44 protein-coding genes and 2 riboswitches (1 of these 46 only partly in view) are annotated in these 57,671 nt (G+C 25.6%); of the genes, 2 read left to right on the top strand and 42 right to left on the bottom strand.

Features of this window, described 5'->3' with window-relative positions:
- The first annotated feature begins 162 nt into the window (after positions 1 to 162).
- Positions 163 to 585 carry a hypothetical protein gene (locus AZI32_RS02145; RefSeq protein WP_061994269.1) on the top strand — a complete coding sequence of 141 codons (423 nt, stop codon included), beginning with the start codon at positions 163 to 165 and terminating at the stop codon, positions 583 to 585.
- 48 nt (positions 586 to 633) lie between these two features.
- Here the strand turns inward: AZI32_RS02145 and AZI32_RS02150 are convergent, their stop codons facing one another.
- From AZI32_RS02150 to AZI32_RS02290, 29 genes are all read right to left on the bottom strand, one after another.
- Positions 634 to 2,550: a hypothetical protein gene (locus tag AZI32_RS02150; protein WP_061994270.1), complete on the bottom strand. Its 1,917-nt coding sequence runs from the start codon at positions 2,548 to 2,550 to the stop codon at positions 634 to 636.
- 210 nt (positions 2,551 to 2,760) lie between these two features.
- A complete protein-coding gene (locus AZI32_RS02155) occupies positions 2,761 to 3,771 on the bottom strand; it encodes a type II CAAX endopeptidase family protein (RefSeq protein WP_061994271.1) in 1,011 nt (336 codons plus the stop codon).
- A 195-nt stretch (positions 3,772 to 3,966) separates the two neighbouring features.
- Positions 3,967 to 5,892 carry a ribosomal protection-like ABC-F family protein gene (gene abc-f, locus AZI32_RS02160; protein WP_061994272.1) on the bottom strand — a complete coding sequence of 642 codons (1,926 nt, stop codon included), beginning with the start codon at positions 5,890 to 5,892 and terminating at the stop codon, positions 3,967 to 3,969.
- A 118-nt stretch (positions 5,893 to 6,010) separates the two neighbouring features.
- Positions 6,011 to 7,807 carry an ABC transporter ATP-binding protein gene (locus AZI32_RS02165; RefSeq protein WP_061994273.1) on the bottom strand — a complete coding sequence of 599 codons (1,797 nt, stop codon included), beginning with the start codon at positions 7,805 to 7,807 and terminating at the stop codon, positions 6,011 to 6,013.
- Entirely contained in the window at positions 7,808 to 9,625 is a 1,818-nt protein-coding gene (locus AZI32_RS02170; RefSeq protein WP_061994274.1) for an ABC transporter ATP-binding protein, read from the bottom strand.
- 255 nt (positions 9,626 to 9,880) lie between these two features.
- The gene (locus tag AZI32_RS02175) at positions 9,881 to 12,529 is read right to left on the bottom strand and encodes a hypothetical protein (RefSeq protein ID WP_061994275.1); all 2,649 of its coding nucleotides are present in this window, start codon (positions 12,527 to 12,529) and stop codon (positions 9,881 to 9,883) included.
- A 168-nt stretch (positions 12,530 to 12,697) separates the two neighbouring features.
- Complete coding sequence (locus AZI32_RS18800) at positions 12,698 to 14,941, bottom strand: DUF4430 domain-containing protein (protein WP_061994276.1); 2,244 nt, start codon at positions 14,939 to 14,941, stop codon at positions 12,698 to 12,700.
- A gap of 96 nt (positions 14,942 to 15,037) precedes the next feature.
- Entirely contained in the window at positions 15,038 to 16,258 is a 1,221-nt protein-coding gene (locus AZI32_RS02185; protein WP_061994277.1) for a prenyltransferase/squalene oxidase repeat-containing protein, read from the bottom strand.
- A gap of 1 nt (position 16,259) precedes the next feature.
- Entirely contained in the window at positions 16,260 to 16,976 is a 717-nt protein-coding gene (locus tag AZI32_RS02190) for an ECF transporter S component (protein WP_061994278.1), read from the bottom strand.
- Positions 16,977 to 18,593, bottom strand: a complete 1,617-nt coding sequence (locus AZI32_RS02195) for an energy-coupling factor transporter ATPase (RefSeq protein ID WP_242865249.1) — start codon at positions 18,591 to 18,593, stop codon at positions 16,977 to 16,979.
- The gene (locus tag AZI32_RS02200) at positions 18,584 to 19,456 is read right to left on the bottom strand and encodes an energy-coupling factor transporter transmembrane component T (protein ID WP_082761106.1); all 873 of its coding nucleotides are present in this window, start codon (positions 19,454 to 19,456) and stop codon (positions 18,584 to 18,586) included. Before AZI32_RS02200 ends, AZI32_RS02195 begins: the two co-directional genes overlap by 10 nt.
- Before the next feature lie 56 nt (positions 19,457 to 19,512).
- On the bottom strand, positions 19,513 to 20,541 hold the full coding sequence (locus AZI32_RS02205; RefSeq protein ID WP_061994279.1) for a cell wall-binding repeat-containing protein: 1,029 nt from the start codon (positions 20,539 to 20,541) through the stop codon (positions 19,513 to 19,515).
- A 24-nt stretch (positions 20,542 to 20,565) separates the two neighbouring features.
- Positions 20,566 to 21,915, bottom strand: coding sequence for a hypothetical protein (locus AZI32_RS02210; RefSeq protein WP_061994280.1), 1,350 nt, complete (start codon positions 21,913 to 21,915; stop codon positions 20,566 to 20,568).
- A gap of 150 nt (positions 21,916 to 22,065) precedes the next feature.
- Complete coding sequence (locus AZI32_RS02215; RefSeq protein ID WP_061994281.1) at positions 22,066 to 23,121, bottom strand: hypothetical protein; 1,056 nt, start codon at positions 23,119 to 23,121, stop codon at positions 22,066 to 22,068.
- A gap of 28 nt (positions 23,122 to 23,149) precedes the next feature.
- Positions 23,150 to 27,250 carry a cell wall-binding repeat-containing protein gene (locus AZI32_RS02220; protein WP_061994282.1) on the bottom strand — a complete coding sequence of 1,367 codons (4,101 nt, stop codon included), beginning with the start codon at positions 27,248 to 27,250 and terminating at the stop codon, positions 23,150 to 23,152.
- Between the two features lie 54 nt (positions 27,251 to 27,304).
- Positions 27,305 to 28,093 carry a DUF4430 domain-containing protein gene (locus AZI32_RS02225; protein WP_061994283.1) on the bottom strand — a complete coding sequence of 263 codons (789 nt, stop codon included), beginning with the start codon at positions 28,091 to 28,093 and terminating at the stop codon, positions 27,305 to 27,307.
- 139 nt (positions 28,094 to 28,232) lie between these two features.
- A riboswitch (cobalamin riboswitch) is annotated at positions 28,233 to 28,421 on the bottom strand.
- Positions 28,422 to 28,905: 484 nt separating this feature from the next.
- Entirely contained in the window at positions 28,906 to 29,661 is a 756-nt protein-coding gene (locus tag AZI32_RS02230) for an exodeoxyribonuclease III (RefSeq protein ID WP_061994284.1), read from the bottom strand.
- A gap of 196 nt (positions 29,662 to 29,857) precedes the next feature.
- Positions 29,858 to 31,090: an ABC transporter permease subunit gene (locus tag AZI32_RS02235; protein ID WP_061994285.1), complete on the bottom strand. Its 1,233-nt coding sequence runs from the start codon at positions 31,088 to 31,090 to the stop codon at positions 29,858 to 29,860.
- Between the two features lie 14 nt (positions 31,091 to 31,104).
- The gene (locus AZI32_RS02240) at positions 31,105 to 32,277 is read right to left on the bottom strand and encodes an ABC transporter permease subunit (protein ID WP_061994286.1); all 1,173 of its coding nucleotides are present in this window, start codon (positions 32,275 to 32,277) and stop codon (positions 31,105 to 31,107) included.
- Complete coding sequence (locus tag AZI32_RS02245) at positions 32,278 to 33,189, bottom strand: ABC transporter ATP-binding protein (protein ID WP_010297065.1); 912 nt, start codon at positions 33,187 to 33,189, stop codon at positions 32,278 to 32,280. It lies immediately after the preceding gene.
- Between the two features lie 302 nt (positions 33,190 to 33,491).
- Positions 33,492 to 34,007 carry a hypothetical protein gene (locus AZI32_RS02250; protein ID WP_061994287.1) on the bottom strand — a complete coding sequence of 172 codons (516 nt, stop codon included), beginning with the start codon at positions 34,005 to 34,007 and terminating at the stop codon, positions 33,492 to 33,494.
- A gap of 176 nt (positions 34,008 to 34,183) precedes the next feature.
- On the bottom strand, positions 34,184 to 34,462 hold the full coding sequence (locus tag AZI32_RS02255; RefSeq protein WP_061994288.1) for a hypothetical protein: 279 nt from the start codon (positions 34,460 to 34,462) through the stop codon (positions 34,184 to 34,186).
- Between the two features lie 238 nt (positions 34,463 to 34,700).
- Positions 34,701 to 35,777 (bottom strand): 4Fe-4S binding protein, encoded by a 1,077-nt coding sequence (locus AZI32_RS02260; RefSeq protein WP_061994289.1) that lies wholly within the window; start codon positions 35,775 to 35,777, stop codon positions 34,701 to 34,703.
- A 41-nt stretch (positions 35,778 to 35,818) separates the two neighbouring features.
- Positions 35,819 to 37,030 (bottom strand): amidohydrolase family protein, encoded by a 1,212-nt coding sequence (locus AZI32_RS02265; protein ID WP_061994290.1) that lies wholly within the window; start codon positions 37,028 to 37,030, stop codon positions 35,819 to 35,821.
- A 240-nt stretch (positions 37,031 to 37,270) separates the two neighbouring features.
- Positions 37,271 to 38,998 (bottom strand): tetratricopeptide repeat protein, encoded by a 1,728-nt coding sequence (locus AZI32_RS02270; protein WP_061994291.1) that lies wholly within the window; start codon positions 38,996 to 38,998, stop codon positions 37,271 to 37,273.
- Positions 38,999 to 39,239: 241 nt separating this feature from the next.
- Positions 39,240 to 40,154: a hypothetical protein gene (locus AZI32_RS02275; RefSeq protein ID WP_061994292.1), complete on the bottom strand. Its 915-nt coding sequence runs from the start codon at positions 40,152 to 40,154 to the stop codon at positions 39,240 to 39,242.
- Positions 40,155 to 40,240: 86 nt separating this feature from the next.
- Positions 40,241 to 40,852 carry a DNA-3-methyladenine glycosylase gene (locus tag AZI32_RS02280; protein WP_061994293.1) on the bottom strand — a complete coding sequence of 204 codons (612 nt, stop codon included), beginning with the start codon at positions 40,850 to 40,852 and terminating at the stop codon, positions 40,241 to 40,243.
- 71 nt (positions 40,853 to 40,923) lie between these two features.
- Entirely contained in the window at positions 40,924 to 41,796 is an 873-nt protein-coding gene (locus tag AZI32_RS02285) for an SDR family oxidoreductase (RefSeq protein WP_061994294.1), read from the bottom strand.
- Between the two features lie 96 nt (positions 41,797 to 41,892).
- Complete coding sequence (locus tag AZI32_RS02290; RefSeq protein ID WP_061994295.1) at positions 41,893 to 42,687, bottom strand: SDR family oxidoreductase; 795 nt, start codon at positions 42,685 to 42,687, stop codon at positions 41,893 to 41,895.
- Positions 42,688 to 42,958: 271 nt separating this feature from the next.
- Between AZI32_RS02290 and AZI32_RS02295 the strand changes: the two genes are divergently transcribed.
- On the top strand, positions 42,959 to 44,215 hold the full coding sequence (locus tag AZI32_RS02295; RefSeq protein WP_061994296.1) for a D-alanyl-D-alanine carboxypeptidase family protein: 1,257 nt from the start codon (positions 42,959 to 42,961) through the stop codon (positions 44,213 to 44,215).
- A gap of 217 nt (positions 44,216 to 44,432) precedes the next feature.
- Here the strand turns inward: AZI32_RS02295 and AZI32_RS02300 are convergent, their stop codons facing one another.
- The 13 genes from AZI32_RS02300 to AZI32_RS02360 form a co-directional block, all read right to left on the bottom strand.
- A complete protein-coding gene (locus AZI32_RS02300) occupies positions 44,433 to 45,302 on the bottom strand; it encodes a hypothetical protein (RefSeq protein ID WP_061994313.1) in 870 nt (289 codons plus the stop codon).
- Between the two features lie 373 nt (positions 45,303 to 45,675).
- Positions 45,676 to 47,538, bottom strand: coding sequence for a DNA topoisomerase (locus AZI32_RS02305; protein ID WP_061994297.1), 1,863 nt, complete (start codon positions 47,536 to 47,538; stop codon positions 45,676 to 45,678).
- 371 nt (positions 47,539 to 47,909) lie between these two features.
- Entirely contained in the window at positions 47,910 to 48,992 is a 1,083-nt protein-coding gene (locus tag AZI32_RS02310) for a hypothetical protein (RefSeq protein WP_061994298.1), read from the bottom strand.
- Positions 48,985 to 49,764 carry a DUF1700 domain-containing protein gene (locus AZI32_RS02315; protein WP_061994299.1) on the bottom strand — a complete coding sequence of 260 codons (780 nt, stop codon included), beginning with the start codon at positions 49,762 to 49,764 and terminating at the stop codon, positions 48,985 to 48,987. The genes AZI32_RS02310 and AZI32_RS02315 overlap by 8 nt, the downstream gene beginning before the upstream one ends.
- Positions 49,757 to 50,092, bottom strand: coding sequence for a PadR family transcriptional regulator (locus AZI32_RS02320; RefSeq protein ID WP_061994300.1), 336 nt, complete (start codon positions 50,090 to 50,092; stop codon positions 49,757 to 49,759). Before AZI32_RS02320 ends, AZI32_RS02315 begins: the two co-directional genes overlap by 8 nt.
- 225 nt (positions 50,093 to 50,317) lie before the next feature.
- A complete protein-coding gene (locus AZI32_RS02325; protein ID WP_061994301.1) occupies positions 50,318 to 50,965 on the bottom strand; it encodes an HAD family hydrolase in 648 nt (215 codons plus the stop codon).
- A 338-nt stretch (positions 50,966 to 51,303) separates the two neighbouring features.
- Positions 51,304 to 52,215 carry a transposase gene (locus AZI32_RS02330; protein WP_061994302.1) on the bottom strand — a complete coding sequence of 304 codons (912 nt, stop codon included), beginning with the start codon at positions 52,213 to 52,215 and terminating at the stop codon, positions 51,304 to 51,306.
- A gap of 242 nt (positions 52,216 to 52,457) precedes the next feature.
- Complete coding sequence (gene ribE / locus AZI32_RS02335) at positions 52,458 to 52,919, bottom strand: 6,7-dimethyl-8-ribityllumazine synthase (protein ID WP_010296999.1); 462 nt, start codon at positions 52,917 to 52,919, stop codon at positions 52,458 to 52,460.
- Between the two features lie 14 nt (positions 52,920 to 52,933).
- Positions 52,934 to 54,118 (bottom strand): bifunctional 3,4-dihydroxy-2-butanone-4-phosphate synthase/GTP cyclohydrolase II, encoded by a 1,185-nt coding sequence (locus AZI32_RS02340; protein ID WP_061994303.1) that lies wholly within the window; start codon positions 54,116 to 54,118, stop codon positions 52,934 to 52,936.
- 12 nt (positions 54,119 to 54,130) lie between these two features.
- Positions 54,131 to 54,781 (bottom strand): riboflavin synthase, encoded by a 651-nt coding sequence (locus AZI32_RS02345; RefSeq protein ID WP_061994304.1) that lies wholly within the window; start codon positions 54,779 to 54,781, stop codon positions 54,131 to 54,133.
- Positions 54,782 to 54,821: 40 nt separating this feature from the next.
- Positions 54,822 to 55,898, bottom strand: a complete 1,077-nt coding sequence (gene ribD, locus AZI32_RS02350) for a bifunctional diaminohydroxyphosphoribosylaminopyrimidine deaminase/5-amino-6-(5-phosphoribosylamino)uracil reductase RibD (RefSeq protein ID WP_061994305.1) — start codon at positions 55,896 to 55,898, stop codon at positions 54,822 to 54,824.
- A 220-nt stretch (positions 55,899 to 56,118) separates the two neighbouring features.
- Positions 56,119 to 56,234, bottom strand: a riboswitch (FMN riboswitch).
- An 84-nt stretch (positions 56,235 to 56,318) separates the two neighbouring features.
- A complete protein-coding gene (locus tag AZI32_RS02355; RefSeq protein WP_061994306.1) occupies positions 56,319 to 57,254 on the bottom strand; it encodes a ribonuclease Z in 936 nt (311 codons plus the stop codon).
- A 26-nt stretch (positions 57,255 to 57,280) separates the two neighbouring features.
- Positions 57,281 to 57,671, bottom strand: partial view of an alpha/beta hydrolase gene (locus AZI32_RS02360; RefSeq protein ID WP_061994307.1) — the 3' end only. 446 nt of this gene lie beyond the right edge of the window; the window shows 391 of its 837 coding nt (coding positions 447-837); its start codon lies off the right edge, out of view — the gene reads right to left on this strand; its stop codon occupies positions 57,281 to 57,283.

Here is a 57,671-nt window from a genome sequence, read left to right on the forward strand (position 1 = left end):
TGTAAACAATTATTACTTTAAAATGAAATATATGTACTTGAATAGCTTTTAAATTACAAATTTTAGGTGGTAATTCATCATATTTATGTGTATAATATTTTAGTATGCTATAATAAACAATTACCTATTTATAAAATAACAAATTAATAAGGAGCAATTTTTATGGAAGAACTTAATGAAGTATTAAACTTAAATTTAAGTAATTTAAGTTTATTTGATATGACAGAAGATAATTTAATAGTTTTTAAGGAAGAAAATTATTATAACAAAAGTAATTTTTATTTTTGGTTATTAAATAAATTAGCAAAACTAGAAAATTCAAACTCTATAAAGGAGTTAGCTTATGGACATTATTTAGCTTCGTATTATCTATTAATTATATTAACACCACTATGCTATGAGGAATTAGCATTTAATCATTGCAAAAAAGCTTTGGCCTTAGATGATAATTTAAAATATAAAGAATGGATGCTTATATTTTCTACTTATAACCTATTGACAGTTGAAGATATGGAGTCATTAGTATCAGATGTATTAAAAAACAATCCTAATAGCTTACTTGTAAATACGTTGTATAATAATTAAATTAAAAGTGTCATACATAAAATTTAAATTATGTACGACACTTTTAATTTAAAATTCTTTTATTATTATATCAGATATAAATTCTGCATTATCTTTATTTTGTATACTAAATACTGTAAGTGTTAATTTGCTTTCATCTAAATAAACATAAATTTTATTACTATTTATACAATTGTTATCTATATTCATGTTTATTTTTTTACTTAATTCCTCTTTCACAGTTTTATCTAAAGGAATAAAATCATCTAAATAAATAGTTAAATTCTCTACTATTCCACCAACTCTTAATGTAAAATCTAAATTACTAGTTTTAATACTTTTAAATAAACTATTTACCTTTTTATCATTGTTTAAAACTTCTATTATATCTCCTTTAAAATCTAAAGTAACTAAAGATATATCTGCCTCTTTATCATAAAGATTAAATGTATGATCTATTATACCTTTACACACATTTTTATATCCATTTTCAATATAATTCATCATTTTATCTATTGAAATACCAGTAACTAATTTTCCAGGTATGAATTCTTTGAGTATTTCTCTTAAAGGTTTAACTATTTTTATAGGAGCAACTAATGATATCTTGCCTTCTATATTTTTTAGATCATCTTTTAATGAATTATATAAAACAAGACTTAATAGTTTATTAATTTCATAATATGAAAGAGTTACTTCTATAATATTATCTTTTAAATCATATTTAAGATTTAAATCATTTTTGCCTGAATCTTGAAGAAACATTATTATTGTATTTAAATTTGAATGATAATTTTTTATTGTTTCTTTTAAATTTAAGTTTATGTTTTTACTATCAAAAAAGTCTATATTAACATTAAAATTTTCTAATTTATCTAATTCTCTAAACATATCTTCTGTTGTAATAAAATTAATATAGTCACTTTTTATATTTAAATTCAAAGATTTATAATAACCATATTTCATTATTAAATTACTTAAAGCTTCTACAGATATATTTAAATTTTTTGAAACTACATGACCTTCTCCTTTTGCAGAATAACAAAACTCCCCTTCTTCAATCTCACAGTGGCTTTTTAAAATTAAAGTTTTATTCATATCTAAAAATAAAAGGTTATCCTTATATTTATTTATTTCAAGATTATCTTTATAAAGATTTAATGCTAAAATATTTATTACATTTAAATTTGATGTTAATAAATTATTATCTTCCTCTTTCATTAAAATTTTTATCATATTGTACTCATTAAACACAATAATTAAGTTTTTATATATTATGTGTTTTAATTGAAAGAACGCCTTTAAAGCATCTAAAAGTTTATATATAAAGTTGTCCTTACTTATAGTAATATGATTTTCATTATCATCTAATATAATTGTAGAATTTTTGTTACATAATAGGTTTTCTATATCATTTATTATATAGGTTGAACTTTTTTCAATTCCATTCTTCAGCTTTAAATCTAATATTTCAAGTTGAAAATTATCAGGAGATTCTATATCAGAAACTACTATTGATAAGGGCAATGTCAATAAACTTTTGCTACCCTCTTTTTTTAGGATTATACTTCCACTATTTATGTATATAAATATATCCTCTTGTAAATTAAAGTTATTTTCAATTAAACTTTCTGTCATGTTAAAATACTCCTCTTCAATTATATTTTTATTAGATGTAATATTATATGTTTCACTTTTTTCTTCAGTAAAGCTTATATCATCTATAGAGTGCTCTACTAAGGTAATAGCTAGTTCTCTTTGAGAAGATTCCTTTGAAAATATATTTTCATCTTTAATTAATCTACCTTTTTCATTAAGTAATTCTAAAACTTTGTTTTCTAAGAGCTCTCTATTAAAAAGAAAGTCTTTATATTGGCTATAACTTAAATTAAGTTCTTTTAAAAGTATTATTATTTCATCTATATTAGCATCTTTTATGTATTGGTCTGTATACACCTTATTATTAAATTCTATTTTAAAAGTCAACTTTTTCAACTCCTTCTAAAATTCCAAAATACACCTATATTTAATGTCGGTCATTATTTTAAAATCTTAATTCTTGCATTTGTAAACAATAAGAAATCCATCCTATACTTCATGCACTTTAAAATTATAATGTGTAAATAAAAAACTTACTAAGTACTAATTTCCTTAGCAAGTTTTTATAGAGTATTTTTACTTAATTTAAAATATATATTATATAATAGTTTTATCCTTATCTTTTTTATATTCATTTGAAAAGATAAACAATCCATAGGTAATAATATTAAGAACTGCTGCAAAAATTAAGGCTTTTAGTGTTATAACACCTGCTTTTCCACCGGTTAGAGCCATTCCTATAGTATTATTTGCAAAGTGTATCAAAATTGGTGTCCATAAATTATTAGTTTTCATATATGCAAATCCTAAAAAAATGCCTAAAAATACACAAAATAAAATATGGTTTATAACACAGTATATTGGTGTCTCAGGGCTATACAAAGTAAAACAAAGTGGTAAGTGCCATATACCCCAAATAAATCCTAATATTAATACTCCTAGTCTTTTCCCAAAAATATTTTGTAGTCTTGGCTGAAGATACCCTCTCCATCCAAATTCTTCTCCAAAAAAAATAGTAAATGATAAAAAAGCATTTATACATAAACTTAACGGCATCATAAGTAAAGTAGAAAGTATTTTTAACACATCAAATGATTGATCATCTTCAAACAATATAGATATGCCAATACGAAGAAGATATAATCCTATAAATATTAATAAAATTATAGCAATTTTACATAAATTATTATTAAATTTTAAATTTATACTTTCAAAGGAATTGTTATCATTACGTAGTATAATAATAACCGATACAAAGCTAGATATAGGCACAATTATTTGTATAATAATTGATAAAATGTTTAAATTGTTTTTAAAGACAAATGTACCTATAAATAGAACAATAATTGATATTATAGTAGTTACAATGAAAATATTAAAAAATATCTTTACAGGTCTTTTGATTTCTTCTTTTCTAAAAAATCTCATGGTAATAATTGTGGCAAATGCAGGATAAAGCATTTGAACAATTGCAAAATTTTCAACAAATTCTGATGAAACATTTTTATATGCAATAAAAAGAATAACTCCCATCAAAGCTGTAATCCCAAAATTTATAATTAAAAAAATTAAAATTTCACTTTTATTTTTAGAAGAATAATTATTCATTAAATTAGCTCCTTCCATTTAGTATAAGGTCTAAATTGACATTTAAAATTATATATTTTTAAATCTTGATATCCTAAATAATGAAACATGCTCAAAAATACTTTAAATTTCAATAAAACTTTTCCAAAAGTTACTTCTTAGATTTATACATAACTTTGAATATGACCATATTTTCTTATGTTAATCTTTTTAACTTTAAGAATTATTTTTATTTAAATATTCATTTAATTCCTCGCAATGTAATTCCCATTGTTCTATAAATTCCTGTAATGATTTTTCAATGGTTTCTTTTAAAGTATTTAACTCCATTATTTTAGAATAATCTGAGCTATTTTTTCCCATTTCATTGTTTAAATGCTCAATTTTTTCTTCATTTTCTAATATAATAGTCTCTAGTTTAGATATTTTCTTTTCTAATACTTTTTTCGTATTTATATTTTTCCAATTTTTCCTTTCAGGTTTACTTTTCTTATTTTCTTCAATTTGAATATTAAATTTAGATTTTTCTTCTTTATAAACATCATAATTTCCATCATAGCTTTTAAAAGAGTTGTTTTCTATTGCGATTATTCTATTAGCAATTCTATTTATAAAGTATCTATCATGGGATATAAAGAATATAGTACCTTTAAAATCCCTTAAAGATTCTTCTAAGTTTTCTATTGAGTCAATATCTAGATGATTTGTAGGTTCATCAAGTATTAATAAGTTTATATCATCATACAAAAGCCTACTTAATTTTAATCTAATTCTTTCACCACCAGATAAATGCTTAACCTTTTTAAATACATCATTACCAAAAAACATAAACTTTGATAAATACTCTCTAGCTTTTCCCTCAAGAATAGAAATATCTTCTCTAAAACATTCTATAACTGTCATGGTTTCATCATTAAAACTTATGCTTTGTGGAAGATATGCTATTTTAGCACTTTCTGAAATCGTTACTTCTCCAGAATCTAAGTTTTCTTTACCAAGTAAAATTTTTAAAAAAGTAGTTTTACCACTTCCATTAGAACCTATTAATGCCGTTCGTTCTTTAAATCTAACTAACATATTTCCATTATAAAAAAGTGTTTTATCATCATAACTTTTACATAGATTTTTTGATTTTATGACTTCATTACCTGAGCGTTCACTATCTTTAAAATTAAGTGTCATATTTTTTCTTTCTAATTTAGGTTTATCTATTCTTTCCATTTTATCTAAACTTTTTTGCATACTTGCTGCACGTCTGAAAAACTTATTATTGTCCGCTCTTAATGCCCAATCTCTTAAATCTTTTATAGCTTTCTCCATAGCATCTATTTTCTTTTGTTGTTCTTTAAATTGATTAAACTGTATAAGCATATTTTCTTCTTTTTGTTTAACAAAATCAGAGTAATTACCTTTATATGTCTCGCAAACACCATACTCAATTTCTATAATTTTATTAACTACATTATCTAAAAAGTATCTATCATGGGAAACTATAATAACAATACCATCATAACTTTTTAAATATCCCTCTAGCCATTCTACTGATTCCATATCTAAATGGTTTGTTGGTTCATCTAATAAAAGAATATCTGGAGAATCTAAAAGAATTTTCCCTAAGATTACAGTAGTTTTTTCACCACCACTTAAAATATTAAAATCTTTTTTTAAGAAATCATCATCAAAATTTAATCCTTTACAAACCTTACTTAATTTTTCTTTTTGCTCAAACCCACCTTTTGCAGTGTATTTATCTTGCAAATAACTATATTCTTTTAAAGTTCTGTTTAAAATTTCTCCTTCTAATGTTTTCATCTTAATTTCTAAAGATTTCATAGTTATTTCAATTTCTTTTAACTCACTAAAAGCTAAGCTTAAAATATCTATAACCTTAACATCTTCATCATAACTTGGAATTTGGTCAAGATAAGAAATAGTATAATTCTTAGGTATAGTTATTAGACCTTTATCGTCTCTTGTCATTGAAAAAATCCCTGCTATTAACTTTAATACTGTACTTTTTCCACATCCATTTGCTCCAACAATTCCAACTTTTTCACCATCATAAATATTAAAAGTAATATCCTCTAGCACCAATGTAGCATCTAAATACTTTTTTACTTTATTAAAACATAGTTCAATCATCATATCACCTACAATCTTTAGTATTTAGTAAAATTATACCATTGAAGATTAATATTTACTATGAAATACCCTTTTATTATTCTAACTAAAAACTATATTTAATAAGTCCTTTCCTTTATTAAGCATAATATTGTGCTTGTGCCATATACATTTTGTTGTATTGACTTTCTTTTTCTTTTATAAGCTCTTCATGTGTTCCATATTGAACAATTCTGCCTTTATGGAAAACTGCAATTTTATCACAAAATTTACAGCTAGATAGTCTATGTGAAATATATATTGCTGTTTTATTCCCTATAAGTTCATTAAAACTATTATATATTTCAAATTCTGCAATAGGATCTAATGCTGCTGTTGGCTCATCTAAGACAACTATAGGTGCATCTTTATATACTGTTCTTGATATAGCTAGCTTTTGAGCTTGTCCTCCTGAGAATTCTATACCATCCTCTTCAAAAGTTTTGTATATATGAGTGTTTATACCTTTATCTAATTTTAGTACATCTTTTTCTAGTCCAGATTTATTTAAAGCTTCATATAACTTATCTTTATTAAACTTTTTAGCATCATTAAGTATAATGTTTTCTTTAATAGAAAATGCAAATAACTTAAAGTCTTGAAAAACTACTCCTAAAATTTTCATATATTCATCATAATCATAATTTTCGATATTTACTCCATTTAGTAAAATTACTCCTTTTGATGGTCTATAAAGTCTTGTTAATAATTTTATAAAAGTTGTTTTTCCTGCTCCATTTAATCCAACAACAGAAAGTTTTTCGCCAGCTGATATCTTTATAGATACATCTTCTAAAGCATAGTTACTACTTCTTGGATATTTAAAACTTACATTTTTAAATTCAATTTCATATTGAGCTATGTTATCAATTTTATTCTCACCACTTAATTGATTAGATTTAATTTGTTCAAACTCCATATATGGGTTTAAATATATGCATAGTTGTCTTATTCTTATAAAATTAGTTATAAATTTAGAAATATTACTACTAAAATTACTAGCAGCAGAAACATACATAGCAAAAGAACCTATACCTATTTTATTCATTAATACTTTGTAAGTCATATAGCTATATACTGCTAACATCTGAATTTGTAAATTTATATTACTAATACCGTTATATTTTCCTATTGCATTAGATAAATTTCCAAATTTTTTTATTGTAGTTTTGTTATATTCTTTTATTTTGCCTAATATCAAAGGTGATATATTATAAAGTCTAATATCTTTTGCAATAGAAAAATCATTAGTTGTGCTTAAGTAATATCCAAATGCCCTATTAAGTGGAATTAAATCCTGAAAAATATTAAATTGCATTTTTTGAATTTTCTTGTATATATAAGAATTCAATATTACTATAGCTAATATAACTAATATTATATAAACATCTAGTGTTAAAATAACAGCAAGTATACTTATTATTGCTATAGATTCAGTAAATATATTTACTATTACAGCTATTAAATCTTCTATAACTCCTTGATTATTAACTGGGAAAATTGCTCTCTCTTTTAAATCTAAAATTTCAGGATCCTCGATATTTTGAAAATCCATATCCATTATCTTTTTACCAATTAATAGCTCAAACCCATTTACAATTTGAATCTTTAAAATACTTAACTTTGTATCTAATATACTATTAATAATATTTAACAATGCATTACTTATTATTATTGTTAAAACTAAAGTAATAAACACTTCCCCCCTTTTACTACCTAATAATTCATCTATAATAAACTTAGGCATAATAATATTTATTAAGGGAGTTATTGCTTTAAATATAGAGGATAAAATAAGCAAAGGAATATACATTTTAGAAATATTATTAGTAATTTTCAAAAAATGCTTTATTGTTTTAAAATCTACTTTAATTTCTTCTTTTAATTTAGTTTTCATTTATACACACTCCCTCTCTAGATTTTCTTTTGCATAATAGGAAGCTTGTACATTAAACATAGAGTAGTATTTTCCTTCTTTTTTCATTAATTCATCATGAGTTCCATATTCTTTAATTTCTCCATCTTCAAAAAAAGCTATTACATCACAAAACCTAGTGCTAGATAATCTATGTGAAATATATATTGCTGTTTTATCTTCAATCATTTCATCAAACTTTTTATAAATATTATATTCAGCTATAGGATCTAATGCTGAAGTTGGTTCATCTAAGATAATTACCTTTCCATTTTTATAAAGAGCTCTAGCTAATGCTATTCTTTGATTTTCACCACCAGATAATTCTATACCTTGAGAATCTAATATTTTAAGCAAAGAAGTATCTATATCATTTTCCAAAGAATTCACCTTATTAGTTAATCCTGCCTTTTTAATACACTGAATGACTTTGTTTCTATCAATAGATTCATTTTCTATAAGAGCTATATTTTCAGCTATACTAAAAGCAAATATCTTTATTTCTTGAAATACTACAGAGAATAATTTATAATATTCTGACTTATTCAAAGTAGATATATTTATTCCATTAATAAAAATTTCACCTTCTGTTGGTTCATAAAGTCTTGTTATTAGTTTTACAAAAGTGGTCTTTCCTGCACCATTTATACCAACTATAGCTAAACGCTGACCTTTTTTTATTTTTAATGAAAGATTTTTATAAATATATCTATCACTATTAGGATATTTAAAACTAACATTTTTAAATTCAATTTCATAAGTGGTATCTTTGGGAATATTATTAAATTCATTATTATTTTCTTTTTTATTTTCAAATTCTAAAAAATCTCTAAAATCATTTATATATAAATTTTGAGCATTAATATGAGCTATATTATCTAAAATAGTTTGCATCCAAGATGCAAATCCTGAAATAGTTGTAAAATACATAGTAAAATTTCCAATACTCATAGTACCCTTTAAAACATTATAAATTAAATAAAAATATACCAATCCTTCTCTTATAAGAAGTAATACTATAGACACTATAGATACTTTAAATTCTTTATTCTTAATAGTACTTTCAATATTTACTTTACTATTATTAAATAAATTAAATTTATCTTGTAACCATAAACTTAAATTAAAAATTCTAATATCTTTTCCGTAAGAAAAATTATACATAATATCATAAATATAATTACGTTTTCTTGAATAATTAGATAAGTCATCTTTCTTTGAGTATCTGTATTTCTTAATTTTCATCGTCAGATAATAAACAAAACTTACATTTGCTAATAGATATAACAATATCCATGGACTTAAAGTTAATACTATAGTTATATATCCTAAAAAAGCTATAACAGCTCCAAAAAGTTCAAATAATTTATGATAAACCCCTTCAATACCATTTGTATTGTCTCCAATAGCCTTTGAACAAGTTTCTATATCATTCAATATTTTCGAATCTTCTGTGTATTCAAAATTCATAGTCATACATTTTTCCTGCATAAGATTCATAAATTTAAGTCTTATTAAAAGCATTTTAGGAAAAGCTATATTATCTAAATATGTTGTTAAAAAGTTTGATATTGAAGATATTATGAAAAAAACTATTAATATATTAATAAGTACATTAGGTCTTTTAAGTCCAGTTAATTCATCAATTAAGAACTTTGGAAGAAATATACTTATAAAAGGAACTAACGCTGTAACTACTGTAAATATACTAAAATAAAAAAATATTTTTTTCTCCCATCTCCAAGCATTTTTTAATAAAAATAAAACATTTACTTTTACACTTCTATTTTTCTTGTCCATAACAAGCCCCCTGTAAATTCATGATTATTATATAATATATGTTATCATATCAAATACATATTTTTACTTATCATAATTACAATTTACAAATTATAAATAAATATTTGAAGTTATTTATAGGTATCCATCCTAAAGTATAGATAATTTTAAAAGACAACTTGAAACCCTATATAACATACAGCTTTATTAAAATACAAAAATACCCTAAAAGTAGATTATTATAATCTTACATGTAGGGTATTTTTAATATAATTATTAATTTTTAACTTTAATTTCTAGAGGATCATTTTTACTATTCATCTTTTCTAAACTATCCCATGTAAAGATTTTAACATTTAAATTATCTTCATTAGGTAAACTTATTTTTTCTTTAATATCTTTAATTTCTCCATTTTCTAATGTGTTTTCTAAGGTTTTATATGATATAAGTTTATTATTATTATTAAAAACTCCTATTATTATAGTTATATTTTCAACAGAATCATTATTCTTATTATTAAGTTTCAATTCTATATTAACATCATGGCCCTTTATAAAATTTTCTTTGATACTATTATTTTCAATTGATAATTTATTATTTTTTTCTACTGGTTCATCTAGCTTAAAATTATTAAAAACTACAGTTTTATTTTTCAAGGCAATAATACTTCTTAAAACGTATCCAGTATACATATTTTGTTCATAGGCTCCAAGAGAACTTTCATAAATATATCCTTTTCCCATTTTAAAGGAAAGTAATGCATCTAATGGATTTTTTCCATTTTTAGTCCATTCTTCTGATAGAGGATCTCCACCAGAAGCTATTATTGCCTCTATAGCTAGTGCTGTATTTTCACTTTCACCACTTGAAAACATATCATCAATAGTAAAAGCACCATTTTCTAATTGCACATTTTTTAAATCTTCTACGCACTTATTAATTATAGTTTTCACCTCATCATCTTCCTTATATGGAGATAAAGCAATAATTAATAATGATTTATCACTTATTTTTTTAACTTTATTATTATTAAATTCTGTTTTAAATTTAGATATAATAGTATCTATGTATTCTTTTTTAGTTGAAGACATTTCTAGTGCTATTAACCCATAAATACTTTTACCTGTAAACTTGTCATTATTTAATTTATCATATAATAAATCAATATAATTTTTTTCGTTATAATTTTTAGGATCCTTCTCTATGGTTATAATAGACATAACATCTTGAGCTAAATTAAACACATTTTCTTTATCTTTTAATTTTATATTTTCTATTAGTTGATTTTTATCATAAGATAAAAAAGATAATCCCATCATTGCATTATAATCAAACTCTTTTACATCTTTAAAATAGTCATTAATATCATTAAGCTCATTTTCTATTATTTTATTGTAATCCTTTGGTTCTTCTTTTATAAATGTAAACGCACTATAAACAGATTTTTCTTTATATGCATCTACTAATGCTAAAAGTGCAAGCTCTGTTGCAGTTTCATCATCTTCCCCTTCTCCCATGCCTTCTATCATTTCAAAACCTTTACCTTCGATCTTACATGCAATAAGTGCTTCTATTGGTGTTCTGCCTTTATTCCATTTCTCAGAATTTAAATTTTCACCAACAGATATTAATGCTTGAATTGCTGGTCCTGTAGAGTAAGGACTATTTCCAAAACCACAATAATCAAATCCTCCACCTTCTAACTGCATTTCTTTTAATTTTTCAATAGATAAATTTATTATATCATTTACACCTTCAATATCTCTATGTTTTGATAAGGCTATCATACTGTTAGTTATAATATCTATGTCTTCAAACCCGCTGTCATTAATTTTATTTATTAATGTTTTAACCGCTTTATTTTTATCAAAATCAGCTTTAGCCATATCTAAAGCAATTATGCAACTTGCTAATGTAGTAGCTGAACCTTTGTCATTTTCACTTACAATAAATTCTCCATCATCATCCTGCGATTTTAAAAGTTTTTCTACGTAATTTATTTCTTTATAATTATAAGGATTTTCACTTAAAGCTAATATTCCCATAATATTTGATGCATAACTTGAAGCATTGTCACTTTCTTCTAATGTAAAATCTGTTCTGTTTACTTCATTATAATAATTTAATGCTAAAAGTTTCTTATAGTTTAATTCTTGATTTTCATAAATTTTATTAAAATCATCAAGAATTTTAGCTATATTAACATCATTGTCTATTACATCTCCTGTTAGAGTAAAGCTCTGTCTTACTATTGCTGGATATTCTACACCTTTAGAATCTTTTAAAGTTTTATAAATATGGACTTTATTTTCTCCACATTTAATTTTAAATGCTGCTTGTCCATTTTCATCAGTTTTATATTCTCCAACGCCGTCAACTTTTATGTTAACATCTTTTGCATTTCTCTCATCAATACCCATCATCATGTTTTGTTCTGTAATTTTTAAAGTATAATTATTGTTAACATTGCTATATGTAACTTTTGGCGCGCAAGTTATTCCATCAGACCACTTAGCCATATGTAATACTAATTCTTTATAATAATTATTATTAATATCTTTTATTTTTTCATTACTTATTACATCACCTTGTTTTACATTTCCATCTTTATCTATTAAATAATACATCCATCCTATATGAGATTCTCTTTTTTCTCCTAATACTCCAGTTATAAAATTACTTTCTAAACCGTCAACATTATCCTCCCCTATGGAATTTTTAATTACATCCTTTACTACTTCTTCATTTGTTATTTCAAATTGTTTATCAAATAATGTTTTATTCGTACCTTCTACTCTAACTTTAATTTCATTACAAATTAAATCCTTTGCTTTAACCTCAAATCCCATAGTTGGAAATATTAAATTAATTATTAATAGTAACGCTAAGCACATTGAAACTTTAGATTCTTTTATTTTATTCATTTAACCACTTCCTATTATTTATATATTTTAATTTTTACTTTAGGATAAAACTGCCATCATTTATATGGCAGTTTATACATATTTACACTTTAAATTTGTCTTTTAAATTAAATATATCTTTCTTTTATTTAACTGAAACAATAAGTTTTTTAAAACTTCTTATGTGTTTTATAAATCATTCCAATTAGGTGCCTTCCCATTCATCCCACCAGTAGAATAGTACCAAATAACTTTATCACCTTCCTGTAACTTTACTTTTCCAGCCATTTCATTAGGTAAAACACCATTAACTGTATACATCCATCCATTAGTTCCTTTATTTCTATATCCATATATAGATGTAACCATGCTACCAGTTATTTCATATAAGGAAGTTGAGGCTTGCAATGCTCCTAAAGCAGTAAACCCTCCAGTATGTTTCTCATCATCTATAATAACTTCCTGTGGTTTGAAATAAGCTACATAGGATCCATTTTCCGGCAATGCTATAGCTACATTTACTTTACAAGTGTTTCCTTGTTTTTCTTTATCATTGTATTTTTTAATTTTTATATCTTCTATAACATAATCTGAATAACCAGCGTTTTTAATATCTACTAATCTGTGCAATGCCTTTTGACTTGCTACAAGCCATCCCCTATTATTTGAACTTTCCCCTTCTTTATCATCAAAAGAATTATCATCTTTCCAAAGTATAAATAATCCATCTATAAGATTTTTTCCAGAAGTTGTTGTCCATTTTTCTGATGTAATATCTTCTCCACAAGCTATTAAGCCTTGAAGAACATCACAATAATAATTTGTGATATAAGTTTTTTCATATATTGCACCATTTTCTTTTTGAAGACACTTTAAGTAATTTATAGCTTTATCTATTGCTTCATTAACACCATTTATATCTCTATGTTTACTTAATACAGTTAGTGCAATACCTGTATTAGTTGGCGTTGAAGTTTGTCTTTGTTTAAATCCACCATCATCACATTGTGCCTTTAATATATTTTCAATAGCCTTATTTACATTATAAGAAACTTTTTCATTTTCAAATTTAGAATTATATTTATCTATTGCTAAAACTGCATTTAATTCTGGAATTGTAAAATAACTATTTTTATCATCAATTTCCTTGACTATTTCTTCTATAAACTTTCTGTTTTCATAATCATTTGGATTTTTATCTATATCTAAAAGTATTAAACTTTGTTGAGCTTTTGTGCCTAAAAGTCTCCAATTCATATCATATTTAGTTTGATATTTTTCATTTATATACCAATTTTTTTCACTTAAATCAGCGCCGGCTCTATACATAGCTGAATAGTGAAAATCACTTAATTGACCTTGCTCTTCTATAAAATGCTTTTCATTATAATAGTCTATTACACCATCTATAACTTTATTTATAGTAACTTTCTCATCCTTAGATTGATTAGTATCATCTCTAACCACATTTAAAAATTCAATATTTTTTAAAAAGACATCTTTGTAACCTAATTCGTTAAGCTTACTTAAAGTATATAATACTTCTGTATAATGATTTATATCTCTATCTTTTCCATATTTATCAATGAAATTTTCCCCATTCCATTCATAAAATAGCCCATCTACTATGTTATACCCATCTTTACTCCACTTTTCTGAAGTTACATCTTCACCTGCTTGTAAAAGAGCTCTTACTGCTTGAGCATGGATATAAGTAAAATAAGTACCTCCATCTTTGTATAGTGCACCTTTATCTTTTATTTGACTTTTTAAATAATTTATTCCTTTTTCTTTTCCTTCTATTACTCCATTTATATCACTATATTTATTAAATATTTCTATTGCATAAGCTGTATTATGAATTGCTCCTCCTATACATCCAGATTCATCTTGTTCTTTTAGTATTAAATCAATTATGTTTTTAATGTTATAATTTATCTTTTGCTCTGGAAATTTTTCATTGAACATTTCTACAGCTAAAACTTCTTGTAGTATATTTTGTATAAATTTAATACTTGTAGTTTTATTTAAGTCTTCAACTACTTGCTCTATTGAATTTTCACCTTTATAATTTATAGGATTTATGTCTAACTCCATCAATATTATGCTTTGTTTTGCTTTTCCTGATATTCCATAAGTTTTTATTGTTTCATTAGTTGACCAATTTTTCTTAGTTAAATCTGCATTGGCTTTATACATTGCTGCATATTCTAATCCTTCTAAGGTCTTATTACTTTTAGAATTATTATAATATTCATTGTCATAATAATATATTAATCCGTATATAGCATCATTAATTGTAAATCCTTTTTCTGTTATCTCACTAGCAAGCACTGATGTATTATTAATGATAGGAATATTAAAAATACAAGTTGAAGTTATTATTAAAATTGCAATTAAGTAGGATAAAATTCTATTTATTCTTACCTTCATAACATACCCTCCATAAATTCTTGTTTAAATATCTTATTTTTTAAAAAAAGTGCCTTATTTATAAAAAAGACACTTTAAAAACCTAAATCTCAACTTTTAAAATTTATATATGTGGTTTCTACCATTTTTTAATTCCCTATAAGATTCTAATGCTAACAATGCTTGTTCAGTAGCTTTTTCGTTTGCTCTTCCATTATGAATATGAGAAAAGCCGTTTTCAGAAGTTTTAAATGTTAACAGAGCATCTATAAGATTTTTTCCACCTTTAGTAAATTCTTTACTTGTAGGATCTATTCCATTAGCACATAATCCTATTATAGTTTGTGAAATACTTTCACTGTTTTCTATCTTAAAAGATGACATAGTTCCATTTTCATTTTGCATATTACTAAGAAGATTAATAGCATTATCTATAGAGTTTTTAACTTTAGCATCATCTTTATAATTACTAAGTGCTGTTATAGCCATTCCTGTCATATCTGGATCTGCTTTTACACCAGCAAAATCCCATCCACCATCATCAGTTTTCATCTTAAGTAGAGTATCTACTAAAGATTCTCTTGTAAAATATGAATTCTCAGGTATACTATAGTTTTTAGTATCCAATGCTGTAAGTGCAAAAATTACTGCATTAGGTCCTTGACTTATAGTATCTTCATTGTTACATATTTTTTCTATAAAATTAATGTTTTCAAAATTAAGAGGACTTTCATTTAATGCTGATAAAGTCATTACTGTTCTTTGATAATCCGTCGGTTGAATTAATTGATCATCATTAATTTTTTCTCTTATAGTTTCTAAATATTCATTTTTTATATCTTTATTATTCTTTACTAAAGCTATGATTTCCCAATCTGTATCTATTCCTTTGTTTAGAATATAATTACAACCATCTTCTAAAGTTTTTTCTATTAAATCTTTATATTTATAGGAACCATTATTAAAAGATTTAGTTGTTGTATCTACTTTAAAAGTAAAGTCTTTAGGTGATTTTATTCCTTTAAGGTTTTTAGATTCAACATTTTCATTTATATTTAATTTATAAACTTGTCCATCTTTATATCCTTCCTCTGGTGGTAGGATGTTTAAAGTGTCACCTTCTTTTAAGATAATTTTCGTAGAAACTTTATTCCCATCATTATCTGTTATAGTTATATTATCATTTATTAAATCATTATAATTTAACTCTTTATTAAACTTTATAGTCCATACTTTTTTCAAATCGTTTGTTTGAGCATCTATATCAATAGCATTAGCTTTAGATGTGAAAATTATTGTACTTAATATTAATGCTGATAAAATTTTTTTACTCTTCACTTTATACACCTCTCTGAATAGTTTTTTTATTATTTTTTATTCTGATTATAGAGTTTCTTTTGTTATATCTTTCTAGACCGTTAATAAAACTTTCTCCAAAAAAATATGCAAACAATACATTTCCAATAGCATGTAATGTATCGTGCCAAAAACTTAATACATTTCCCATAACTATAGTTTTAAACGTTATAGGCCTTAAAAATTCTAAAACATACCATTGATTTAGTATGGTTCCGTATATGTAACCCCATAATCCACAAAGTATAATAAATCGTATTGACCTATTTTTTGATATAAAATTTTTGAAAACATGAAAAAACACACCACAAAGTCCCCAGCCCATCATTTGCCACAAACTCCATGGCCCATGACCTAAGAAAAAGTTAGATATGAAAGCGCACATTGCACCTACCATAAATCCATTTACAGGACCTAATGTGTATCCTGTTACAGCTACAATAAATGTAACTGGTTGAAAGCCTGGTATAACTGCAAAAGGTACTCTTAATATTCCACCTAATGCTGACATTGTAGCTAATGCTGCCATTGTTCTTGCAGTTATCTCTCTATTTTCAAATAGAATTACAAATGTCCCAAGTATAAAAATAGTAGATATTTCTACTGCTTTTTCCATTTGAAAATCAAAATAAGTGATAATTAAAAGGATTATTATATATAAAATAATAATTATAGGTCCTATTTTATAATTTTTTTTCATCTACATCACCTTTAAAAGCTCTATAGCATCCTTTGACTTTATTACTCTACATTTCTTTTTAAAAACTTTTGATATTTGAGGAGAGTAATATAATGAATCACAAAGTATATCTATAGCTTTTCCTTTTGCTACAATTTCTCCATTAAACATAAGCATAACAGTATCTGCATAATCACCAACAAAGTCTGCGTCATGGGTAACAATTATAATAGATTTACCTTTTCTTATTAAACTTTTAATTATCTTTCCAAGATTTTCTTTTGCTACAGAGTCCATACCTCTTGTAGGTTCATCTAAGATTAAAATATCTGGGTTAGCGATCAATGTACAGGCTATTGCTGTTCTCTGCTTTTCTCCACCACTTAAATCCCTAGGATTTCTATCCTTTAAATGTACTAAATCTAAATCTTTTAATGTATTAATTACTTTATCTTCATCATATTCATTTATATTCTTAAGAGTATATGAAACTTCATCAAACACTGTTTCGCGACCAAAATAATCATTAGGATTTTGTGATAAATATCCTATTTTTTTTATTCTTTCATTTATGTTGAACTTTTTTAGATTCTTTTCATCTAATATGATTTTCCCTTTATAATCCTCTATAATTCCTGCCATTATTTTAAAAAGAGTACTTTTACCTGCTCCATTCTCACCCATAACAGCCATTATTTCTCCCTTGCCTAAATCAAAGTTTATATTTTTAAGGGTTTTACTTCCTCTTTCATATTCAAAGTTAACTTTATCTACTTTAAGGACTTTATTTGAAAAGTTTTTTTCATCTTTTTCTATATTTTTAAATTCAATATCTTTTATAGCATCTCTTCCCTCTTTAACTGTAATAGGCAATTTACTATTTTGAGCTTGTCTAAAAACATGCGCTATATTAGGAAGATGATATTTTTTATTTATACTTTTAGGAATGTTAGTTGAGGTTCCCTCTTCAATTATTTCTCCATTTTCCATAAAAATAATTCTATCAGCCATATGAAAACATTTATCTAATCTTTGTTCAACTAAAATAATTGTTTTACCCATATCTACATTCAATCTTTTTATAGAATTTAAAACTTCTTCACCATTTATTGGATCAAGTTGTGATATTGGTTCATCAAAAAGTAATATATCTGGATTCATTGCAAGTACAGAAGCTATTGCAACCCTTTGCTTTTGTCCTCCTGATATTTCATCTGTTTGTTTTTCTTTTATTCCATTTAATGATAAAAGAGACATTACCTCAGATACATTTCGTTTCATAAAATTTATATCTTTATTCAAATTCTCAAGTCCAAAAGCTATTTCTCTTTCCACATCTTGAAGAACTATTTGCTTTTCTGGATGTTGATATACCATTCCTACATTGGTAACTATTTCATCTTTCTTAAAATCATCTATATCTTTATTGTTTATATATACATTTCCCTCTAATGTTCCCCCATAATAATCTGGTATAATTCTGTTTAAAAGCCTTATTAAAGTAGATTTTCCACAACCTGATGGCCCTACAATTAGTATGAACTCACCTTCATTAACTTTTAAATTAATATTTTTCAAAGCCTTTTTATTTCCATCAGGATAAGTAAAGTTAACATTATCTATATTTATTATTTCCAATTCTTCCACCCCCAGTTGATAAAAGCAGGTATAAATGTCATCACACATAGTATTAGTCCTACTCTAGTTGTTTTTTCAATAACTCCATCTACCTTAGGATAAAAGTTAAAACTATTAAAACCTTTAAAGGTAATAAACTCTAAATATACTAATATAGAAATACATATAAAAATCAAAGTAAAATCCCAGGCTGTATATCTTTCAGCAAAATAAGTACTTCTTTTTTTCAGTGCACCATATCCTCTTGAATACATAGACTCTGCCATGTCTTGTGAATCTTCTAAACTGGATAAAAATAATATATTAACTATATTTCCACTGTTTTTGATAGATTTTTTCATGTCTTTAGTTGAAAGTTCATTACCTCTTAGTTTTTCTATTTCACTTATATTTTCGTAGGACTTCATCATCGTTGGAAAAAGTCTTATTGTCATGCTCATAAGCAATGCAGATTTTTTAAATATCTTAGAAAAAAATCCAAAAGCTCTATCTGGATGTATAACTAAATTTCCAAAACCAAATATTATAGTTATTGTTATAATTCTAAATCCATTTAATATTCCAAATAGAATTGCTTCTTTCGTTATAATTATAGGTCCAAGAACTGGAAAGTTAAAAGTTCCTTGATATAATATTGTTTGTCCATTATGAACTAATATTGGATTTAAAATAATTATCATTACTGCAAATGGAATAATCATTTTCCCATAATTTAATACACTTTTAAGTGAATTATCAATATATGCTAAAAGTAATACGCTAAAGAATATTAATGCTAAATACACTGGATTACTCAATTTTAATGCTACTATAATATAAGTTGCTATTAAAAATACTGATGTTAACGGATGTATCTTTTGCAAAAAAGAATTCCTATTTCTATATGTGAGCATTAATTTCACGTTCTCATATCCCTTCCTTATACAAATAAGTTTTTAAAATTTGTAGCGATTTCTATAACATCAAAGTCTGATATAAATTTATCTAATATACTTTCAGGTACTACTTTTTCTCCACCAATTGCTATTAATTTACTTTTAGAAGTTATATTATTATTTATATAATCCTCAAGAGGTTTTTCTACATCTTGATTAGTTAATATAATTGAAGAATTAGAATTCGATGCCATCGGTGCTACTGAAAGTGCATCTGCAAATCCAGTTGAAGATACAAAATACACATTGTCAAAATTTAATTGTGATTTAAAAGTAGTCAAAACCTCTTTATTAGTCATATATCTATTTTCACCACTTATTCTTTCACTGTTTTTGATATCTTTTAAAACATCATCTGATAAAACTCCATTTCCACCAATAAAATAAGCTTTAGAAATTTCATTTTCATTAATATAATTTTTTACATCTGATTTTAATTTGTCTTTTTCTGTATATAAAATTGGAGCATTCATACTAGCTGCTATACTTGATACAGATAGGGCATCAGCATAAGTTTGTCCATTTGTTACAAATGCTGAGTCAACTTTTCCTAACTTTTCTGCAACTTTTAATGAAGTTTCATATCTTGTTTTACCGAATATTCTTTCTACTTGAGATATTCCAATATCCTTTAATTGTTTTTCTACTTCTTTTGAAATTGCTTTTTCCCCTCCAAGTATAAAAACTTTTTTAGGATTTAATCTTTTTATTTCATTAACTGTATTAACAGGTAAACTTGACTTTCCATTTAAGATTATTGGTCCATTATTTTTTTTAGCAAGTGGTGCTGCAGAAAGTGCATCTGCAAAATCATAAGCTGCTGCAATTACCACTGAATCTGAACCATTTTCCCAGCCATGTTTACTTATTTGCACAGATGTTTCTATTCTATCTTGTCCATAAATTCTCTCTTTATTAGATTTAGTCTCTGCAAAAGCATTAGTAGAACCTATTGATAGTGATGTTAAAATCATACCTAAAGCTATTATTTTAATTTTCAAGTTTTTACTCATTTTGAAAACTCCCTTCATTTAAAATTATTGAACACTCATAATCACTTCATCTGTTAAAGGATTCATGTCTTTTAAACTATCCCAAAGAAAAACTTTTATTTTGTAGTTTCCTGTTTCTGGTATAGAAATTTCTTTAGTTATTTCTTCACTACTAGAGTTATTTTTTATTGTAGTTTCATTTGAAAAATAATTTATCATTTTATTATTTTCTTCATTATATAAAGCTATTATTACTACTGCACTTTGATCTTTATCTAAGTTATTTTTTATATTTAATTTTATATCAGCTTTACTATTTAGTTTTAGTGAGTTTAAATCTGTTAAATTATTAATTTCTATATTTTCTTTTGTATTTGTTTCATCACTAAAGTCCTTCAATAAATATACTGAACCTTTTTTGCCTTCTTTAAATTGTTTATATGCTACTAAAGCTAAAAAGCCTTGATCTGTAGACTTACTATTCATTATTTGGAGATTACTTTTTTGATGTGCAAATCCACCATCATCAGTTTTAAATTCTAAAAGTAAATCTAATAAATTCTGGCCATTTCTTATAAATTTAGCACAAGTTGTTGGATCTATTCCTAATGAACAAAGGGCTATTATAGTCTGAGAAATACTTTCACTTGATGCTGATGTTGATGGATCATTTCCTATAAAATCCCCATTATCATCTAAAGTTTTGCTTAATGCTTCTATAGATTCATCAACTATGTTTTTCACTTCACTATTACTATCATAATAATTGGATAGTGCTGTTATAACCATAGCTGTTGTATCTGGATCTAATTTTGAAGTTACTGACCATCCTCCATTTTTCTTTTTATAGTTTTTAATTTTGTTTATTATTATTTCTTTAGAAAAATTAGAATCATTAGGTATACTAAAATTCCCACAATCCATTGCTATCAAAGCATAGGCTTGAGCTAAAATATTAGATTCTTTAGTGAAATCTATATTACATAAATTATCAATTAAATTTTGTTCTCCTATATTTCTTGGATCTCCACCAGCTGCTACTATACTAAGTATTGTTCTCTCATAATCTGTAGTTATATCAAATAGATCTTCTTCGTTTTTTCTATCCCTAATTTCTTTTTCTTTTTTATCTAAATATTCCTTAGGAACAGTTTTTCCTAAGGCTCCAAGGCCTATAACTTCCCAATCACTTAACTCATTTGGATTTTTCTTTAACAATATGTCATCACTAATATAATCTAAATTTTTCTTTAATACAGAATGATAATTTTTACTATTAATTTCATTAGCTAAAACTTTATTATTTTTTGTTGATATAAATACTGTAGTAAAAGTTGCAAAAAACATAAAAAATATAACAAAACTTGCTATAAAACGTCTATGTTTAAATTTCATAATACATCTCTCCTAATTTTTAAATTAACCATAGATTTTTAACAAAATTAAATCATAATAATCTAAAAATATTAACATTTAAAGTTTGTATGTATATTAATATTGATTATTATGATTTAATTATTATTTTAAAATTTATCGATTATGTTTTTAATTAAAGTCTTTCACAAAATATATAGAACCTACTTTACCACTTTTAAATTGTTTATATGCTGAAAGTGCTCTAAAGGCTTGTTCTGTTGCAAAACCATTAAGCTGATCTGAATTTTTCTTATCATGTTCAAATCCACCATCTGTTGTTTTATATTCTAGTAATAAATCTAAAAGATTTTTTCCATTATCTTTTATAAATTCATTACAATTAGCTGGATCTTTTCCTATTGAACAAAGAGCTATTATAACCTGAGCTAAGCTTTCACTTGAACCATTAGGTGTCCATGTTGAAGTAAATTCTCCAGTAGTTTTGCCTTGAATCTTACTTAAAGCTATAAGTGCATCATCAATAGCCTCTTTAGCATCATAATCTTCATTATAATAAGGTGCTAATGCTGATATTGCCATTGCAGTTGTATCCACATCGATAGTATCACCCCAACTCCATCCACCTGATTTTAATTTTTTCTCAACTATTCCATCTACTAAATTATATCTTGTAAATTTTGAACCTGATGGGATTTCAAAATTTCCACAATCTAGTGCAATAAGACCAAACATTTTACTAAAAATATCTTGTTCTATTGCTAGATTTCTTTCACATAAATCCTCAATTAAGTTATATCCTGCAAAATTTCTTGGATCTTTTCCTGCTGAAACAAGACCTATTATTGTTCTCTCACAATCAGTAACACTTTCAAATTTTCCATCTTTTCCAAATAATGATGAATCTTTTGTTTCTATTTTTTTTGCTAAGTTTTCAATATAATTTGCTGGAATCTCTTTATTAAAGCTTGATACTGTAAGAGCTTCCCAATCATTAAAATCTTTACTATACCAAACTCCAGAATCTTTACTTATAAGATGATGTAAACCACTATTTACACATTCATCTATTATAGAATTATAATCCTTTTCTATAATCTCTCTTGATTCTACTGCATACCTTTCTGTTGCAAAGACATTATTATTTAATACTCCTATGTTAGCTGTAGTTAAAACACTATTAGCAATAATAAATGCTGCTAATCCTCTTTTTAAATTTTTATTCATAATTTCTTCCCCCTGTTTTTAATAAAATTTATTTAATATTAATTCTAAAATCAATTAATATACCATCTACATTGCAACAAACTATAAATTTACCTTTTCCTAATACAGTATTAAATTTACATTTACCATTTTTAATTGAATCTTGATCTAGATATACAGGATCACCTCTTCTATCCATAATTTTGATTGTTGCAATACTATTTGAATTTTTATTAATATCCTCCAATGTAATTTCTATATTGTCTTCTTTAATATTTTTAACTACTACAGAATATTTATCATTTTTAGAAGATCCTATAACTGATGGGTCCATAACAGTAATTTCTTTACTTACAGATGCCCCATATTGTTCTGCTGTTATAGTATGTGTTCCTAGCTCATGTATTGATAAATTTTCAACAACTCCATCTCTATCCGTCTTTGACTCTACTTCTTTACCATCAATCTTTATTTTTGCACCATATACAGGTTTATTGACGCATGAAATTACTAACATAAAGTTTTGATCACTTTTAACTTCGGTTGCATTATTTCCACCATACATTTCCATAATTAATTCTGGTTTTCCCTTATAATCATCTGAATATAAGTCACACCAATTCCATTCCCTAAATTCAAAGGATAATACCTCTCTATTTTTCATAAAAACTGCTGGCGCTCCAACTGGTGTTTTATTACCATTTAAATAGATAAACCAGTCCATTCCAAAAATTCCTTTTTCAAGCTGTTCACTAGTTAATTCTTTAATGTTCTTATTTTTAATTCCATTAATCTCACATATCAAACCTGTTGAGTCTTGATTGAATGAATCAGCATTTTCCCTTAAATACTGTAAAGCACTTTTATCAGTATCTAATTCCAGTGTTTTATTAAATATTTCCTTACCTTCATTTTTTATAACAAAAGTAAATTTTAGTTCAGTTACTTCATTTGGTTTTCCTTCTAAAATTACATCATTATGTTTTTCTACTAGATTTACTTTAGCGCCATCCTCTATATTTACTTTACTTTTTTCTATAGCTTCTATATTTTCTACAACTGCAGTTTTTTCTATTTTAAGCTGAGACGAATTCTCTACCTTAACTTTAGCTATTGTTCCATATAGGACAGTATCAGAGCAATTTCTTACTTTAAGTGTATCTATTTTCCCATTTAATATAACTTTAGAAATTTTTTCTGAATCCTTTTCTTTACTACCAATTTTAATATTTTTAACGTCCTCACATTTTATTTTTGATGGACAATTAACTAATATTTCTTTATCAAAGGTTCCTTCAAACGCAATATCATAATTTGAATCTTTTGAGCCTGTAATTTTTACAGCTCCAAAATCTCCTTTTGTATTTTTAAGTATTGCATTTGATTTGATTTCTGTTCCTTTAATCTTTGAGTCTTCAAACAGTTTTACTGATACATTACTTTTACTTTCCACTGTAAGATTATCTGATTTTACATTAGTTAAATTTATACTATTAACGTCACCAGATTTTACAATTACATTCTTACAAGTAGTTCCTTTAATATTTACAGTTCCTTTTTCACCTGGATCCAATATTAAATTTCCATTTAACTTGATATTTCTTATTTCTATATTATTACCTTTTACTACTATATCTTTATTTACTTCTTTAATTTTACTTTCATCACCAAATTTTACATTGTCTTTTGACAATTGAATTTCTTTATCAGTTTCATTAATACCATCATCTTTATCATCACCATCTTTTGGTGGTTCTGTTGTTCCACCACCTTGATTGTTTGATGACACCGTTATTTGGTTTTCAACTTTTACCCCTTCTTTTAAAACAGATATAGTATGTTTTCCAGCTGAAGATATTTTTATAGTAGCCTCACCATCTATGTTAGTTGTTGAAACTTCTTTATCATCTACTTTAATAGTAGCTCCATATACAGGTCTATTTACACATGTAACTACAATATTTATATCTTCATTTTCTTTTACATTCTTGTTTATTCCATCTACTAGTAACTCCATTGGGTCACCAGGTGCTACTAAATCATGCCAATCCCAAAATCTGTATTCTAATTCTAATTTATCACCAGATTTTACAAAAACATCATTTGCCCCTACAGGTGTTTTCTTTCCATTTAAATATATAAACCAGTCTGCTCCTAGATAACCTTGCTTTCTTTCAGATTCGCTTAATTTTTTTAATGGTTTACTTTTTATTTTATTTATTTCATTTATAAAACCATTATTAGTTTTAATATCAGCATTTTCTTTTAAATATTCCATTGCTGTTTTTTTAGAATCTACTTTAAGATTTTTATTTAATATCTCATTTCCGTCATTAGAAATGATTAATTTAAATTCATCATTTTTAGGTTTTTCAGAAGAACTACTACCACCAGAACCGTTATCTGAATTATTTTCTACTATTTTATCAGCATTACCAGATATAGTAACATTCTTATTTTTTTCTATTAAGTTTACTTTTGCACCATTTTTTATAGTTATTTTACTTTTATCTAGTGCTTGAATTTTTTTAACAGTAGCATTCTTATCTATTGTAAGTTGTGATGAATTTTCTATTTTTACATTAGATATTGACCCATCTAAAGTTGTATTAGAACAATTAATTATATTAATATCAGTTACTTTGCCTTTTAATGTAACTTTAGAGTTACTTTCTTTACTATCAATTTTGATATTCTTAACATCATCACATTTTATATTTGATGAGCAATTAACTAATACTTCTTTATCAAATCTTCCTTCAAGTTCAATATTATAATTTGATTCTTTTGTTCCTGTAACTTTTAAAGCTCCAAAATCCCCTTTTGTATTTTTAAGTATTGCATTTGACTTAACTTCTGTATTTTTTATAGTTGAATCTTCAAATAGCTTTACTGCTACATTACTTTTACTTTCAACTACAAGATTATCTGATTTTACATTAGTTAAATTTATACTATTAACGTCACCGGATTTTACAATTACATTCTTACAAGTAGTTCCTTTAATATTTACAGTTCCTTTTTCACCTGGGTCCAATATTAAATTTCCATTTAATTTAACATTATTTATAGTTACATTATTTCCAGTTACTAATATATCGCCTCTTACTTCTTTAATAGTTTCTACATTTCCAAAAGTTTCATTATCTTTTGATAATTTTGTTTGAGAAAAATTTGAATCTATTTTATCTAATATACTACTAGGTACTACTTTTTCTCCGCCAATTATAGTTAATTTACTAGTAGAGGTTATATTAGAATTTATAATTTTTTCCACATCACTATTTAAATTATTATTTGTTAATATTATAGGTGCTTTTTTAAGTCCTGCTATTGGAGAAATTGACAGAGCATCTGCAAAATCATTTCCTCTTACAAAATAGACATTTTCATAACTTATGTAATTAATAAATTTTGATAATACTTCTTTATTAGTTAAATATCTGTCGTTTCCAGCTATTCTTTCACTATTTTTTATGCCTGTTACAACAGTATTATCTATTACATTAGTACCACCTACAAAATATGCTTTAGATATGTTAACTTTTTTTATATACTCTGTTACTTTACTTGGAATGTTATTTTTTTCTGTATATAAAATTGGACTTTCTTTCTGAGCTGCTATAGTAGCAACTGAAAGTGCATCAGCATAACTCAATCCATTAGATATGAATATAGTGTCACTTGTTCCAAGTTTTTCACTTACCTTCAATGCAGTTTCATATCTAGTGCTACCATAAATTCTTTCTGTTTCTGTTATGCTGCATTTTTTAATCTGTGCTTCAACATTAGCACTAAGGGCTCTTTCGCCACCTAGAATAAATGCCTTTTTAGGTTTTAACCTTTGTAATTCCTTAATTGCATTTTCTGTAAGGCCATTTTTATTTGATAATATTATAGGACTGTTATATTTTTTTGCAAGAGGAGTAACAGATAATGCATCTGCAAAGTCATACCCATAAGCAATAAAAACATAATCAGAACCACTTTTCCAACCTTGCTCACTTATTTTTATAGCAGTTTCTATTCTATCTGAACCATATATTCTGCTTTCATTTACTTTAGCAGAAGCATTTACTGGTAATAAGAACATGAACATGCTAAAAAATAGCAATAAAATACTAAGCTTTTGCTTAAAAAGCTTTTTCATAAACCCTTCATCCCCTTATTAAAAATTCTTGTTATTTAATGTTAGTTATGTGTTTTAATCTTCTGGTGGTGAAAGTTCTCTTTTATCCCACTCATGAAAATCAAATAAAAGTATGTCTCCCTTTTTTACATATAAATCATTTGCTCCTACTGGTGTCTTTTTATCATTAAGATATATAAACCAGTCTATTCCTTTAACTCCATTTGCTTTTTGTTCTGGAGTTTTTTGATTTTCAGGTATAGGGTAAAAATTGTGTATTCCATCAATTTCAAAAATAAATCCACCATTTTCTTGCATAACTGTATTTTCTCTTAGATACGTCATTGCATTTTTACCGTCCTCTACTTTTAATGTTAACTCTTTTACTTGTTGAGGACTTTTACCGGTATAACCCTTTATATCTTTGCCTATTATCATAGTAAAGGTATCTTCTTCAGGTTTAGACTCTACAACCTCAGGACTTTCTTCCTTTTTAGTTGCTACATCTGAAGTATTATTACTACTATCATTGGAATCATCATTATTTTTTGCATTTTCCTTTTGTGATAAATCCTCTTTATTTTTTTCAACATTCGAAATATTTTGTTTATTCTCTTTATCACTATCTTCATTTTTATTATTATCATCTTTTTTATTTTCTGATTTTTCTTTAGAGTCTTTTTTGCTATCATTTTTATTTTCTTTTTTAGATTTTTTACTACTACTATCATCTTTTTTTACTTTATTTGTAGTAGTTTCAGTTGTAGTTGTAGTTGTCTTCCCTCTTTCGCATCCCCAAGCAACGGAAAATGCTATTAAAATTGTTAACAATATAGCTAGAAAAATTTTATAATTTTTTTTCATTAAATCACCTCCACTCTTTAAAAATTTGCAATAAAAAAAGTTCCCATTGGGAACTTAAATAGCATATTTTATACAAGCAAAATAAAAACAACAATTTTATAAATGCTTGCAAATCCATGATATTTTATCTCTCCCAAGAAAGATTCAATCCAGTATAGGCATGTCTCCTGACTTAACTTCATCTTACTACCAAACCTTCCCAAGATATCTCTCAGTGGTATTTTTGGATTCATCAGTTTCACAGTAACTTTGGGCTGTAGTGGACTTTAACCACTTTCCATTTTAACTTTCTTATTGCTAAGAAAGAACCTATCCCATCTCTATTAACTTGTCACACTCATTATATTACAAATATTTTTCAATTTCAACATTTATTTTAAACATTTAGAATATTTTGTATGTTTTTGTTTTTTTATAAAATAATTAAAGTTTTTATTTAGTATTCCAATAAGTAATGTAATAAATTTAATTTATTTCATATTTTTGTAAATAATTGTGTGTAGTTATAATGAATATAATTATTATATTATAATTATAAAAAAGATTTGAAAAAGTAATTTTATACGGCTATGTATTACAACTATATAGTATTTATAAAACTAAAATTACTATCAAGAAATCTAATAAAATATTACTTTATATAAAAACAATTAAATTTTGAGATATTAAAATATTTTTTTTAAAATTATAGGAAAACAAACTCCAATTTAAATTTATTCAATAATTTTAAAATATTTTTATATAAAAAGAACCTGCCTTAAAATATACCTAAGTTTTAAGGCAGATTCTTTAAATTATATTTTTATTTATAGTTATTTTATTACAAGTTCTACTGGACAATGATCTGAACCTAATATTTCAGTATGAATATTAACGCTTTCTAATTTTTTCTCTAGCTCTTCAGATACACAAAAATAATCTATTCTCCATCCTGCATTATTTTTTCTTGCATTAAATCTATAGGACCACCATGAATAAACTCCTTCTTTATCTGGATTAAAATATCTATATGTATCTATAAAACCACATTCTAAAAGTTCAGTAAACTTAGCTCTTTCTTCATTGGTAAATCCTGCATTTTTTTTATTAGTTTTAGGGTTTTTCAAATCTATTTCCTTATGTGCTACATTTAAATCTCCACAAACAATAACTGGTTTATTTTTTTCTAATTCTTTTAAATATAACCTAAAATCATCTTCCCATTCCATTCTATAGTCTAATCTTGCAAGTTCAGTTTGAGAATTTGGAGTATAAACAGTGACTACATAATATTCTTCAAATTCTAAAGTTATTACCCTTCCCTCATTATCATGCTTTTCAATACCTAAGCCATAATTTACAGAAAGTGGTTTTCTTTTTGTAAATATAGCTGTACCTGAATAGCCTTTTTTTTCTGCATAATTCCAGTAATCATAATAACCATCTAACGCTAAATCTATTTGACCTTCCTGTAATTTGCTTTCTTGTATACAAAATATATCTGCATCTATTTCTTTAAAAAACTCTAAAAATCCCTTTTTCACACAAGCTCTAAGACCGTTAACATTCCATGATATAAGCTTTGTCATAATTATCGCTCCATTCATTTAATATATTTAAAACTTATGGTATAAGTCTATACCATATTATAACTATAATTTAGAATTACTACAAAATATTTTAACCCATATTATAGATTTAAAAACATATAAATTTAAATAATATAGTTTTATAATACTATAATAAAACTCCAACTTCCTTATAAAGTTGGAGTTTTTATTAGTTTTACGTTGTAATATCCTTTTTTATAAAAATAATATTACTTATAATATAACAAATACTAATCCATCCTAATAAAACTATTATGGAGAAGTTTAAATTTACAAAACTAATACCCAAAAGTTTATTTATTTTACCTGATATAATAATAGATTCATCAGGGTATGAAGTAAATATAAATGGTAATATTTTATTTAAAACACCTGGTGGAACTGGGTTACCTTTATTAGGGGCAGATTTTATACTATTAATCCATTGAGTAGCCACTATAAAAATTATAGGAAGTATTAATGCTGTATTACTATCATTGCATATTGTTGAAAATAAAAATGAGAATGCTATTGTTGCTGTTACAACTAAAAATTGTAGTATTAATATTTGTAATAAAAACATTCCATTTGAAATTAAATAGCTACTTCCTACTATTGGAATAACTAACTCTTTTAATTCCCTTATTAAATATGGGGGAATAGATTCGTAAGTTGTTCCTACAATGTTTGGAAAAGACATATCTCCAAATCCATATATAAGTCCAATTACTATAAACATTAAAAGCTCTAATGCTAAAATTATTAAATTTATAGATAATACTGCTGCTATAAATTTTGAAAATATTATTTTCCATCTTTTAATTGGTTTTACTAACATAAATTTTATAGTAGCTGGCTTATTTTCACCAGCCACTATATCAGCTGTCATAACTGCTACTATAATTAATAATCCTAATTCTCCAATTTTAGGTATTATATTATATATTAATTGATCTAGAGCATTTATTCCTTCTTTAAAATCATAAGGAATATTATTATCTATATAATATTGACTTTTAAGAATTTCACCATTATAATATTCAACCATAGATGCTGAAAAATTATATCTTTTCTTTCGTTCTTCACAATAGTCAATCTTCATCTTTAATCTTTCTTTATTTGGTATATTTTCATCTATCATATTTTCTAAATGCTCTATTTCTTTTTGACTATCTTCTATTATCATTTTATAAGCTGAATCTATATCACTATATTCCCCATTTCCACTATTTATTTTACATTCTTCTTTTAAAGTTTTTATATAATTTTTTTGAAAGTTTATAGTACTTTCGGTATTTCCATTTTTCTTTTGAAAATTTATTCCTAAAAAAGTTATAAAAATTGAAAGTATAAAAAGCAATACTACTCCTATTAAGAACTTTTTTCGTCTAACAAGCTTAGCTATCTCAATTGATATTAACTTAATCATATATAACCCTCCATTTATACAACATCTTTTTTTATAAATTTTCTATGGGCTATATAGTAAAAAATAATAGTCCATATCAAGCAAACTATTAATCCTAATTTTAAGTTTATATTTGTTGTACTTAATTTTAAATTTATAATACCATCTATTATAGAAATACTGTTATTATAAGATGTAAACCAAAATGGGTATACATTTTTCAAAAAGTTTAATGGAGTTATAAATGTTATAATTGATGCAACAATATTTATCGTTGCATTAATTATTAAACTACTTCCATTAGTACTACATTCTTCTGATATTAATAGTGATAATGCTATTATAGGAAGTATTGCTATAAATTGAAACATTAATGATTTTATTAAATATTTATATATTGGAATTATATATGAGCTATTATTTATAGCACTTAAATTTCCTAGTTTATCTATATTGTATCTTGTTCCTACTATTACAGGATACATATAATCACCAAAGTTAAATATAATTCCTACAATAATTAAAAATATAATTTCTAATAGAAATATACTTATAGAGGCTAATAAGAATGCAGATAAAAATTTAGCAAGTATTATGCTACTTCTTTTTATAGGCTTTGCCATTAAATATTTTATAGTTGAATTTTGATACTCACCACTTATTGAATCATAAGCTAAAATAACTACAAGCATTGGTAAAAATATTACATTCAAAGAACCTAAAACCTCTTTCATATCTAAATAAGAAGATACTTCATACTTTTTTCGTGGCTCTAAATTATTATCTAATAAATATTTATTAATTTTAATTTTTCCATTATTTTCTTCAATTTGATTATAATCTAATGCTATTTTTGCGCTATCTATACCTTCTTTTAAAAATTTATTTTCTTCCTCCAACTTAATTTTCCAATTATAATTAGGATTTTTAATCTCTTCTTCTAATTCTTCATTTTCTTTTTCAACAACTTTTATCTTTTGCTCATAACTTCTTTTCATATCTTCACTTAAATTTTCATCTTGTGCCTTTACTCTATAATCTACTAAAAGTTTTTCATTGTTTTTTATTTTTATCTCTGGTTTTTCATTTTGTGCATTTTTGTAAAGTCCTACTCCACTAAAAACTAACATAATAATTAGAGAGAGTATAAAAATAATATATTTTTTACTTTTTACTAATTTATAAATTTCTACTTTTAGTAATTTCAATTATTTCACTCCTTCTGTAATTTCCATAAACCTATTTTCAAGATTTTGTTTAACTTTATAAACATCATATATGTCTATATCATTTAAAGTTAAAGTTTTTATTACATTTGGAAATGAATCTTTATTACACGTTAAGGCTAATAAATTATCTTTAGCTTCTATAGTATCTATAAAGTCTAATTCTTTTAAAATATTCTTTGCTTTTTCTATTTCAGATACTTTTATGTTTATATGCTCTTTATTATCGCTTTTTAAATTATTGATACTTTCAATGGAAACAATCTTTCCTTTATCTATAAAAGCAACTTTACTGCAAAGCTGTTCTACTTCAGCTAAAATATGGGAAGATACCAAAACAGCTGTATTAAATTCACTTACAACATCCTTTACTATTTTTCTAAAATCAACAATTCCTGATGGATCTAATCCATTGGTAGGTTCATCTAATATTAGAAGCTTAGGATTTGGAAGTAAAGCTTGACCAAGCCCTAATCTTTGCTTCATGCCTAAAGAATATTTTTTAACTTTATCATCAATTCTATCTTTAAGTCCAATTATTTCAATAACTTCATCAATACGTTTTTTATCAACATTTCCATAAAGCTTAGCAAAAATATTTAAATTCTGCCTTCCAGTAAAATCTCCATACATATCTGGATTTTCAACAATTGCACCAACAGAATCCATTGCATGTACAAATTGTTTTTGTATGTCAAAACCATTAATTAAAATGTTCCCTTTGTCTGGCTTTATAAGCCCTGTAACCATCCTAATAGTAGTAGTTTTACCTGCACCATTAGGACCTAAAAAACCATAAATTTCTCCTTCTTTCACATCAAAACTTACACCTTTTATTATGTCTACTTTACCGTATTTTTTATAAACATTATCTAAAACCAAAACTGAACTCATGATATCCCCCTATGATTAGTATTATTAAAATAAAGCATTATTATAGAAAAACAGACCCCATCTTAATTTACTTTTGTAGAAAATGCAGTATTGAATTCTAATTGATTCGGAGCATGTCTCACTATTTTGGGTACCCAAGTTTTAGAATAAATAAATTCAAGAGTAAACTTGGAACCTTATACTATTACTTATATAATACAGGTTATATTCAAAATAAATACATATTTTTTAAAATTTAACACATATTTAAGAAATAAAAAACCTGTACTTATAAAATTTAATAAGTACAGGTTTTTTATTTCTTATGCTATTTCTTTTTTTATATTATTTTCTACCTTTTTCTCAAGTTTTAAAGCTTTAAGTACTGGTATTGTTATAACCCCATCTACTATATGATGAATAATTGTACCTACCCCTACAATTATTAATGCATCTTTAAAACTAAATCCAAAAGGCATTACAATTAATGCTTCTAAAACCCCGTGTAATGGTGCAGTAAATAAAACCACTTTTTTAAAACTATAATTTTTATCAACTAATTTAGCACCTAAAAACCCTACAGCAACATGCATAAATGCTCGTGCGGCTACTACAGGATCTGGAAATGCAAATAAAAAACCTATTGAAGAGCCTAGTCCCACAATTGATGCAACTGATGTTCCTAAAAACATAGATAAAAACATAGGAACATGTGATGCTAATGTTGCACTAAAAGGTGGTATATAAACCCTTAAAGTAGAACCAAATACCAGTGGAATTATGATAGCAATTGCCATAAGCAATGATGCTTGAACCATTTTCTTTACATCTAATTTCATATTTATTTCCCCCATCTATATTAATATATACTACTGTATATACAGTAGTATATATTAATATAGATTTTTTGTAAATATTTATTTTTCGATTAGATAAATTTAAAACATAAAAAGCAGTTTTGCAATAAAGTTTAAACTCTATTTTAAAACTGCTTTCAAAATCTATATAATAATTTTTAAATACTAATTTCTTTAAATTCTACATGAATTGGGTTATGAAGTGTAACATGCCTTTCAACATTTTGTATTTTAGTATTTATGTTCTCTCCTTCAACATTTAAAACTATATTACTATAGTCGCCAAAACGGCTTAAAAATTTATCCATATCTGAACATTTAATAGCTATAGGTATTTGAGAGTTATCATTTCTTATAATAATTCCCATAGTTTCTCCATTATTTATAAACTTTTTTCCCTTTAACTTTAGGTCTCTCATTTTTGCTTCTAATATCATATAGAGTTCCAAGTTGACTTTAAAAATTATTTATTCCAAAACTTGGATACTGAAAATAGTGAGACATGCTCCGAATCACTTAGAATTTAACACTGCATTTTGTATGAAAATATTTTAAAGTTATTGAATAAATTTAGATTGGGGCTTGTTTCCCTATAGTATTCCCCCTTTTATATTATATAAGTTTTTTATATTTTATTTATGATTATTAATTAATATTACTTTTCTATTTTAATTCTTAAATTACCCCAGTTATCGCCTTCTGAGGACATCTACTTTCACAAAGACCACATGAAAAACATAAAGACTTATTAAATATAGGATATTTATTTATTGTTATTGCAAAACAAGGACACACCTTTTCGCAAATCTTACATGAAATACATTTATTATTATTTACCATAGGGTAACTTGAAGCAAATTTTACTCCTTTTTTCAACCTTGTATTTTTAACTTCTTCAATTGAACTAAAACCATATTTTTCAAGTGTCGTTGGTAATTCTTTTAATATTTCTTTATATATTTCTCTACCATGTATCATTGCAGAAGAACTCATTTGTACAGCATCTGCTCCACATAATAAAAACTCTATTACATCTTCTGCTGATGATACTCCACCTGAACCAATTATAGTAAAATCTTTGAAGTTTTCTCTTATTAGATTTATTGTTGCTAATGCAAAGGGCTTTACAATTGGACCTGAAACATAACTTTCGCCCTTTTCATTACCAAACTTTACAGCTCTTTCATTTAAATCTATTACCATAGCTGGACCTAATGAATGTACTGCTACTATTCCATTTGCACCATTTATTTTTATTATTTTTACAAACTCTAATAAATTTCTTATATAATTATTAATTTTGATAAATATAGGTTTTGTGGTAGTTTTCCTTGCCAATTTTACTATGTCTCCAGCTTCCTTTAAATCAATGTTATAATCTAAAGAAATTTCAAAACCATCAGCATATTTATCTAGTTTGGAAATTAGAACTATAATATCTTCCTTGCTATAACCAATACTAATTATTAAAGGTTCCTTCAAAAAACTTTTTATATTAGGTAAAAAATCTTCAGTCCATTTTTCATGAGGATATTCAGACCAAAGATTTAAATTTAATACTTTGTTATTGCCTCCATATATGCAAGGTTTAGGTACCATTGCACCTTTTATACCTATAGTTTTTGTAACCATTGCACCTAATCCAAAAGATGCTAAAATATTTATTTTATTATCATCGCTAACTAAAGGCCCTGATGCAGGCATAAGTGGATTTTTAAGTTTCAATTCCCCAATAGTTGTACTTAAATCCATTTAAAACTCCTCCATTTATAAAATATTATATTAAGTTTCTTTTAACTTCTAACCTTTAAAGGTTCTTCATATAACTTTTTATTTTCATAAAGAACTTTATAGTCTTTCATTAAAAATTTTCCATCACATATAACATCTTTTGGAGAAAAACTATCAAATACTTCATAGAATATATGATTTAAAATATTTTCTTCATCTAATGGTACTATTTCTTTATAAGGAATTATAATTAAATCACTCTTATAATTTTTTTCTATTTTACCTATTTTTATATTAAGTATTTTATTTGCATATTCATAATTATTTTTTATAACTTTTACTAAATCATTTAATGTAAAACTATCAGAATTATTGTATTTGCTTCTCATAGTATAAACTAGGTTTGAAAAGTCTCTTGTAATGTTAGCACTTAATCCATCTGTTCCAATTATGCAAGGAATATTATATTTTTCAAACATAGAATAATTAAAAGATGCTAATCCTTTGTTCATATTAGATGTTGGAGTTACTGCTACATATATATTTTTTTCATTTAATAATTGAGCTTCTCTATCACTAACATATACACAATGAGCAAGTAATGAATTATCTGTTAGTAAATCCAAATCATTTAATCGCTCAATTATTCTTTTTTCATATTTAGACATACAATCTGCTACATCATCTATAGTTTCAGCTATATGAATATGGATAGGTGCATGGTTTTTATAGCTCTCAATTTTTTTCAAAGTTTCATCACTTAGATTCATAGATGAATTTAATCCAAATAATCCAGTATAGTTTTCACTAGAATTAGCTAAAAAATCTATATTTTCTTTTATGCAGTTATCAATATTTAAATCTTCACTAGTACTAAAAGAGAATATACCTCTTAATGACAAACTATCACATATAGCTTTTTTTAATTCATTTAAGGTTCCTAAACTATTACATTCTTCACCACTGTGATCTATAATTGTTGTAACACCATTTTTTATACACTCAATTCCAAACATTAATCCATTATAATAACAACCTTTATTTTTCAATTCATTCCATATGCTTGGTTCTTTTGAAATTTCTGGTAAAATGTGTGTATGTCCATTTACCAATCCAGGCATTACTATAGAATTTTTACAATCTATAATTTCTATATCATCTCTATTAAAATTAGTCATATTCCCAACTTCAATTATTTTGTCATCAAAAATAACATATCCATTTTCTATAAAGTTATTAAAATCATATATTTTAGCATTAATAATTGCTTTCATTTTAAATCACCTCAATAAAAGTTTTACATATCCTATTTTAATTTTACATTTCTATTTATATGACTGAGTATCAATTAATATTTAATTAACTTTAAATTTAACAAGTTAAAATTTAAACTTTTTTTTATATATAGTTATAAGTTGGCTTTTTAAATTATCCATTTCAAAATTTGGATGCCTAAAATAGTGAGACATGCTCAGAATCGCTTAGAATTCAACACTTCATCTTGTTTCCCTATATTAATCATCATTATTTATTATATTAAATAAATTTATAGCTTTTTTAGTCATTTCATTTACTAATTGTTTATCATAAACATGTCTTTTTATATTAAGTATTTTAAAACTATTCAATATATGATTTATTACCTGTCTATATTCATCCTTAATATATGAATCTAAGGATATTTTTAAAAAATATATACTGTTTTCTCCTCTTATAATATATATTTCTCTTGTCTTTCCTATAGTATTTTCCTTTGTAAATGATAATGCATCATTATCATTTATTTTAAATTTTTTTATATTATCTACTCCCATACCTTTCATATATTTTGCTAACTCTAATTTATTAGAGTATGGAAACTCAACAAAAGTAATCCATAATTTTATATCATTAATTTTATATTTATCACTTTTACCAATTATTTTTAAATCCTTTTTTTCATCGTCATTATATATAATATCAATATCCCATTCTATTGGTATTTCAATTTTATATTCATTTTTAACAATGTAATTTTTATAAAATTTTGGTGTGAAAATTATGTTTTTACTTAACTTCTCTATTTTTCTTATATCTTTTAAATGATTTTCTGATAATTTACAGCCATTTTCAAAACTATCAATAAAATAATTAGTTGCCATATTTAAATTTTTTTCTACACCTTTTCCATATTTATAACACAATCCTAATTCATATTTAGCATCTTTGTCACCAGATTCAGCAGCCTTTAAAAACCACTTTACAGCTTCTTTGTCATTCTTCTCTACACCTTTTCCATCTTGAAAATTACATGCCACATTAAATTGTGCTTCCATTTTTCCATCTTTTGCAGCACTAAGATAAAAATTAAATGCTTTTTCATAATCTTTTTTAACAGACAACCCTTTGCTATATATAACTCCTAAATTTAATTTTGCCTTTGGATTTCCAAGCGCTGCTGCTTTTTCATACCAATATCTAGATTTTTTATAATCTCTATCTATATTATCAAGCCCAACCCAGTATATAGAACCTAACATCTCATAGGCGTCTTCATAACCTAATTCTGCTGCTTTATGAAAATATTCTACTGCTTTTTCATAATCTTTTGAAACGCCCAATCCATTTGCATACAATTGTCCCATTTCATAAAAGCTTTTACATTCACCTTTTTCTATTCCATTTTTTATAGATATTTTTTTGTTTTTTATGTCAATTATATTTCCATCTTCATCATACAAATTATATAAAAATTCATCTGCAAATTTATAACCATTTATACTAGCTTTTTTTAACCATTTTTCCGCTTCTATATAATCAACTTCTACACCTAATCCTTTATAATAAATTTGTCCTAGATTGCTTTGAGCCTTTATCTCACCACTTTGTGCAGATAATTTAAACCACTTTATTGCTTTTTCATAGTCTTTATATACATTTAAAAAAAGTGCACCTAAATTATTTTGTGCTGAACTATTACCTTTAATTGCAGAAATATAGAAATACTCTTTTGCCTTTTCATAATTAAAATATTCAAATCTATCATCTAAATGTATTAAACCTAAATAATATGATGCATCTAAAAACCCTAAATTCAAAGCAATTTCTAAAAATTTCTTTGCCTCTTTATAATCATTGTTTTTATAATTTAAAATCCCTTTATTTAAAAATTCATTACCATCTTTTTTATTAATATTAATCTTTTTCATTAACATATCTATTTTTTTAAATATTAATTTTGTATTTTTAATATATCTTTTCAATTAAGCTACTCCTTTTATAGATTCCTATATACTATAGTTTAATTTCAAAATTGGTATTATATTACTTTTAATTACAATATTTTATATTTTTTAGTTTACACTTTTAATTAAATACTTAATTTAAATTATGTAAACTTACTTAGTAAAAACTTTGTCAATTATTATTAAATAATAAAAAATAAGATTATATAAGATAAGTGTAATTAAATCTTATATAATCTTATTTATGTTTTTTATAGATTTATTGGTACATAGCTATCGGTATAATTTGTATACATGGACCATTTATCTTAGTAGCACATAACTTTTCATCTATTATTTCTGGTAAAACTATTCCTTGTTTTTCTAAAATTTCAAAATAAGGTTTCATATTTAATATAAGTTTTCTAAAAAAATCTCCATTACATGATTTTCTTAATAAATCTACATGTTGATTTTTATTGCAAACACATATTACTTTGCCCATAACTGTACAATTACAATTACAAAAATCATAACTATGAGTGGTTTTAGATATAAAATTATCATTATGAACATTTATTATAGCTTTACAACAACCTAAGTCCATTATCATATCAAAAGTGTTGTTTAAAGTTAAATATTTTTTTATCATATTAAGTTGATTTATAATAGTATTATAATTTATTAAAGTATCTTTTGGTAAAAGTCCATTTAATAAAGTTATATCATAACAACTTATTGTATCTATCATTTCATTTATATTTGAAAGAATAGACATACTACTTACCACCCCATAGAATTCTACATGATTTCCAGGTTTAACTTTGCCTAAAATTATATCTTTACTATTTATTACACTATACATATTATTATCATTCATAGATTCTCTAACTTGTCTGAAAAATGAAAATGTGGCATAGGTTTTACTAATACTATATTCTTCACGATTAATTGCCCTACCATCCAATGTACCTCTTGTTAACCCTTCGTTAGTACCATCAAGGCCTATTGGACTTTTATCTTTTTCTATTTTATTAGTATCTTTTAAGTACTTTTCAAGTCTTGCATTTCCCATATCTTCTGTAATACATTTAAGTGTTTTAGTTTGTATATATCCATCAATTAAAAGCCCTGATAAATCTTGTATTAATCCCCCATTTAAATACAAAGGTACTGTAGTCAATAAATCATTCAATATTAATTCACCCTTTTATCTTAATAGTATATATATAATATATGACTATTAATTACAGTAAATGATATAAAAAACTTTAGTTAGATTTACTTTTTAGATATGTATTTATTATCTTTTATATAATATCTCCATAAAAAGTCTACTGCTTCTTCTGCATAATCTATGCCTATTCTTTTAGTTTTTATTATTTGAAAATTATCTATTTTGTTATTTTCTACATAAATTTTATTACTTTTATTCATATCTTCATAATTATCATCTTTAGATATGTTCATAGCAATACACAGTTTTCCTGGACCATTAGATAAAACTTTAATTTGATTTTTATTAAGATCAGAGTAATCTTTTCCAAATCTTAAGTTAGACATAATATTAATACCTTCTATAGGCTCTATTGCTCTTATAAGTACCCCTTCTGGAATATCTTTTTTATTGGTTATTATATTAAAGCAATAGTACATGCCATATATAAAATATACATATGCAGTGTATGGCTCTCCATATAGTGGCTCAGTTCTTTTAGTTCTTTTGCCTCCGTAAGCATGAGATGCTTTATCTATTTCACCTATATATGCTTCTGTTTCTACTATTTTTCCTTTTAAGATTTTACCATTATAATTTGAAACTAAAACTTTTCCTAAAAGTTCTTCAGCTACTACTCTCGCATCTCTATTGAAAAAATCTTTTTCTAATTTCATAAACTCCCCCTATCTTAACTATAAAGATAGCTAAATTATTTCTTAACTATTTATTAATTAAATTTATATTTTTAGCTATTTACTATTTCACCACCATTTACATGTATTGTTTCTCCAGTTATATAAGAAGCACCTTTTGAAGCTAAAAATACATAGGATTCTGCAAGTTCTACCGGTTGACCTGCCCTTTTTAATGCTGTTTGACTGCCAAACTTAGAAACCTTTTGCTCATCAAAGGATGCTGGTATAAGTGGAGTCCAAATTGGTCCTGGTGCTACGGCATTTACTCTTATTCCTTTCTTAGCTAAATTTAATGCCAAAGAACGAGTAAAAGATGTAAGTGCTCCCTTGGTGCATGAATAATCTATTAAAGTTTCATGTCCATGATATGCAACAACTGATGTTGTATTTATTATAACTGAACCACTTTTCATATGTTTTACCACTTCTTTGGTTAAATAAAATGCACCAAACATATTAGTTTTAAAAGTTCTTTCGAATTGTTCCTTTGTTATATCTTCTAAATTTTCACAAACATGTTGCTCCGCTGCATTATTGACTAGTATATCTATTTTTGAAAATTTGTCCATAGTTTTTTTTACTACTTCATTACAAAATTTTTCATCACCGATATCTCCATTTATAAGAAGACATTCACCATTATTTTCTGTAATAATTTTTTTTGTAAAATTTGCATCTTTTTCCTCGTTTAAATAAACTATAACAACTTTAGCACCTTCCATAGCATAAGCTATTGAAACAGCCCTGCCAATTCCGCTATCTCCTCCAGTTATTATTGCTACTTTATCTTTTAATCTATTTCCACAAAAACTATATTCATCCAGTTGAAATATTGGTAATGGGACCATATCACACTCTTTACCTGGTTGAATTTTTTGATGTTGTGGTGGAAAACACATAGAAAAATTTTTATCTAACCTCATAATAACACTTCCTTATAAAATTATTAAAACTTTTACATTTTGCTATTATAAGTATTAACCATTTAATAATTTTATATAGCCCTAGTTATTAATTTGTTACTTATCTTTTTTATCTATATAATTTTTATAAGCTTTATACTGAATATTTGCAACTACTTTACTATTTACTATATTAGGGGATATTTTAGATAAAAACACTGCAATTTTATTCAATATTCCAGGAATTACATTTCCTTTTCCTTTCATTAAACCTTTATATCCTTTATATGCCACATAATATGGATTCATTGCTATATTTAAATCTGATTTTCCTGCTCTTTTAGAAAAATTAGTCTTTGTAGCACCAGGACATAAGGCCGTAACTGTTATTTTATATGGTTTTAATTCTTCTTTCAGTGCATAAGAAAAGGATAATACATATGCTTTAGATGCATAATATGTAGCTATAAAGGATCCAGGCTGATATGCACCAGTAGAAGCTACATTTAAAATTTTACCTTTTCTTTCTTTTTTCATGTCTTTAATAATAAAACTGGTTAATATGGTTAATCCTCTTATATTTACATCTATAACTTGAAGATGTTTATCTATACTGATATCATCAAATTCTCCATTATATCCAAGCCCAGCATTATTTATCAAGATTTCTACTGTATAGTTGTTTTTAATTATATAATGATATAGATTTTCAATTTCCATTCTTTTGCTTAAATCTACAACTAAGCCATCTACATTTATATTAAAATCTTTTACTAAACTCTTTTTTAAGTTTAAAAGCGCGTTTTCATTTCTACCAACTAAAAATAGATTATATCCTTCTTTTGCAAAAATTTTAGCAAACTCCATTCCAATTCCACTAGTAGCTCCAGTAATAAGAACTATACTTTTCATAAAATCACCTTCTATAAATTTACTATTTTTTAATCCTATAGTAACATTATTGCAAAATCACAATATTATTTTCAATATATTTTTTATATTTATAAAGATATGTCGAAAATAAATCAATATCTAAATATAACTTTAAAATTTAAAGTTATATTTAAATTTATAACAAAAATTGCCTTTAATAAAAGATAAAGTTTACTTATATAACTTGTTGAATATTAGTTTAAATGCTATACTTATGTAGAAATTTAAAATAGTGAAGGAGAAGAGAACGTTGAAGAAGCTTAAAAAAATCATTGCATCCACTTTGATATTTACTTCCATTTTTTCAACAACAGTCTTAGCAAAGGAAGCATCTGAAGACTTAAATTTAATAGGTACTTCTGCTATTTCTGTTGACTTAGAAACTAATGATATCATATACGCTAAAAATATAGATAATCAAATGTTTCCAGCTAGTGTAACTAAACTTATGACTGCATTATTATTAGCAGAGAATAAGCAGAAAAATGATTTACTTACTTATCCTAAAGAGGCATTAAATGAAGCACCTTTTTCATACGGATTAAATGTTCATCCAGTTACTCCTGGAGATACTTTTACCGCTGCTAATGCAATGGATATTTTACTTTTATATTCTGGAAATGACATAGCTTATATGATTGCTAAAAACATTGGCGGGACTGTAGATAATTTCGTTAAGATGATGAATGATAAAGCTAAAGAGTTGAAAATGACAAATACTCATTTTGTAACACCTAATGGATTAGATGATAACATAAATGATCATTTAACAACATCTTATGATTTATCAATACTTTTAAAAGCTGTTATGGAGAACGAATGGACAAGTTCTATATTAGGTAAAAAAGAATCTGAAGTAAAATCTACTAATGGACCAACTGCTAAGGTTGAAAATAGAAATAAAATTCTTGGTGAAAATGGAAATATCGGTGGTAAAACTGGATATACTGAAAAAGCAGGTAGATGCTTAGCTGCAGTATATGAAAGAGATGGTCGTAAAATTGCAACAGTAGTTCTTAACTCTGAATATAATCTTCCAGAAGATAGCAAAGTCTTTGAAGATGTTGCCAAATTAGCTGATTATAGCTATAATGCAGAGAAAAAGTCACTACTAGCAAAGGATACTGAACTTGAAAGTAAAACTTTAAAGTATAAGGTTTTTCCTTTATTAGGGCCTGAGAGAACTATAAGAGTTCCAGTTACAGTAAAAGAAGATGTATTAGCTTATGAAACATCATTAGAACCTGAAGTTAAATATGAACTTAATGATGTTAGCGCTTGGAAATTAAATAAAAACAAGCCAATAGGTAAAGTTACTGTAAAAATTAAAGATACTATAAATCAATATGATTTATATCCAACAATATCAAAGATGGATTTAGTTAAACAAAACATACTAGTATACATAGTAGTACTTGCTATAATAACAGCTTTAATTGTTATTATATTAAAATTTATAAATAAAAGAAAAGATCGTAAAAGAAGATCTGTTAGATTTTATAGATAAAAATAGTATATTATATTTCAAAAGCACTGATTTTCAATCAGTGCTTTTTTCAAGAAAGTAAGCTATATATAAGATATTAATTTAATTCTAAACTAAAATATTGTTAAGATATTTTAATCTCATAAATATCTTCAGTAAAGACACTAATTTAAAATTTTATATGAAAAAAAGTGATACAGCATACCCATATCACTTTCTTAATATGTATATTTATTAATTACTTTTTACTTGCAGCTATAGATATACACCTCTGATGCTCTTCATCTACGCCTTCTGTAATTGATCCATCACTATGTCTCATACTATTTAAAAAGTGTAAATCACATACACCATCCATTCCATTATTTTTAACTACATCCAGATTCTGACCAGTTCCATACCCCCCAGATAAATCTGGTGCTTCAGCTAGAGCTGGATAAGCATCATTACCTGCATGAGGCATTGCTGCCATAGATGCTGCTATTCTTTTACCGCTTACAGAAACTATAACCGGCCTTCTTTCCCAAGAGTAATTTCCACCCCATACATTTTTTATAACTTCACTATCTTCTCTTGTTAATGCTTCAACATCTGCATGGTTTGTTCCAAAAGTACGTTTTAATTTAAAGGTTTTACCAGTATAAACATCTTCAACTTCCGCAACGGCACCTATTGGATAAACATATTGTGCCTTACTAAACCAATCTAAATTTTCAATCTGTGGCTTAGCTGATTTAACAATTTCCTTTTGCGAACTTACTGTAATACCTCTAACTATATCACTATTTACATCATCTAAAGATTTTTCTTTAGAAATTGATTTTTCCTCTACATCTCCACCTCTTGAAATCTTAGAATTATCTTTTTCTAAGTCATTTAAGGTTACATTTATTTCATCATTAGATTTTACAGTTTTAAGACCTTCTTTATTATTAGATTCTGATAAATTCAAAGCTTTAGTATCATTTTTAGCTACTATTGTATTTTTTTGAAGATTATTCTTAGAATCCGATATACAAATTATTGTTAGTAAGCTTAAAGCTATACTAGCTAAAATTTTTCTATTTCTTTTCTTTTTTATCTTTTTTCCCTTAGAAACAAAAATCATTCTCGACACATCAAAAACTCCTTTTAATCTAAATTTAATATTTTTTATCAAATTAATCTTTTCCATAAATTAGTTTATATAAAAAATTCTAATCTATTCATTAATTTATAAATTTCTGTAATTATTTTTTATAAATTATATATTAAGTTAAGATTTTTAACTGTTACTTTTTTTGAATAGATAGCAACAGCATAAATTATAATATATTTTTTAAATAAAAACAAGTTATAAAATTAAATAACTTGTTTTTTACACGTCTTGTTTTCTTTTTCAAATCTAAATTTATCTACACTAAAGTCACTTTCTTTCTTATATATACTCCTTTGAATATACATAAATTACTCTACAATTTATAAGGAAATTTATGAATTTTTTATTTTGATTTTCTAGTGTCACATATAAGATCAGCTCTATGACGTTTTATTTTTATTACTCCTTCTTTAGTGAACTTATATATATAATTCAAGAAAGTATCCTTATTAAACTTGCCTTTTTCCATATCTGCAAGAGCCTTCTCCATTCTTCCAGTATAATCAGTATCTAAAAGCTCTTTTATTGGGAAAGTTTCTATAAGTTTTTTACCTTTTTCAGTTATAAGAAGAGATTTTCCTTTGGTTGTTATATACCCTGCATATTTCAACTTATTTATAGTCTCTGCTCTTGTAGCTGCAGTTCCTATAGAGTATCCAGCTAAAACCAAGGATGTATCCTTATCTTCATTTTCCTCACTATTATTATTGTTACTTTTACCACAGGTTTCCATAGCCTTAAGTAATGTTTTTTCAGTATGATGCGCCGGTGGTTTTGTTTTCTTTTCTTCAACCTTTATATCTACCATTTGTACAATTTCATCTTTTTCAATTTTAGGTAGTAACTCATCTTTTCCATTATATTTCTCAATTTTTAAATAACCTTCTTTTCGTAAAATTTTACCTTTAGATATAAATAATCTATCATAATTTTCTCCTTTTACAGAGGTTATTATTTCAGTATGTTCAAATTCAGCACTTTCCATAAATTGAGCTATAAATCTATTTTTTATAGATTCATATACTTCCTTTTCTTCTTTTGTTAAATCTTTAGGTTTTAAGTAAGTTGGTATTATAGCACTATGGCTTTCAACTTTACTATTATTAAAAACCTTTTTGGTAACTACAAATTTAATTTCATCTTCAAAAGATAATCCTTTTTTTAAAGTGTCTAAAACTTTTTTTGCTTTATCTTTTAGACTTTCTTCTAATGCAGTACTTGATGTTCTAGGATAAGTTATATACTTTTTTTCATATAAGCTCTGACATACCTTTAAAACTTTGTCAGCAGTATATCCTTTGTACTTACTAGTTACATATCCTTGAAGGTTAGTTAAATTAAATAATGGTCCTGGATTTTCTTTTTTAATTTCTATTTTTTTCTCTATGACCTTTCCTTCTTTTCCTTCAATCTCCTTTTTTAATTTTTCCATCATCTCTTTATTTTTAAACTTTTCTAATTTATTATGAAAAAACTTTCCTTTATAACTACCATTATCATTTTCAAACTCACAGTAAAGTTCGTAAAATTTTTCAGAGTTAAACTTTTCTATTTTCATTTCTCGATCATAAACCATCTTTAATGTAGGCATTAATACTCTTCCTATATTTAAGAGGTTACCTTTACCCCTACAATATTTCATTGTTGCAACAGACGTAAAGTTTATACCAATTACCCAATCAGTTAATTGTCTACTCAAACCAGCGCTTTGAAGACTTTCCATATCTTCGTTAGTTTTTAAATTAGATAGACCTCTTTTAACTTCATCCTCTGTCCATTCATTTATGAGAATTCTATATATAGGTTTCTTAGCTTTAATATAATCAAAAATTAATAACCCTATAAGTTCACCTTCTCTATCATAGTCTGTTGCACATATTATTTTTTCTACATCTTCTCTCTCAACTAAAGATTTAATTATAGAAAGTTGTTTTTTTGCACCGCTATCCTCTTTACTTCTATTCTTATCATCTGGTTTAACTTTATATTTAAATTCTTCTGGTATATATGGAAAATTTTCAAAGCTCCATAATGCTAATGCCTTGTCATAATCTTTGCAATCATATAAAGTTAGCAAATGACCAAAGGCCCAAGTTATTATATAGTTTTCTCCTTCTATATATCCGTCTTTCCTACTTTTACACTTTAATGCCTCAGCTATATTTCTAGCAACTGAAGGTTTTTCCGCTAATATAACACTTTTCATTTTATCACCACTTGCAATTTTTTTATAATACATAAAAAATAATAATTACAATAAGATATACTTTGTAAAAAATATGATTCACAAAATAAAAAATTTACTTATTATTTCCTTATTATTTCTATAATAACTATTTTAATTTTAACTTACTAAAAAATAAGCTATTTTAAAATTATATCATATATTGTAGATTTTATCCTGTTTTCATAAAATTAAAACAAACATGCAAATTATAAAAAGCTATATTAAATTAGAACTAAAATTCCAAATTAATATAGCTTTAGAAATAAGCTAAAATTAAATTTATAAATTAATTTTTAACACTTATTATGGTTTTAAATTTATCTTTGTCAAAGAATCTATAGAATTATAAATTATCTATTTAACATCAATTTAGATTCTAAGCTTTCTTTTTGCTCATTTTTCAACTCACCATTTCCATTTGAAAACACATTTAATTTAATATTGCCTCTTTCTCCCTTTGAAAATTCACCTTCTATAACATTATTCTTAATATTTAATTTAGATTTATCTATATTTTCTAATACGTCTATTTCATCTATATTATAATCTCCCAATTGAATTTTACCACTTACGTTATATTCATTCAAATCCATTGATATATTAAAATAATTATTAGCATTAATTTTAATATCTTGTGCAATTGGAATATAAGATTCAATGGAAATACTATTTGCTTTTAAATCTATATTTTTAGGAAGTTTGGATACTTTTTCATAATCACTAAATAATCCATTACTAGAAATATCGACATGTGAACTTAAAATTTCAACACTATCAGCATTTATAAATTCTCTCACATCCATTGTTATACTCCCATTTGTTCTTATTTTTATTTGCTTTAAACTATTAAATTTAGGTAAAGAACAATAACCATAATAACTATCAAAATTTATTGAATCAGAAAGTACGGAAGCTTTTTCAACCTCTAAAGAAATATTTTCATCAGATTTTAAATTAATATTTACTCCTTTTGGAACTTCTATAATTACTTTTGATCCTGTGTAGTTTCCTGATAATGAATATAAAAATCCATTATACATCCTTTCAAATATATTTCCATCACCTTCAGGAATTTCCATAGATTCTATTATCTCACTATTTATTTTTAAAGTTTTACTATCCATATCATAACTTGGATTTACCTCTAATTTTTCCATTGGGAAATTATAAGTTTTTATTTTAACTAAATTATCATTACTTTGATTTATTTCAACGGAAGCTTTTCCATTCCCACTAGAGCTTATGTCAAGATTCAAGACTTCATCTTCAGTTGAATATATTTCTTTGGCTATAGCTTGCTTATTGTTATTTTTTACATCCTGCACATCAGCTACAAACTGGGGCACTGCCACAACGCCTGTTCCTATAGCACCAATAGTTCCTATTCCAACTAAAATAGCAGCAGTTATAAGTGCAATTTTTCCTTTATTCATTGTAGCTATCCTCCTTATCTTCATCATCTATTTCATGTTCAACCTCTTCATTTTTACTTAAACTTAAAGTATTATTGTTGTAACTTTCATTATAGGTGTTGTTTTCTTTCACTCTTATATACATTTTTCTTGTTTTAACCCATGATATATATCTTAAAATTATATCTTTAAAAAACTTAACAATATATATATATATTGTCCAAAGAGCTAACATAACTCCAGTACCTGCTAATGCCATAAAAAATATAAATAAACCCATATACATATTAGCAGTCATCATAGGAAATGAAATTATATACCCTCCTATATCCATTATTGTAAATCCTATAAGAGTTAATGTTGCTGAAATTATTCCTGTTATGATAAATATTGTTGGCATTATCAAAAACAATGTTAAAATTATAAGAATTGCTTTAACTCCCCATATAGGAATTTTCTCATTTAAAATATCATTAGAATTCAAAAATTCTTTACTTCTTTCAATACCTCTTTTTCCTAATCTTTTAGTTTTTCCCCAAATTTTTTTAGCTTCTCTTCCATAATCTTTTTTTTGGTTAGAATTTACATCACTTTTTTTCATTTCTCTTTTTAAATCATTTGCTATAGTTTTAGGGGAACCTAAGGAACTTATTATGGTCTCATCGCTTTTTCCTTCTAACTCTCCATTTAAGAAAAACTCTTCATAATCTCTTATTATATCTGAAACTTCATTTTCGCTAAAACTGTCACTTAAATAATCTCTTAATATTTCTAAAAATTCTTTTCTATTCAAATTTAATACTCTCCTTTCGATATCTTTCAAGAATAAAATTTACATCTTCAACAAACCTATCCCACTCATCAACCATATCTTTAAGATTACCTTTTCCGTAATCTGTTATTTTATAATATTTTCTATCTGGTCCGCCTTCTGATTTTTGAATATATGTCTCAAAATTACCTTCTGATGTCAATCTCCTCAATAATGGATAAATTGTGCTTTCTTTTACATCCATAACTTTAGATATGTTTTCTACAATTTCATATCCGTACATATCTTTACTATTTATTAAAGTCAAAACACATATTTCAAGCACACCCTTTCTTAGTTGGGTACTCATACTTTAACCTCCTATTCTACAAATATATTATGTAATACATAGTAGGTAGATTAAAAAAATATGAAATCGTAATCTACCATTTCACTTATACATAATATTTTTAAATCATACTATGTATTGCACAGTACCTACTTTTAAAAATAAGTACTATGTAGTACACAGTACTTATAATTTTATATTATCATACTACTGTGTATTACACAATACCCTTTTTAAACTTAATTATTAACCTTCAACAATAGAAATTAAATCACTAAACTTATCTATTATATATTCAGGATTAGAACCCTTAATTTCTTCTAAAGTGTTATTTCCATAAGTTACAGCACAACTTTCACAACCCGCATTTTGCCCCATTCCAACATCATAGATAGTATCTCCAATAACCAGTGCCTTATTTTTATTAACATTAATTTTTTCAAGCACTAAATTAACAACATCTGGAGCAGGCTTATGCTTAGTTACATCATCACAACATGCAACGAAAGAAAATAAATGTTCAATTTCTAATTCTTTTAGAAATAAAAGTAGCGTATCTCTGCCCCTGCTTGTTGCTATAGTAAGTTTTACACCTTTTTTATGTAAATTTTCCAAAGTTTCCTTTACACCTTCAAACATAGTAACAGTATTTTTACATATATTTTTATATCTTATACTATACTCTTTCACTGCTGATTTTATATTTTCCTCTTGAAACCCTTTAATACTTTTAAACATTTCAAATAAAGGAAGTCCTATTAACCTCTTAATATCTTCATCCTCAATATCCTCATTCTTAAAATATTTTAAAGTATCTTGCATAGTTAAAATTATACTTTCACTAGTATCTGCAATAGTCCCATCAAAATCTAATACCAATGCTTCAAACTTCATAAATTACCTCCAAACCATATTTTAACTCTTATTATAACATATATAGTGACATATATTTATTTTTTTCATTACTTTTTAGTTATTTTTTAAGGTGACAGTTATTAAATATTATGTAAAGTATAATATTTAATAACTGTCACCTTAAAATGATTTAAAATCATTAACCAAATTTATTTTTAAACATTTATCTTTCATAAAATTCACTTTCAAAATTAATATATTAATATTTTTTATAAGTTTTATAAAGCTTGTCCATTTACTTATTATTTTTCTATATTTCAATTTTAAGTTACAATTTCCTTATGAGTTTTAATTATTTTTTTATTTAATTTTTAATGCTAAGCTATAAATTTCTCAAACATCTCTTTATAATGTTTATTTTTTAAAATTAAAGTTATTGCTCTATTACCTAATTGCGATATCCTACTGACACTTAAGTTTCCAAACTTTATAGCTATATCCTTACATTTTTCACCACAGAAAGCCGTAGCAAGTATTGTTACCATTGCTCTAGCATTTTGATTATGACTTCTATTTTTTATAAATATTTCATTAGAATGTATGTTTTCTTTTTCTGCTACAAAGTTAATTACATCTTTTATGGTATAATTGGATTTTAATACACCTTTTTCATTAATAAATTTTTCTTCTTTAAATTCTATTTTCAAATCCATTTTTTTAAAATCTTCTATGTAATTTTCCATAGTATATTTAAATAAATTTGCATATTCTTTTCTTGCTTCCCTCTTATTTTTATCTAAGAATTCTAATATTCTATCTATGTCTAAAACTCCAAATAGGTCTTCTTCCCCTAAATAAACAGACATGCTTGAAAATAAATATTCTTGTGGACATTCTCTAAATCCTGGCAAATCTTTTGCATTTCTATGAATATATAAAGACACTGCTAATAGATATCTATCATTATTTATAATTTCACTTTTAAATCTACCTTTACATAAACGTGAATCTAATTCATACTTTTTATTGTAAAATTTAACATATCTTAAGTTTAAACTTTTCATTACTACAGAAATATCTTGTTCCTGAGAATCTATAAGTAAATGAGCATGATTATCCATTAAGCAATATGCATATAGTTTAAAGGGATATTTTATTTGACTTTCCTTTAATTTAGTCATAAAAGTTGCCTTATCTACATCTGATTTAAATAGCAACCTATCTTTAACACTTTTTATCATGATATGATATATTGCATGTTTCTCTTTTTTTCTTGGTTGAGTTGGCATTTCAATACACTCCTTAACTTTTATGCTTTATTTTAATCATTGACATTTTGTATTTTTATATTCAAAAAATTTAATACTAAGTTCATTTTTAAATATTTTTACAAAATTAATAAATTTAAATATTCATTATATATAATAAATAACTGTCACTATATATCCTGTATCAAAATAAATGAAAAAAGCTATTGGAAAACCAAATCTCTTAATTTAGTTTTGCAATAGCCTTATATTTTAAAATTTAATTATATAACCTTCATAAGATTTGCCATTTCTATTGCTGTTACTGCAGCATCAAATCCCTTATTTCCACTTTTGGTTCCAGCTCTTTCAATAGCCTCTTCTATAGAATTTGTTGTTAATACTCCAAATATTACTGGTTTTGATGTTTCTAATGATACTGTAGCAACCCCTTTTGATACTTCACTACAAACATAATCAAAATGTGGTGTTGCTCCTTTTATAACTGCTCCTAAACATAGCACTCCATCATATTTTTCATTATTTGCTAGTTTTTTAGCTATTAATGGTATTTCAAATGCTCCTGGAACCCATGCAATATCTATATCTTCTTCTTTAACGCCATGTCTTTTTAATCCATCCACTGCTCCTGAAAGCAATTTAGAACCTATAAACTCATTAAATCTCCCAACTATAATTGCAAATTTTAATCCTTTTCCTATTAAATCACCTTGTAAAATATTCACTTTTATCACTCCTTCTATAAAATATGTTGCATTTTCTCTTTTTTAGTTTTTAAGTAAAAATAATTTTCTTCATTATGATTCATCTTTATTGGAACTCTTTCTACAATTTCTATATCATGTCCACTTAATCCAGAAACCTTTTTAGGATTATTAGTCATAAGTCTTATTTTTTTTATGCCTAAATCACTTAATATTTGTGCCCCTATTCCATAGTCCCTAAGATCAGCTTCAAATCCTAATGCAATATTTGCCTCCACTGTGTCTAAACCTTCATCTTGAAGTTTATAAGCCTTTAATTTATTTAAAAGACCTATGCCTCTACCTTCCTGTCTCATATATAATAAAACTCCAGCACCTTCTTTATTTATTTTCTCCATAGCCATTGATAATTGCTCTCCACAATCACATCTCTTAGAACCAAAAGCATCACCTGTTAAACACTCTGAGTGGACTCTAACTAATACTGGTTCATCTTTTTTAATCTCACCTTTAACTAATGCAACATGATGCTCACCATTTAACTTATTAACATATCCTATGGCCTTAAAATCTCCATATTTAGTTGGCATTTTAGTTTCCACAACTGATTTTACTAATTTTTCTCTTTTCTTTCTATAAGCTATTAAACTTTCTATTGTTATCATTTTCAAATCATGTTTCTTACTAAACTCTAGTAATTGTTTTCCTTTTGCCATAGTTCCATCATCACTTATTATTTCACAAATAACACCAACTGGTTTAAATCCCGCTAAAGTAGCTAAATCTACAGCAGCTTCTGTATGCCCAGCTCTTTTTAAAACTCCACCTTTTTTAGCTTTTAGTGGAAATACGTGACCTGGTCTTCTAAAATCTTCTGGTTTTGAATTACAATCTAAAAGCTTTTTTATTGTTATTGCCCTTTCAAAAGCAGATATTCCTGTTGTTACATCATTACTATCTATTGATACAGTAAATGCTGTTTCGTGATTATCTGTATTTATCTCAACCATTTGACCTATTTTAAGATTTTCAAGTATTTCTTCATTAATTGGTGTACAAATAAGACCTTTTCCATATGTAGCCATAAAATTTATACTCTCACCAGTAACTTTTTCTGCCGCCATTAATAAGTCACCTTCATTTTCTCTATCCTCATCATCTAAAACAATTACCATTTTTCCTCTTTTTATATCCTCTATTGCCTCTTCAATTGTATTCATTTTAATCTCCTCCTATATAAATCCATTTTCTTTTAATAAATTTAAAGTTATATTATTTTCATTACTTTTATATGTACTAAAATCCATAAGTCTTTTTATATATTTTAAAAGCATATCACATTCTATATTTATAGCTTGTCCTATATTTTTTTTAAAAATAATACTTTCATCTTTGGTATGTGGTATTATAGAAACTTCAAAGTAATTTTCTTTTAAACTTGAAATAGTTAAGCTTGTCCCATCCAATGTAACTGACCCTTTACATACCATATATTGCAATAATTCATTGCTACATTCAACTTTTATTACAGTGCTATTTCCATGGTTTTCAGCACCTATTATTGTGCCCATACCGTCTATATGACCACTAACTATATGACCATTAAGTCTACCATTAACTGATAATGCTCTTTCTAAATTCACGCTATCTCCCTCTTTTAATTTAGATATATTAGAAAGCTTTAAAGATTCCATCATAACATCTGCAATAAAATAATCTTTACCTAATTTTGTTGCAGTTAGACATACACCATTTGTACAAATACTATCCCCTATGTCTATATCTTCTATAACTTTCTTACACTTTATTTTAATTACCTTAGATTTATCAACATCTTTAATTGATAAAACCAATCCTATTTCTTCTACTATTCCTGTAAACACCACATCACCTTTTTCTAAATATTTTGAATTATTTTAATATTCAAACTTCTACTTCTATCAAAATATCATTATCAATTTTTCTCATATTCCATTTTTTGATTTCAAAACATTCTGACACTTTCTCCTTTCCAATACCTTCTACAGCGGTGACACTCTCCCTTCCTCCTATAATTTTAGGACATATAAAAGCATATATTTTATTTGCTATTTTTTCTTCTAATATGCTATAAATTAAGTTTCCACCACCTTCTACTAAAATACTATCAATTCCTCTTTTATATAAATTTAAGGTTAAATCAATTAAGTCCACTTTATTTTTATTTTCTTTTGTAACTATAACTTCCACTCCAAGTTCCTTTAATTTTAAAATTTTTTCTTTATCTTTGCATATAGTAGCTATTATAGTTTTACTTTCTTTTGTTTTAACTAAATTACACTCTAATGGAATTTTTAAATTACTATCTACAATTATTTTTATTGGGTTAATACCACCATCCAATCTACATGTAAGCATAGGATTGTCTTTCAAAACAGTATTTATTCCCACCATCACCGCTGTAAATCTATTTCTTAATTTATGAGCATAAATTCTTGATTTCTTTGAACTTATCCATTTTGAATCATAATTTTTAGTAGCAATTTTTCCATCTAAGGTCATTGCCCATTTTATTGCAACAAAAGGTTTATTTTTTATCATGTTATAATTAAAAATTTCATTTATCTCTTTACATTTTTCTTCTAAAACCCCCACTAATACTTCAATTCCATTTTCTCTAAGTTTTTTTACTCCCTTCCCTGAAACTAATGGATTAGGATCTAATGTTCCCACAACCACTCTTTTAAATTTATTCTCTATAATTTTATCTACACAAGGTGGAGTTTTACCATAATGACAACATGGCTCTAATGTCACATATATAGTAGCATCTTTTAGGATTTCTCTTGATGACTCTATAGCATTAATTTCAGCATGAGGTTGTCCAAACTTTTCATGATAGCCTTGTGATATTATTCTATTTTCTTTTACAATTACAGCTCCAACAAGTGGATTAGGGTTTACTTTTCCTTCTCCAAATTTCGCAAGTCTTATTGCCTTTTCCATAAAGAATTCATCCATTTTATCACTCCTTATCAATTCATTTATTTAAAATATAAATAAGAAATGCCCCAGGCAAATTTCACCCAGGGCATATATTAATTGTACAAATTAGAATTAGCATTCCAAATAATTTATTTTTAAACAAAAATTATTTAAATTATATTTAAAATTTAAAGCTCCAAGCCATTGGCTCAGAGCATTGAAATTCAAAAAATATAAAATCTAATCAATTCTAATATTTTCTCTTCTTTCATCCAGACTTTACTGTCGGCCTTGGAATTTCACCAAATCATGCTAAAATAGCTCGCGGGCTTTACCGCCGGTAAGGAATTTCACCTTGCCCTGAAGATAATTTATTCAACTTTTGAAATTATTATAACATTTTGACATAAACTTGTCAATAAAATCCTATACTTTTTCTATAGACTTCCAAAAACATTATTTAAAAGTTAAGTTTTCTTCCATTCTATCTGATCCTAATATAGTATTTTTAAAAACTTCTTTTCCATTTTCAATATACTGATCTGGTTCTATAAGTGACGGTGAAAAATGAGTTAATATAAGTTTTTTAACTTCACCTTCCTTAGCTAAGGATGCTGCTTCTCTAAAAGTCATATGTTTATTTTTTATAGCTTTTTCTATATCATCATCACTGCCATAAGTACCTTCACAAATAAACAAGTCACTACCTTTTATAAATTCTTTTATTGAATCTATTGGACGGCTGTCTGTTATATAACTTAATTTCAAACCCCTTCTTTTATCTCCTAAAACCATATCACTAAAATATAATTTTCCTTCAAATTCATAACTATTGTGCTTTTGAAGTTTGCTCCAAAGTATTTTAGGTACATTATTATTAACCGCTTTATCCACATCAAATTTTCTTTTTCTATTTATGTAAAACCCATATCCTAAGCAAGGTGATGAATGTTCTAAATCTATCATGCTTATTTCTATATCAGAATAATCATTAGTAAGTTCAAATTTATCTTTTAATTCAAACTTTAAATTTTTCTTAGGTGCCTCTATCACTTTGATTTCATAAGGCAAATATGGACAAATAACACTTAATCCTTCAATTGTATCCTTTATTCCTTCTGGTCCTATTATAATAAGCTCTTCTTCTCTACCACTATTGCCAATAGTGGATAAAAGCCCTGGTAATCCTACTATATGATCTCCATGTATATGTGTTATGCATATAATATCAATGGATTTAAATCCAGATTTAGCAAGTCTCATTGATACCTGTGTGCCTTCACCACAATCTATTAGTATTTTTCTTCCTTTATAATTTATTAGTAATGAAGCTAAATTTCTAAAGGGCATTGGCATTCCACCTCCACAACCTAATAAAGTAACATTTATCATATATATTCTCCTTTAACATATGGTTTTTAATTTTTATTATCACATTTTTTTAATAAGTCAAAAAATATATTTGTATCTTCCTCTCCATGTCCAATCCATAAATTTAATATATTAGAATGATATTTTTCTTTTATAAGGGTAATATCTGCATTTCCCCCAAACCCACGTACTCTCTCCACAAAATTATATGCACATTCCTTAGGAACTAGCTCATCTAAATCCCCATGAAGACAGAACACTGGAAACTCAGGTTTTTCAGTAATTAAATTTAATGGATTAACTTTACCTTCATATTTAGTTCCACCTAAATATCCATTTAAATATTTTTGAGCTCTTTTAGATGTAAACTTAGAAAAATCTAACACACCACTTATTGCAAAAAATGCCTTAAATATAGATGGATCTATTTCATATCTT

This window comes from Clostridium sp. ATCC 25772, from assembly GCF_001573875.1.
In the GTDB taxonomy this organism is placed as follows: Bacteria; Bacillota; Clostridia; order Clostridiales; family Clostridiaceae; genus Clostridium_J; species Clostridium_J senegalense.

What these genes read in the sequence shown, in the direction of transcription:
- AZI32_RS02175 (WP_061994275.1), bottom strand. Translation starts at nt 12,529, where the DNA reads ATGAATAAAATAAAAGAATCTAAAGTTTCAATGTGCTTAGCGTTACTA.
- AZI32_RS18800 (WP_061994276.1), bottom strand. Translation starts at nt 14,941, where the DNA reads ATGAAGGTAAGAATAAATAGAATTTTATCCTACTTAATTGCAATTTTA.
- AZI32_RS02265 (WP_061994290.1), bottom strand. Translation starts at nt 37,030, where the DNA reads ATGAAAGCAATTATTAATGCTAAAATATATGATTTTAATAACTTTATA.
- AZI32_RS02235 (WP_061994285.1), bottom strand. Translation starts at nt 31,090, where the DNA reads ATGATTAAGTTAATATCAATTGAGATAGCTAAGCTTGTTAGACGAAAA.
- AZI32_RS02225 (WP_061994283.1), bottom strand. Translation starts at nt 28,093, where the DNA reads ATGAAAAAAAATTATAAAATTTTTCTAGCTATATTGTTAACAATTTTA.
- AZI32_RS02300 (WP_061994313.1), bottom strand. Translation starts at nt 45,302, where the DNA reads ATGATTTTTGTTTCTAAGGGAAAAAAGATAAAAAAGAAAAGAAATAGA.
- AZI32_RS02165 (WP_061994273.1), bottom strand. Translation starts at nt 7,807, where the DNA reads ATGAAAACTAAATTAAAAGAAGAAATTAAAGTAGATTTTAAAACAATA.
- AZI32_RS02230 (WP_061994284.1), bottom strand. Translation starts at nt 29,661, where the DNA reads ATGACAAAGCTTATATCATGGAATGTTAACGGTCTTAGAGCTTGTGTG.
- AZI32_RS02260 (WP_061994289.1), bottom strand. Translation starts at nt 35,777, where the DNA reads ATGGATTTAAGTACAACTATTGGGGAATTGAAACTTAAAAATCCACTT.
- AZI32_RS02170 (WP_061994274.1), bottom strand. Translation starts at nt 9,625, where the DNA reads ATGGACAAGAAAAATAGAAGTGTAAAAGTAAATGTTTTATTTTTATTA.
- AZI32_RS02210 (WP_061994280.1), bottom strand. Translation starts at nt 21,915, where the DNA reads ATGAAATTTAAACATAGACGTTTTATAGCAAGTTTTGTTATATTTTTT.
- AZI32_RS02250 (WP_061994287.1), bottom strand. Translation starts at nt 34,007, where the DNA reads ATGAAATTAGATGTAAAGAAAATGGTTCAAGCATCATTGCTTATGGCA.
- AZI32_RS02255 (WP_061994288.1), bottom strand. Translation starts at nt 34,462, where the DNA reads ATGATATTAGAAGCAAAAATGAGAGACCTAAAGTTAAAGGGAAAAAAG.
- abc-f (WP_061994272.1), bottom strand. Translation starts at nt 5,892, where the DNA reads ATGATTGAACTATGTTTTAATAAAGTAAAAAAGTATTTAGATGCTACA.
- AZI32_RS02340 (WP_061994303.1), bottom strand. Translation starts at nt 54,118, where the DNA reads ATGAATACAATTGAAGAGGCAATAGAGGATATAAAAAGAGGAAAAATG.
- AZI32_RS02280 (WP_061994293.1), bottom strand. Translation starts at nt 40,852, where the DNA reads ATGAAATTAGAAAAAGATTTTTTCAATAGAGATGCGAGAGTAGTAGCT.
- AZI32_RS02355 (WP_061994306.1), bottom strand. Translation starts at nt 57,254, where the DNA reads ATGATAAATGTTACTTTATTAGGTTGTGGAGGTGGAATGCCAATGCCC.
- ribD (WP_061994305.1), bottom strand. Translation starts at nt 55,898, where the DNA reads ATGGATGAATTCTTTATGGAAAAGGCAATAAGACTTGCGAAATTTGGA.
- AZI32_RS02215 (WP_061994281.1), bottom strand. Translation starts at nt 23,121, where the DNA reads ATGAATAAAAATTTAAAAAGAGGATTAGCAGCATTTATTATTGCTAAT.
- AZI32_RS02220 (WP_061994282.1), bottom strand. Translation starts at nt 27,250, where the DNA reads ATGAAAAAGCTTTTTAAGCAAAAGCTTAGTATTTTATTGCTATTTTTT.
- AZI32_RS02205 (WP_061994279.1), bottom strand. Translation starts at nt 20,541, where the DNA reads ATGAGTAAAAACTTGAAAATTAAAATAATAGCTTTAGGTATGATTTTA.
- AZI32_RS02290 (WP_061994295.1), bottom strand. Translation starts at nt 42,687, where the DNA reads ATGAAAAGTATAGTTCTTATTACTGGAGCTACTAGTGGAATTGGAATG.
- AZI32_RS02145 (WP_061994269.1), top strand. Translation starts at nt 163, where the DNA reads ATGGAAGAACTTAATGAAGTATTAAACTTAAATTTAAGTAATTTAAGT.
- AZI32_RS02305 (WP_061994297.1), bottom strand. Translation starts at nt 47,538, where the DNA reads ATGAAAAGTGTTATATTAGCGGAAAAACCTTCAGTTGCTAGAAATATA.
- AZI32_RS02325 (WP_061994301.1), bottom strand. Translation starts at nt 50,965, where the DNA reads ATGAAGTTTGAAGCATTGGTATTAGATTTTGATGGGACTATTGCAGAT.
- AZI32_RS02285 (WP_061994294.1), bottom strand. Translation starts at nt 41,796, where the DNA reads ATGAGGTTAGATAAAAATTTTTCTATGTGTTTTCCACCACAACATCAA.
- AZI32_RS02320 (WP_061994300.1), bottom strand. Translation starts at nt 50,092, where the DNA reads ATGAGTACCCAACTAAGAAAGGGTGTGCTTGAAATATGTGTTTTGACT.
- AZI32_RS02330 (WP_061994302.1), bottom strand. Translation starts at nt 52,215, where the DNA reads ATGCCAACTCAACCAAGAAAAAAAGAGAAACATGCAATATATCATATC.
- AZI32_RS02190 (WP_061994278.1), bottom strand. Translation starts at nt 16,976, where the DNA reads ATGAAAAAAAATTATAAAATAGGACCTATAATTATTATTTTATATATA.
- AZI32_RS02245 (WP_010297065.1), bottom strand. Translation starts at nt 33,189, where the DNA reads ATGAGTTCAGTTTTGGTTTTAGATAATGTTTATAAAAAATACGGTAAA.
- AZI32_RS02155 (WP_061994271.1), bottom strand. Translation starts at nt 3,771, where the DNA reads ATGAATAATTATTCTTCTAAAAATAAAAGTGAAATTTTAATTTTTTTA.
- AZI32_RS02310 (WP_061994298.1), bottom strand. Translation starts at nt 48,992, where the DNA reads ATGAATAAAGGAAAAATTGCACTTATAACTGCTGCTATTTTAGTTGGA.